General features: G+C 45.9%; 56 protein-coding genes (2 of these 56 running past the window's edge). 21 read left to right on the forward strand and 35 right to left on the reverse strand.

Annotated features, from left to right (window positions below; translation table 11 throughout):
• From pip to ASG34_RS06555, 7 genes are all read left to right on the forward strand, one after another.
• On the forward strand, positions 1–273 hold the 3' end of the coding sequence (gene pip / locus ASG34_RS06525; protein ID WP_055828313.1) for a prolyl aminopeptidase. Its footprint begins 771 nt before the window's first position; the window shows 273 of its 1044 coding nt (coding positions 772–1044); its start codon lies beyond the left edge, outside the window; the stop codon is at positions 271–273.
• Positions 274–297: 24 nt separating this feature from the next.
• Positions 298–1584, forward strand: a complete 1287-nt coding sequence (locus ASG34_RS06530) for a YhjD/YihY/BrkB family envelope integrity protein (protein ID WP_055828316.1) — start codon at positions 298–300, stop codon at positions 1582–1584.
• Positions 1585–1703: 119 nt separating this feature from the next.
• Positions 1704–3209, forward strand: a complete 1506-nt coding sequence (locus ASG34_RS06535; RefSeq protein ID WP_055828319.1) for a tetratricopeptide repeat protein — start codon at positions 1704–1706, stop codon at positions 3207–3209.
• 217 nt (positions 3210–3426) lie between these two features.
• Positions 3427–4095, forward strand: a complete 669-nt coding sequence (locus ASG34_RS06540) for a YfiR family protein (RefSeq protein ID WP_082504823.1) — start codon at positions 3427–3429, stop codon at positions 4093–4095.
• Between the two features lie 6 nt (positions 4096–4101).
• Complete coding sequence (locus ASG34_RS06545) at positions 4102–6177, forward strand: bifunctional diguanylate cyclase/phosphodiesterase (RefSeq protein WP_055828323.1); 2076 nt, start codon at positions 4102–4104, stop codon at positions 6175–6177.
• Between the two features lie 46 nt (positions 6178–6223).
• Positions 6224–7477, forward strand: coding sequence for an OmpP1/FadL family transporter (locus ASG34_RS06550; protein WP_055828326.1), 1254 nt, complete (start codon positions 6224–6226; stop codon positions 7475–7477).
• Between the two features lie 177 nt (positions 7478–7654).
• On the forward strand, positions 7655–9127 hold the full coding sequence (locus ASG34_RS06555; RefSeq protein ID WP_055828331.1) for a porin: 1473 nt from the start codon (positions 7655–7657) through the stop codon (positions 9125–9127).
• A gap of 69 nt (positions 9128–9196) precedes the next feature.
• Here the strand turns inward: ASG34_RS06555 and ASG34_RS06560 are convergent, their stop codons facing one another.
• From ASG34_RS06560 to ASG34_RS06575, 4 genes are all read right to left on the reverse strand, one after another.
• Entirely contained in the window at positions 9197–10126 is a 930-nt protein-coding gene (locus ASG34_RS06560; RefSeq protein WP_235559690.1) for a choice-of-anchor A family protein, read from the reverse strand.
• Positions 10127–10306: 180 nt separating this feature from the next.
• Entirely contained in the window at positions 10307–12886 is a 2580-nt protein-coding gene (locus ASG34_RS06565; RefSeq protein WP_082504824.1) for an EAL domain-containing protein, read from the reverse strand.
• Positions 12887–13166: 280 nt separating this feature from the next.
• A complete protein-coding gene (locus ASG34_RS06570; RefSeq protein WP_235559691.1) occupies positions 13167–13925 on the reverse strand; it encodes a hypothetical protein in 759 nt (252 codons plus the stop codon).
• A 109-nt stretch (positions 13926–14034) separates the two neighbouring features.
• Positions 14035–15381 carry a diguanylate cyclase domain-containing protein gene (locus ASG34_RS06575; RefSeq protein ID WP_055828334.1) on the reverse strand — a complete coding sequence of 449 codons (1347 nt, stop codon included), beginning with the start codon at positions 15379–15381 and terminating at the stop codon, positions 14035–14037.
• A 391-nt stretch (positions 15382–15772) separates the two neighbouring features.
• On the opposite strand from ASG34_RS06575, the gene ASG34_RS13825 reads away from it, so the two are divergent.
• Entirely contained in the window at positions 15773–17695 is a 1923-nt protein-coding gene (locus ASG34_RS13825; RefSeq protein WP_235559692.1) for a diguanylate cyclase domain-containing protein, read from the forward strand.
• 65 nt (positions 17696–17760) lie between these two features.
• Here the strand turns inward: ASG34_RS13825 and ASG34_RS06590 are convergent, their stop codons facing one another.
• The 6 genes from ASG34_RS06590 to ASG34_RS06610 all read right to left on the reverse strand — a co-directional run bounded on the left by ASG34_RS06590 (position 17761) and on the right by ASG34_RS06610 (position 24621).
• Positions 17761–20865 (reverse strand): efflux RND transporter permease subunit, encoded by a 3105-nt coding sequence (locus tag ASG34_RS06590; RefSeq protein WP_055828336.1) that lies wholly within the window; start codon positions 20863–20865, stop codon positions 17761–17763.
• A 9-nt stretch (positions 20866–20874) separates the two neighbouring features.
• Positions 20875–22095 carry an efflux RND transporter periplasmic adaptor subunit gene (locus tag ASG34_RS06595; protein ID WP_055828339.1) on the reverse strand — a complete coding sequence of 407 codons (1221 nt, stop codon included), beginning with the start codon at positions 22093–22095 and terminating at the stop codon, positions 20875–20877.
• 12 nt (positions 22096–22107) lie between these two features.
• Positions 22108–23412: a TolC family protein gene (locus ASG34_RS06600; protein ID WP_235559693.1), complete on the reverse strand. Its 1305-nt coding sequence runs from the start codon at positions 23410–23412 to the stop codon at positions 22108–22110.
• Between the two features lie 75 nt (positions 23413–23487).
• A complete protein-coding gene (locus ASG34_RS06605) occupies positions 23488–23838 on the reverse strand; it encodes a hypothetical protein (RefSeq protein WP_055828341.1) in 351 nt (116 codons plus the stop codon).
• Between the two features lie 255 nt (positions 23839–24093).
• Entirely contained in the window at positions 24094–24264 is a 171-nt protein-coding gene (locus ASG34_RS13970; protein WP_156376458.1) for a DUF3309 family protein, read from the reverse strand.
• A 150-nt stretch (positions 24265–24414) separates the two neighbouring features.
• Entirely contained in the window at positions 24415–24621 is a 207-nt protein-coding gene (locus ASG34_RS06610; RefSeq protein WP_055828344.1) for a hypothetical protein, read from the reverse strand.
• 276 nt (positions 24622–24897) lie between these two features.
• Between ASG34_RS06610 and ASG34_RS13975 the strand changes: the two genes are divergently transcribed.
• Positions 24898–25074 carry a hypothetical protein gene (locus tag ASG34_RS13975; RefSeq protein WP_156376459.1) on the forward strand — a complete coding sequence of 59 codons (177 nt, stop codon included), beginning with the start codon at positions 24898–24900 and terminating at the stop codon, positions 25072–25074.
• Between the two features lie 122 nt (positions 25075–25196).
• Here the strand turns inward: ASG34_RS13975 and ASG34_RS06615 are convergent, their stop codons facing one another.
• Positions 25197–25502: a hypothetical protein gene (locus ASG34_RS06615; RefSeq protein WP_055828346.1), complete on the reverse strand. Its 306-nt coding sequence runs from the start codon at positions 25500–25502 to the stop codon at positions 25197–25199.
• Positions 25503–25694: 192 nt separating this feature from the next.
• Here ASG34_RS06615 and ASG34_RS06620 point away from each other — a divergent pair, with 192 nt between their 5' ends.
• The 3 genes from ASG34_RS06620 (at position 25695) to ASG34_RS06630 (ending at position 28960) form a co-directional block, all read left to right on the forward strand.
• Positions 25695–26399 carry a DUF2490 domain-containing protein gene (locus tag ASG34_RS06620; RefSeq protein ID WP_055828348.1) on the forward strand — a complete coding sequence of 235 codons (705 nt, stop codon included), beginning with the start codon at positions 25695–25697 and terminating at the stop codon, positions 26397–26399.
• A 149-nt stretch (positions 26400–26548) separates the two neighbouring features.
• On the forward strand, positions 26549–27031 hold the full coding sequence (locus ASG34_RS06625; RefSeq protein WP_200934462.1) for a DUF421 domain-containing protein: 483 nt from the start codon (positions 26549–26551) through the stop codon (positions 27029–27031).
• Positions 27032–27367: 336 nt separating this feature from the next.
• Positions 27368–28960, forward strand: a complete 1593-nt coding sequence (locus ASG34_RS06630) for an EAL domain-containing protein (protein ID WP_055828349.1) — start codon at positions 27368–27370, stop codon at positions 28958–28960.
• 46 nt (positions 28961–29006) lie between these two features.
• Here ASG34_RS06630 and ASG34_RS06635 read toward each other — a convergent pair whose 3' ends face one another.
• The 3 genes from ASG34_RS06635 to ASG34_RS13830 all read right to left on the reverse strand — a co-directional run bounded on the left by ASG34_RS06635 (position 29007) and on the right by ASG34_RS13830 (position 30660).
• Entirely contained in the window at positions 29007–29960 is a 954-nt protein-coding gene (locus tag ASG34_RS06635) for a PA2778 family cysteine peptidase (protein ID WP_055828352.1), read from the reverse strand.
• 42 nt (positions 29961–30002) lie between these two features.
• A complete protein-coding gene (locus ASG34_RS06640; protein WP_055828355.1) occupies positions 30003–30401 on the reverse strand; it encodes a PA2779 family protein in 399 nt (132 codons plus the stop codon).
• Between the two features lie 103 nt (positions 30402–30504).
• Positions 30505–30660: a DUF3309 domain-containing protein gene (locus ASG34_RS13830; protein ID WP_082488024.1), complete on the reverse strand. Its 156-nt coding sequence runs from the start codon at positions 30658–30660 to the stop codon at positions 30505–30507.
• A gap of 690 nt (positions 30661–31350) precedes the next feature.
• Between ASG34_RS13830 and ASG34_RS06645 the strand changes: the two genes are divergently transcribed.
• Positions 31351–33183: a GGDEF domain-containing protein gene (locus ASG34_RS06645; RefSeq protein ID WP_055828358.1), complete on the forward strand. Its 1833-nt coding sequence runs from the start codon at positions 31351–31353 to the stop codon at positions 33181–33183.
• A gap of 352 nt (positions 33184–33535) precedes the next feature.
• On the opposite strand, the gene ASG34_RS06650 is transcribed toward ASG34_RS06645, so the two are convergent.
• The 4 genes from ASG34_RS06650 to ku all read right to left on the reverse strand — a co-directional run bounded on the left by ASG34_RS06650 (position 33536) and on the right by ku (position 38713).
• The gene (locus ASG34_RS06650; protein ID WP_200934463.1) at positions 33536–34525 is read right to left on the reverse strand and encodes a hypothetical protein; all 990 of its coding nucleotides are present in this window, start codon (positions 34523–34525) and stop codon (positions 33536–33538) included.
• A gap of 132 nt (positions 34526–34657) precedes the next feature.
• Positions 34658–34813 (reverse strand): DUF3309 family protein, encoded by a 156-nt coding sequence (locus tag ASG34_RS13835; protein ID WP_082488023.1) that lies wholly within the window; start codon positions 34811–34813, stop codon positions 34658–34660.
• Positions 34814–35096: 283 nt separating this feature from the next.
• Positions 35097–37742 (reverse strand): DNA ligase D, encoded by a 2646-nt coding sequence (gene ligD / locus ASG34_RS06655; protein WP_055828361.1) that lies wholly within the window; start codon positions 37740–37742, stop codon positions 35097–35099.
• Positions 37743–37780: 38 nt separating this feature from the next.
• Complete coding sequence (ku, locus tag ASG34_RS06660) at positions 37781–38713, reverse strand: non-homologous end joining protein Ku (protein WP_055828365.1); 933 nt, start codon at positions 38711–38713, stop codon at positions 37781–37783.
• Between the two features lie 448 nt (positions 38714–39161).
• Between ku and ASG34_RS06665 the strand changes: the two genes are divergently transcribed.
• The gene (locus ASG34_RS06665; RefSeq protein WP_055828368.1) at positions 39162–39608 is read left to right on the forward strand and encodes a DUF6232 family protein; all 447 of its coding nucleotides are present in this window, start codon (positions 39162–39164) and stop codon (positions 39606–39608) included.
• A gap of 36 nt (positions 39609–39644) precedes the next feature.
• On the opposite strand, the gene ASG34_RS06670 is transcribed toward ASG34_RS06665, so the two are convergent.
• Complete coding sequence (locus ASG34_RS06670) at positions 39645–40058, reverse strand: CBS domain-containing protein (protein ID WP_055828371.1); 414 nt, start codon at positions 40056–40058, stop codon at positions 39645–39647.
• A gap of 169 nt (positions 40059–40227) precedes the next feature.
• On the reverse strand, positions 40228–41427 hold the full coding sequence (locus tag ASG34_RS06675) for a zinc-dependent alcohol dehydrogenase (protein WP_055828373.1): 1200 nt from the start codon (positions 41425–41427) through the stop codon (positions 40228–40230).
• Between the two features lie 276 nt (positions 41428–41703).
• On the opposite strand from ASG34_RS06675, the gene ASG34_RS06680 reads away from it, so the two are divergent.
• Positions 41704–42231, forward strand: a complete 528-nt coding sequence (locus tag ASG34_RS06680; RefSeq protein ID WP_055828376.1) for a DUF4142 domain-containing protein — start codon at positions 41704–41706, stop codon at positions 42229–42231.
• Positions 42232–42313: 82 nt separating this feature from the next.
• Here ASG34_RS06680 and ASG34_RS06685 read toward each other — a convergent pair whose 3' ends face one another.
• The 5 genes from ASG34_RS06685 to ASG34_RS06705 form a co-directional block, all read right to left on the reverse strand.
• The gene (locus ASG34_RS06685; protein WP_055828379.1) at positions 42314–42799 is read right to left on the reverse strand and encodes a TIR domain-containing protein; all 486 of its coding nucleotides are present in this window, start codon (positions 42797–42799) and stop codon (positions 42314–42316) included.
• A 165-nt stretch (positions 42800–42964) separates the two neighbouring features.
• A complete protein-coding gene (locus ASG34_RS06690; protein WP_055828383.1) occupies positions 42965–43549 on the reverse strand; it encodes an SLOG domain-containing protein in 585 nt (194 codons plus the stop codon).
• A 1-nt stretch (position 43550) separates the two neighbouring features.
• Positions 43551–44702: a toll/interleukin-1 receptor domain-containing protein gene (locus ASG34_RS06695; protein WP_055828386.1), complete on the reverse strand. Its 1152-nt coding sequence runs from the start codon at positions 44700–44702 to the stop codon at positions 43551–43553.
• A gap of 369 nt (positions 44703–45071) precedes the next feature.
• Positions 45072–45254, reverse strand: coding sequence for a hypothetical protein (locus ASG34_RS06700; RefSeq protein WP_055828388.1), 183 nt, complete (start codon positions 45252–45254; stop codon positions 45072–45074).
• 273 nt (positions 45255–45527) lie between these two features.
• Complete coding sequence (locus tag ASG34_RS06705) at positions 45528–45740, reverse strand: hypothetical protein (protein WP_055828391.1); 213 nt, start codon at positions 45738–45740, stop codon at positions 45528–45530.
• Positions 45741–46395: 655 nt separating this feature from the next.
• Here ASG34_RS06705 and ASG34_RS06710 point away from each other — a divergent pair.
• The 6 genes from ASG34_RS06710 to ASG34_RS06735 are packed head-to-tail and all read left to right on the forward strand — an operon-like array spanning position 46396 to position 52475.
• Complete coding sequence (locus ASG34_RS06710; protein ID WP_055828394.1) at positions 46396–47256, forward strand: STAS domain-containing protein; 861 nt, start codon at positions 46396–46398, stop codon at positions 47254–47256.
• An 8-nt stretch (positions 47257–47264) separates the two neighbouring features.
• Entirely contained in the window at positions 47265–47618 is a 354-nt protein-coding gene (locus tag ASG34_RS06715; RefSeq protein ID WP_055828397.1) for an STAS domain-containing protein, read from the forward strand.
• Between the two features lie 40 nt (positions 47619–47658).
• A complete protein-coding gene (locus tag ASG34_RS06720) occupies positions 47659–48075 on the forward strand; it encodes an ATP-binding protein (protein WP_055828400.1) in 417 nt (138 codons plus the stop codon).
• Positions 48072–49085 (forward strand): ATP-binding SpoIIE family protein phosphatase, encoded by a 1014-nt coding sequence (locus ASG34_RS06725; protein WP_055828403.1) that lies wholly within the window; start codon positions 48072–48074, stop codon positions 49083–49085. Before ASG34_RS06720 ends, ASG34_RS06725 begins: the two co-directional genes overlap by 4 nt.
• A 13-nt stretch (positions 49086–49098) precedes the next feature.
• Entirely contained in the window at positions 49099–50919 is a 1821-nt protein-coding gene (locus ASG34_RS06730; protein WP_055828407.1) for an ATP-binding protein, read from the forward strand.
• Between the two features lie 29 nt (positions 50920–50948).
• Positions 50949–52475 carry an ATP-binding response regulator gene (locus ASG34_RS06735; protein WP_055828410.1) on the forward strand — a complete coding sequence of 509 codons (1527 nt, stop codon included), beginning with the start codon at positions 50949–50951 and terminating at the stop codon, positions 52473–52475.
• Between the two features lie 59 nt (positions 52476–52534).
• Here the strand turns inward: ASG34_RS06735 and ASG34_RS06740 are convergent, their stop codons facing one another.
• The 10 genes from ASG34_RS06740 to ASG34_RS06780 form a co-directional block, all read right to left on the reverse strand.
• The gene (locus tag ASG34_RS06740; protein WP_156376460.1) at positions 52535–52693 is read right to left on the reverse strand and encodes a hypothetical protein; all 159 of its coding nucleotides are present in this window, start codon (positions 52691–52693) and stop codon (positions 52535–52537) included.
• 492 nt (positions 52694–53185) lie between these two features.
• A complete protein-coding gene (gene pal, locus ASG34_RS06745) occupies positions 53186–53737 on the reverse strand; it encodes a peptidoglycan-associated lipoprotein Pal (RefSeq protein WP_055828414.1) in 552 nt (183 codons plus the stop codon).
• Positions 53738–53845: 108 nt separating this feature from the next.
• Positions 53846–54166, reverse strand: a complete 321-nt coding sequence (locus ASG34_RS06750) for a hypothetical protein (RefSeq protein ID WP_055828417.1) — start codon at positions 54164–54166, stop codon at positions 53846–53848.
• Between the two features lie 60 nt (positions 54167–54226).
• On the reverse strand, positions 54227–54382 hold the full coding sequence (locus ASG34_RS13840; RefSeq protein ID WP_082488022.1) for a DUF3309 family protein: 156 nt from the start codon (positions 54380–54382) through the stop codon (positions 54227–54229).
• Between the two features lie 200 nt (positions 54383–54582).
• Positions 54583–55002 carry a hypothetical protein gene (locus tag ASG34_RS06755; RefSeq protein WP_055828419.1) on the reverse strand — a complete coding sequence of 140 codons (420 nt, stop codon included), beginning with the start codon at positions 55000–55002 and terminating at the stop codon, positions 54583–54585.
• Between the two features lie 101 nt (positions 55003–55103).
• Positions 55104–55814, reverse strand: coding sequence for an MBL fold metallo-hydrolase (locus ASG34_RS06760; RefSeq protein WP_055828421.1), 711 nt, complete (start codon positions 55812–55814; stop codon positions 55104–55106).
• 120 nt (positions 55815–55934) lie between these two features.
• Positions 55935–56177, reverse strand: a complete 243-nt coding sequence (locus ASG34_RS06765; protein WP_055828423.1) for a hypothetical protein — start codon at positions 56175–56177, stop codon at positions 55935–55937.
• An 88-nt stretch (positions 56178–56265) separates the two neighbouring features.
• Complete coding sequence (locus tag ASG34_RS06770; RefSeq protein ID WP_055828426.1) at positions 56266–56640, reverse strand: hypothetical protein; 375 nt, start codon at positions 56638–56640, stop codon at positions 56266–56268.
• 292 nt (positions 56641–56932) lie between these two features.
• A complete protein-coding gene (locus tag ASG34_RS06775) occupies positions 56933–57184 on the reverse strand; it encodes a hypothetical protein (RefSeq protein WP_156376461.1) in 252 nt (83 codons plus the stop codon).
• Positions 57185–57477: 293 nt separating this feature from the next.
• Positions 57478–57671, reverse strand: partial view of a pyridoxamine 5'-phosphate oxidase family protein gene (locus ASG34_RS06780; RefSeq protein ID WP_055828432.1) — the 3' end only. The gene runs 460 nt beyond the window's last position; only the last 194 of its 654 coding nucleotides appear in the window; its start codon lies beyond the right edge, outside the window; it ends in the stop codon at positions 57478–57480.

Below are 57671 nucleotides of genomic sequence, written 5' to 3' on the forward strand. Positions count from 1 at the left end.
GTACAGATTCACTATATCCGGCATTTATGTTTTGTTGATGGCGATCAATTACTTCAATCGGCAGCCAAGACATTGCAAAATATACCAACCATTATCGTACAAGGCCGCTACGACATGGTGTGCCCACCGCAAACGGCCTGGGAGCTTTCCCATGTCATGCCGCAGGCGAAACTCGTAATGGTGCCTGATGCCGGCCACTCCGCCATGGAGACCGGCACTTGCCAGGCATTGCTGGCTGCGACCGAGCAGTTCAAATCACTGACGCCTTTATAACTACTTATCTAACGGGCCCAATTAATGTTTAAAGTCATTGCAAAACGTGCCAAAAGTCATTGGCTGGCACTTAAGCAATATTTTTTACCTTACATTTACTCCACTCCACTATTCGTCATCAAAACCACCTTGCAAGGTGTGAGTAAACATAGATTGATGGGCCTGTCGGCCGCACTGTCGTTCTATGCACTGTTTGCACTGATACCACTGATTATTCTTATCTTCTTTTTAATCAGCCATATGGTGTACTCATCTGATTATGCGATTGTTAAACTGGCCATACTCACCAGCAATTTGTTACCGGAATTCAGCCAGCGCATCATGATTGAAGTCTATAACAATACGCAGACCAAAGCAGCATGGGGCGCAGTCGGTTTCTTTATTCTGCTATGGACCATCACGCCGCTGGCGGCCAATATGCGATCCAGCTTTTACCTGATTGCCAGTCGGCATGATGTGCCGTCGTTCTGGAACAAAAAAATCCGTGATGTACTGGCTGTATTGGGCGTATTGCTGGTTTTTTTCCTGTTTACGGCAGCTGGGTTTGTGCTGGAGTCGGTCATTGTGTTTCTTGCGGTGCATCTACCTTCTGCATTCATCAACTTTGTTGGTGGCATGCTTTCCTTATTATTGACCACGGTGTTGATTGCCGGGTTTTACCGGACATTCTGCCCGTTACATGTCCAATGGCGCCACTTGCTGATATCAGCGTTCTTGACTGCCGGATTATGGTTGCTCATGCGGCCAGCATTCGGTTTATTTCTTAGTGTTAACAAGAACTTCGGTGCTGTTTTTGGCAGCATGAAAGCCATGTTTGTGTCCATCAGCTGGCTTTACCTGAACTTTGCTATTTTCCTGATCGGTTTCGAGCTGATGGTAACGCTCAGGCAAAAAGATGTGCTGCTGCTGAAAGGGTTATTTGATGACCTTCCCAATCAACAACATTACCTGCAAACATTAATGCATAAATACGGTAAAACTTACTCACAAGGCAGTTGCGTGTTTAACCAGGGTGAAACAAATCATCATTACTATATGGTGGTTGAGGGTACGCTGCACCTGGTTCAACGCCAAGCGGATAATTCGGAAAAAACCATCCGCATTTTGCAATATGGTGATTTTTTTGGCGACATTGCCTTGTTTTCTGCCCAGCCGGTGACGGCCAGCGCCGTTGTTGTTTCCGAACAAGCGTCAATAATTGAGATTTATGCCGAGTCCATTGAAGATCTGTTACAGGAAGAACCGAAAATTGCGGTGCGCTTGTTAAAACAGCTATCGAATCATGCGCAAATAAACGCCACCACCCCCTAGATTCTTTCAGATCTATTTTTTATACACCAGCCATTCGGATTGGTAATTTTAGCTAGCTAAAAGATTGCAGAATTGTAAGATATGTTACAAAATTGTAACTATTTTAGGAATTTTGCATAATGGCACTTTCGCTTCCTCAGGAAATAAATGCGCTGATACAACAGCTGAATGCCAGCCAGTTTGCCCAAGTAGCAAATCGCGCCAGGCAGTTGGCTGCACAATATCCACGTGAGTTTGTATTGCACCATCTGCTCGCATTGGCATTGGATCAGAGCCAGCAATATGCAGAGGCTAAACAGGCATATGCGCACGCGCTCAAACTGCAGCCCAATCACGTCGAGCTTTGGTTTAACTATGCCATTGTCTTAACCCAGCTTGATCAACCGACAGACGCAGAACAAGCCTATCGCAAAGCCATTTCGCTCAACCCATCTTTTTTTGAGGCGCACGGCAATCTGGGCACCTTGTTACAGAAGCAAGGTCGCCTCGATGAAGCGATTAGCTGTTATCAAGCCGGCTTGCGTATTCAACCACAGGATGCGCGCGGACATTTCAACCTGGCAACCGCTCAGCGTGACAAGGGCCAGTTAAAAGAAGCGGTAGGCAGTTACGAGCGTGCTATTGCGCTATTCCCCAATTACACGGATGCCTACAACAATCTCGGGGAAACCTGGCGTGACCAAGGCGACATGGGCAAGGCGGTGCAATATTACCAACAAGCCCTGCAGCGCAATCCTGACCATGCCGGCGCCAATTACAATATGGGTGAATTTCTTTATCTGGCCAAGCGTTTTGAGGAAGCGATTCCTTACTTTGAGCACTCCCGCCTCGATGACTGGCAATCCCGTGTGATGTATTGCCTGTACCGGGCAGAGAGATTTGATGCATTTAAACAGTTGCGTGATGAAGTCATTCAGCAAGGGCCACACACTGCCCCATTTATTGCTACTTTGTCCACGCACTACAGCATTAATCATGGGGAGGCAGACCCTTACCAGTTTTGTCCTAACGGGTTTGAATTTGTCTATCACCGTTCAATTCCTGAACTGGCGCCTGGCAGCCCGTTGCTGGCAGAACTGCTGGACAATATTGCACAGACTGATATCGCCGAACGCAAACAAGCTCGTTTAACCAATGGCAAGCAATCAGCGGGCAATCTTTTCAAACGCCCGGAACCGGCCTTTCGGACTTTAGGTGATCTGGTTAAACGCGAATTTAGTCACTATCAGCAACAATTTCAAAAAGCTGACTGCGCCCTCATCACGCATTTCCCCGAGACACTGGAATTTACCAGTTCGTGGTATGTCAGCATGCAAAAAGGCGGTCACCTGGATGCGCATATCCACGAAATTGGCTGGATCAGTGGCGCAGTTTACCTTGCGATGCCCGAAACAGACGATCCCAAAGAAGGCGCTTTTGAATATGGCACGCATGGGGATGGTTACCCGAAACTACACGACAATTTCCCGACCAATTTCATCAAGCCCAGGGTGGGCGATATTGTGCTGTTTCCTTCTTCCCTGTTTCACAGGACCATTCCATTCAATGCAGACGCACAGCGCATCTGCGTAGCCTTTGACCTAAAACCCGCAACAGTTTTGCAAACCGCCCGCAGTCAATACTGACTTCGGTATACCTTACATCAGCATCCATTCCCCGGCTTTTAGCCAGTATTCAATAAGTTGCTTATCAAATGCATACAGAATTTATCAGTTTTTTGGATTGTAGATTTTGTGCCACAAGGTATGATGTTTCCTATTAAGTGCTGATTGTCTGCATGTTTTCTTAAGTGTATGGTCAATAGCTCTCGCCGATAACATCATATGGGAGTTCAGCCTGGAAATGAAACCAACCTTTTGCAGGAAGACGCAACCATTGAACCTTGTGATTTCACTGACTCCCAGCGTTGAATCCCGCCTCGAAGAATTGGAAGCAAGCAGCCGGGTAAACGTCCGCATTGGCAATTCCCTTGCCCGTCACATCAGTGTTCTTCGCATCTGGTTACCTTTCACACTAGGCCTTGCAACAGCCAGCGTAAGCTGGGCGGCCTCTGCGCCGCAAGACATGCGCGAAATCACCAGTGAGCTGATTTATAACTTCGCCCTGCTTAGCCAGACACCCAATCGCACATTGCAGGATGCTTATAATATATGCGCTTTCGAAGAGGATATCGGCTACCTGCAATCAAGCACTTTACAATCGCAAAAGTTACAGAACTTGCAGGTCTCTTTGCTCCCGCTTAAAACAATAGCTGACGTTAAACGCTGCAATCTGCTGTATATTCAAGACTTTGTTGTTCAAAAGCCGCTTGAATTACAACAGTCCATCCAAAAAGACGTGGTGCTGACGGTCGTGCACACTGGAAATAAGTTTGCCGATTATAGCCATGTGGTGATTAGTGCCCAGGATAAGCGTTACCAGTTTGATTTACGGATACAACCGGCAAAACAGGCGGGAATTATGTTCGATGCACGGCTGTTGAAACTGGCCACTAATATTATTAACGATTAATTGTGTATGTTAAGACTGTTCCGTAACCTGAAAATTGCCGAGAAATTACTGCTGACCGAACTGGCAATGACGTTGAGCATGCTGTTGGTTTTTAGCATATTCGCCTTGGGCAATCATTACCACGACCTCCGCACGCATTTGATTCAAAACATTCTGGTGCAAATGAATGTGGTCGCCACCTCGATTGGCCCGGCAGTCATGTTTGATGAATTGAGTTCAGCAGCAAAAACGCTTGAACCGCTGTCAGACAACGAGAACATCCGCACCATCGTGGTCCTGAACCAGCAGCAGCAAACGCTGGAAAGCCTGCATCCGTTGCATGCCCCTATCACTTCAGCCTGGCAATGGTTATATCCTTTTTTTGGCGACATGGAGCTCACTGCACCTATTATCGTCAATGAGAAAGCCGTCGGTACGTTACGCGCCATTATCAAGCAAGAGCAGATTGTCGATATGCTGATTGGCTTCGCCTGGTCGAATACCATTGCCGCGATTGCAGCTGCGCTATTCGGTTATTTCGTCATGTGGCGTTTAAATCGATACATCGTCGGCCCGATTCACAATCTGCAAACCTTCGTTAGTAACATTACCCAAAATCATCATTACGAGCAGCGCATCTACACCAACAGCAATGATGAAATTGGCCTGTTGGGCAAAGATATTAACAATATGCTCGAAAGCATTAGCCAGCGCGATGCGCAATTGCAGAAAGAATTAGACCACCGCAAGGAGATCGAAGAAAAACTGCAGTTTTTGGCGCACTACGATAAAGGTACCCTGCTGCTCAATCGCCATGCGTTTGAAGAAATCATCACCAAAAAAATCACCACCCCGATCGATGAGCGCAAACACATTTACCTGCTGCTGCTGGATCTGGACCGTTTCAAAATCGTCAATGATACTTTTGGCCATAATACAGGCGACAAACTGTTACAACAGGTTGCTCACAGGCTGCGTGGCAATATGTCACAGGAGGATGCCATTTTCAGGCTGGGCGGTGACGAGTTTGCGGTGATTCTTGATGCACCTAAACGCACTACCATAGAACAAGTCTGTAAACGGGTTATCCAGAATATTTCTACGCCCTTCATTGTCGATGACCACGAAATTCACATAGGCGTGAGTATAGGCGTTGCCACCTTAAGGCCTGGTTTTGACTCTAAAACTGAAGTGATGAAAAATGCTGACATAGCGCTCTACCAAGCCAAAGACGCTGGCCGCAATACTTACCGTTTTTACAGCGATGAAGATGAAACCAATACTTCCGAGCTGCGCACACTCCGTGAGGAACTGCATTTTTCCCTGCAAAACCAGGAACTGGAGCTGTTCTACCAACCCATCATTCATACCCAGCACCTGAAAACCATAGGCTTTGAAGCACTGCTCAGGTGGCGTCACCCAACCAGGGGCTTGCTGGCACCAGACCAGTTCATCCATTTGGCTGAAGGCTCAGGACTGATCATCAGCATTGGCGCCTGGGTCATTCACCAGTCATTAAGGCAGCTGGCAATGTGGCAACAAATGTTCGATAAAGAGCTGTTCATGAACGTCAATATTTCATCCCGCCAGTTGGATGATGACAGTTTGTCAGGGACTATCCGCCACGCACTGGAGCATTATCATATCGCGCCACGCACCCTTAATCTGGAAATCACCGAATCAATGGTGATGCGTAACATTGAAGCGGCCAAACATATCCTCTATGCACTCAAGCAATTAGGCATAGGCATTGCCATTGATGACTTTGGTATCGGCCACTCCTCAATGAATTACCTGAAACAGTTGCCAGTAGATATTCTCAAAATTGACAAACAATTTACCAGCGGCATCCCGCATGACAAAGTGGATATTGCGATTGTAGATGCTCTGGTGGCACTGGCTGTCAGCCTGAATCTGAAAGTGGTGGCCGAAGGCGTAGAAAGCGCCATCCAGTTTGAATACCTGCAATACAAGCTCTGCCATCACGTACAAGGCTATTTATTTAGTGCCGCGCTCTCTGCCAGCCAAACCACTGCATTCATGGCTGAGTTTCCAGAAAGTATTCCGGCCAGTTTCCGCAAAGCCGTTCAGCAAGAAACATAATATCGTTGTTGAGAATTAAAAATACATACTAGCTTTAGGGGGTTTCATGTCACGCTTTTCATCGCCATTGATGGTTGGCATTTTATTATCGGCTCATCAACTTACAAGCCATGCAGCTGGCTTTGCCCTATCCGAACAAAGTGGTAGCGGCATGGGTAATGCTTACGCAGGCGCCGCAGCTGTTGCTGAAGATGCCAGCACTATCTATTTCAATCCGGCCGGGATGACCTATATTCAGGGCAGTCAGCTAGTCGGTGCCTTGCATACGATTAAAACCTCGGGCGACTTTCACAATCAAGGAAGTTCAGTCGCTGGCAATGAAGGCGGCGATTTCGGGAGTTGGGCATTTTTACCAAATATTTACTACAAGCTAGATCTTACCGAACAACTGAAATTCGGCATAGGCATTGGGACTCCATTTGGCTTGAAAACTGAATATGACAGAAACTGGCTTGGACGCTTCCAGGCAGTGAAGTCCGAGCTCAAAACCATCAATATAAACCCGTCACTGGCCTGGAAAGTAAATGAACAATGGTCGCTTGGCTTCGGTATTTCAGCCATGTGGGCAGAAGCCGAACTGACCAGCTCCGCGAATTTAGGTCTGCTTGGCACAACCACTGTTAAAAACAAGGGTGATGACTGGGGATTTGGTTACAATCTGGGCGCAATTTACCAGGCCACACCTGACACCCGTTTCGGGGTAGCTTACCGCTCTAAAGTGGAACAGCATTTAAAAGGTGATGTACGTTCTCCATTTACCCAGGCGAACGGCGTTCCGGGATCTACATTGAATACAGATATCTCCGCAGACCTCACATTGCCTGAAACATTTTCTTTTAGTGCGTTTAGCCATTTGAACGATAAATGGGAATTGCTGACTGATATCACCTGGACGCGCTGGAGCCAGTTTAAAGAACTGAAAATCGTGCGTGAAAATGGGAGCAATACCACAGTAGGCCCCGCCATCACCGAACATTGGAACAACGTATTACGCTACTCAGTTGGCTTGAATTACCTCTACTCTGACACGATTAAACTGCGCACCGGCCTGGCTTATGATGATGAAGCGATTGATAATGAGCACCGCACCGCACGCATTCCGGGCAATGACCGTATCTGGCTTTCTCTAGGCGCAAGCTGGCAATATACTCCCCAGACCAAACTGGATATCGGCTACACACATCTGTTTATCAAAGATGCGCGCATTAACGATGATCAGCGTCCCACAAGAGGGTTGATCGCAGGTAAATATGAAGGCAGCGCTGATATCTTAAGCCTGCAATTTGCCTATAATTTCTAGCTGATCCACTGCTGTTTACACAAGCCGTGCTTTTGAAAAGCACGGCTTTTTCTTTCCCTTGCAGCGCCCACTTCAACTTGTCAGGTTGATGTAAGCCTGCTGTCATCTAACATTCACACACAAAACCGAGAATTGCTGCTTTGCAATAACCCGCAACATCGCTCTCAAGGATAATGGATGACCATCAAGCATTTTTTCACATTCGCATTACTGCCACTTGCCATACACCAGGCATTTGCCGCCGAGGCACTAAGCCCCGCAGACCAGCCTACGACAGTTTCACAAGAATCACCTTCATTCCTGACACGTTTTATGAATGACGATAATCCGTTCAGGATCAATTTTGACCTCGGTGACCACCCCTCTTATTTCCAGGTATATGGCCTGGTAGATATTGGCCTGACCCATATCAACCATTCTTTACCCGAGAGCTACGAATTAGCGAATAACTTTTATCCTTATGCGGGTGCAAAAAAGACGCCCAGAACCACTTCAAGAACCAACTGGGTGAATGGTGGCTGGCAAGGCTCACGCCTGGGCTTTAAGGGTGAAGTCGCCAAACTGCAGGCATGGGATCATGACTTTAAATTCATCTATCAATTTGAAGCCGGTTTTAATACGCTGGATATGAAACTGCACGATGCTGCACAAACATTGGCAGACAACTCCGGTACTAATGCCAACTCCAGCGTCAGCACCAACTCATCCATGAACGGTGAACTGTTCACCCGCCAAGCCTGGGCAGGGATAGACGGTGGTTCATTGGGTAAATTGACCTATGGTACCCAATACAACCCGTTCTTCGAAATTACCGTAACCTATGACCCAAACGGCAAAGCAGACAGTTTTTCACCATTGGGTGAAAGTGGTACCGTTGGCGGTGGCGGTGGTGTCTCAGAAAACTCGCGTATGAAAAACTCTATCAAATACGCCAACGTGTATGAGTTGGAAGATCATGACAAAATCAATTATGCAGTGATCAACCAGTTCGGAAACTCGGCAGGCACCTCGCACGGCAACGGCTTTACCACGCAACTAGGCTACGAAAGCAGTGCGTTCGGCGTCCAGTTTGCCTATGATAAGTTTTTCGACTCGGTAAGGTCCGGTACAGCAGCGCCTGGTAATCCTTTAGCGAATGACACCATTGCCGTAGCCCTGCTTAACACCGAAGCCGCATTGCTGACCGGCAGATGGTCACCCACCAAAGACCTGAAAATCATCGGCGGTATGGAGTGGTATCAGTTAAAACCATCATCAACGCCTAGCATCACTTATCACAACCTATATGATCAAACCGTATTTGGCGGCGTTGCCACCTCCTCATTACGTCCAGGTTTTAAACAGGATAACCATGTGTATTACCTGGGTGCCAATTTTGACTTTGCGCAACGTATGCCTGCACTGGCCGGCCTGACAAGCTCTATCGGTTTCTATGAAACCAAAGCAGATGCCATTGACGGACCGACGATTTCAACTAACTCGCAGGGCAAAATCGACACCTGGACGGCGATGGCTGACTACCGGTTCAACAAACGCATTGATACGTATGTGGCTTACACCACCAACCACTTCTCAGGTGACAAATACCCGAGCGCCACCACCTACCGTGATGTCAACAGCGTAGGTGCAGGTCTGCGCCTCAAGTTTTAAAAACGGCGCCAGAAACAAAAAGACTCAAGCAACGCTTGAGTCTTTCTTATGTCCGTCAGCTGATTGCTATCAGGATTTATTAGAAGCACGCTTGCGCGTGAACATGCCAACCACTGCCAATCCTGCCAATAACATCACATAGGACTCTGGCTCAGGTACGGGTATAACCGTCAGCCCTGCAACTTCAGTCGCTTTAAACATACCGTTCACATTGACTTGTGTATTGGTGTTCCAGCTTTTGCCAATCACGTTACCGTTGATTGCAGTGTAGCCACCGGTAATATCTGCCAGCGGCGCAAGTATGCTGCCTGTCGCGCCAGAGCCGGTATTTAATTCAGTTGCCTGATAGAAGTTATAAATGACATTGAAACCATATTTGCCAAAATCGGTGCCCGTGCCACCATCAAATTTCAGGCTAGTGCCGGAAATATTCAGGATGATGGTTTGGCCGTTGGAAAAACCGCTAAAAGTCGTATTGTTTCTGGAGTTAAAAAAGCTGCCATCAATATCAAAAATCTGTGCATCGGTACTATTGCTGGCGGTTAATTGCATGCCAGAGTAGTCGTAGGTAGCAGACCCGGTATTGGCCAGGCCATTGAGACTGACTGACAGATTTTGCAGGTAGGTGCGCTCATTGGCAAAATTGATAGGGTTGTTATTAGTATAAGCCCCGGTAAAGCCAAAGCCCGAAGTGCTTGAAGCGCCGGCCGTATCAATATTACCGTTCTTGACGCTGCCACTGTTGAATGTCACATTTTTAGCGACGACCAACGCATTGCCAGCAACCGCCTTATTGAGCTCATTTACCGCGTAATTGGAAACATTAAAGTTGCCACCAACGGCTACTGCACCTTCAACATCGCTATTACTGCTGCTAAAATTTTCAAACACAAACAGGTTAAATTTTCCAGCGACACCCAGGTCCAGAATACTGGCAGATGCGCTCAATGCCTGTATTGACATTGCGGTAATGATGAAGCTTTTTACGATTAATTTCATATTCTTTTTCAATGGATTTCTTCAAGTGATTGCAAGCAATCCGGCATACTAAAGAATCATGAATCATTAAGCATGGGTTTTTAACTTATTTTACGTAGCCATGGTTATCGCAGGCTGTCGCAAGCGCCCAATAACAATTGTCCTGAGTCGCCTTTTTGAAATTAGGTGGGTTTAATAAGCTTAATTGGAATTAACGGCTTCTGCTTTTAGCAACTGCTCGAAAGCCTCTGCCGGAATCGGCGGTGAATAGAAAAATCCCTGGGCGAAATCACAATGGATATCATGCAGCAAGTCACGCTGCATGGCTGTCTCCACCCCTTCAGCAATCACTTTCAGCCCAAGCTTATGAGCCATGACTATAATCGCTTCGCAGAGCACATAACTTTCATTGCCTTCGTTCAGGTTAGAGGTGAACGACTGGTCGATTTTAAGGTAATCAATATCAAACTTGCTCAGGTAAGACAGCGATGAATAACCAGTACCAAAATCGTCAATCGCGACCTGGATGCCCTTGTCCCGGAAATGCAGCAAGCGCTGTTCTACAATAGGATCAGGATCCAATAATAGCCCTTCAGTGATTTCGACAACAATGCGTTTGCCATCCACACCCAGGGTTTGCAGAAGCTGTATCCAATCGTCACTGATTGTTGAGGGATCGATAAACTGCATCGGTGATTTGTTGACACTAATGGCGAATTCGTCGCCTGCCAGTGACTGCCATCTCTGTGCATTTTGCGCAGCCTGCCTGAATATCCAGTCACCCATCCTGCTAATCTCGCCGGTTTCTTCGGCGACCGGAATAAACAGTGTCGGGCTGATCAGTCCTCGTGTAGGGTGCTGCCAGCGCATCAATGTCTCGGCTTTGACGATTTTGCCGGTGCGCATGCAAATAATTGGCTGGTAATAATCACGCAACTCATTATTTTCAACCGCAGTGCGTAAATCCCTGGCCAGCGAAGTGCGCTGGGCTAGTGCATCGCGGATTGCCAGGGAGAAATAGCGTACATTGTTCCGGCCGCGGCTTTTGGCTTCATACATGGCCTGGTCAGAATGCTTGATCATTTCCTCGGCATTCACTGCATCGTCCGGAAACTGGCTGATGCCTATGCTTGCGGTAACGAATATGCGCTCGCCACTCAGAATATAAGAATGTGAAATATCCTGCAGCAGCTGGGTACACAGTGTTTGCAAATCGCCGGTTTCCTCCGGCACAATCACGGCAAACTCATCGCCGCCCAAACGGGCGACGGTTGCAGAATCGGGCAGGTTGTGTTGAATGCGGCGGCCAACTTCAATCAGTAATTCATCGCCAGTATGGTGACCCAGCGTATCGTTAATATCCTTAAATTGATCGAGATCAAGAAACAAAAGAGTTAAGCGGCGTTGCTTTACAGTGGCTTCCTGAATCGCTTCTACCAATCGCTGCTGGAAATAGTGCCGGTTAGGTAATTGTGTCAGGCTGTCATAATTTGCCTGACGCCAGATAACCTCTTCTGCCGCTTTCTTTTCAGTAATATCAAAATGCGTGCCGTGCATCACCAGCGGCTCACCGGCTGGTGTGCGTGAGATCAGGCTACCGCGGTCAGAAACCCATATCCAGTGGCCATCTTTATGGCGCATCCTGATATCGCACTCATAAAAATCGATCTCATTATTTAGATGCCGATCAATCAATTGCATGGCGTTTTGCAAATCATCCGGATGCATCAATGACGTAGCCACTTCAAGCGTGAGTGGCTGCAACTCTTCAAGGGTATAGCCAACGATTTCCGCCCAGCGTGCATTAAAGTGACACTCGTTGGTTTGCAAGTTCCACTCCCAGGTAGCTGCCCTGGTGGCATCAATAATCTGGGTCAGCCGCAAGCGCTGGTTTTCAATCTCTTCACTTTTACTTTGAATCTCTGCGGTCTTGCGTCTTACTGCCACGCGCAATGTATAAATTAGCAGCAGCAACACGACAGCGATCACCAATACCAGTGCCACGGCCACAATTGCCTGCTTGGAATAAGCGTTGCGCGGTATATGACGGCCTTTCCATTTGGATTCGATGGCTGCCATCTCATCTGCAGAGATGCTTGCAGCACCCTGTTCTACTAGCGCCAGTATCGGTGTATTTTCTTTTTTGACCGCGCGGTGAAACTGGCCCTGATAAATGGTAAATGCACGCAGAATACTGGTCTCCGCACCAAGCTTGTATAAATAATAGCGGGCAGGAAAATCATCCATGCAAGTGATCATGACTTGTTGCTTTAAGGTCGCCTGGATAATCTCGTCATAAGAGTTGTATACCCGGAAAGATTTAACCCCGGCCTCTTTTAATTTATAAATGCAGGCATCGCCTTTTTGCACGCCAACCGTAAAACCGGCCAATGAGTCCGCAGAGATTAAACCGGTCATACTCTCATGGGCATAAATGCCTATCGGCAAGGTGGCATAAGGTGCTGAAAATGCATAAGTCACCTCACGCTCGGGGTTGCGATAAATCATCTCGATGACATCGGCATGACCACTCAGCAATTGCTGTTGAGCCATTTCCCAGCGGGTTGAAATTAACGTGACACTAATGCCGGTTTTTTTCTCCCACAGTTTCCAGTAATCGGCGAGTATGCCGACCGTATTTCCACGGTCGTCTTTGAATAAATAAGGGGGGTAATTGTCATCACTGATGACAGTGATGGCGTTAGGAGGCGCGGCTACTGCCTGGCAAGTGGCCGCCAGGCTTATGACAAGGATGATTGAATATTGAATGAATTTCCACATGGCGAATAGGAGTGACCACTTACATCAATTCATCTTTCGTCACATGAAGAAACTGTTATTGAGATTTTTAACGATTATGAATGATAAGAAAAATTAATACCATCTTCCATACAATTAAATTAATAATAATGGTGACAATCTATATATTCCTGTTGGCATAAATCATACATCTGACGACGAATAAAGAACATATTCCATATCCCCTATCTGACTTTTCAAATATTGCTATTGAGAAAGCGGCATTTCGTGCAGTACTCTAAATTTCTTTTCAGTCACGCCACTAAAATACTCTGATTAACCTGAAGCTCCATAGCTTGTCTGCTTTGCCGGTAGCATTAATCGTTGAGTGCGCAACACCCGCCTGCAAGGTATATTGCTGATTCATATCATAGTGTAATTGTGGCGTCAGCCGGTATCGCCAAGAACCGCCTGTGCTTACTTCCTGATTCAACTCGAGACCAAATGTGAGACGGGGTGAAACATCATAGAAAACCGTATTATTCAGCAGGTATTCGATATTTGCGCTGCGGTTGATACCATTCACTCGCAGCCCCAGCATGCTCAATGAAGACCAGCGATCTGCCCATTTGATGGCATGAATATAGGTCGCATCGCCGGAAAGGGTTTTGGTGTGTTTGTCCAGGTCAATAAATGCCTGCCAGCCATTTGCCGTGCCTGAATAGTGGTCTATCCCCAGCGTTTTCTGGATAGCTACTTTATATCGTTCATGACTGGCATTCTCAAACGGTAACTCAAGCTCGATTGCCAGGTCATCTGCGAGGCCGTACTCAATTTCGGGTGCCCAACTGGCATCATTCGTTTGCTGATTGATATCTACCAGCGCATTGATTTCCATATCGCCTTTCTTTACGCCAAGAGGGCGAACCAGGTCATAGACCATAGGTTCCGGAATCTTCAGCAACCTGTCACTGTGGGCAGCATCAGTTTCGTGGAAAAGCGTTTCTTCGGAGGCTTGAATCGGCAGTGAAAAGAGTAAAAAACCATTAACCAGCAAAAAAATAATTTGCCTGAATTTCATAATTGCATTTATATCAATAAAAATAGAATGCTAACATGCCCTCTGTGTTTTAAAGCGATTGCTTATGGTCGAACTCATTTACATGCTCAATAAGAATTGGCGCTAATCGCTATTTTTGCCAGGAGCTGTATGTGTTGCGGCCTTTTTGTTTGGCCTGGTAAAGCGCAATATCTGCTTGCTTGAATAGCTGTTTCAATGCCACCTCTGAAGTAGGTTCAAACAGGGTCAAGCCAATACTTAGGTGCACAGAAATCTCATGTCCGTGAATATGCATAGGCTTTTTAAACACGCTTAAAAGTTTGGTTGCCACTTTAACCAGGCTATCTTCCGAGTGCTGATCCCTGGCCACAATCACGAATTCATCGCCACCAATCCGGCTGACAGTGTCAACATCGCGGATATTACTTTTCAGTAAGTTAGCAACTGTTTTGATCACTTCATCGCCGACATCATGGCCAAAATTATCATTGATACTTTTGAAGTGATCGACATCGAGTGCTATCAGGCCAAACCTTTTATTAAAGCGCTTGGCTTCCGAATGCACATAATTAAGCCGGTTTTCCAGCGACCGACGGTTCGGCAGGCCGGTGAGGCTATCCATCAGCGCACCTTCAGAGAGGTAATAGCGCTCCTTGGCAAAAAAGTAAGCAAACAGGCCTACTAGCACGCTGAAAAATAAACTTAGCCACACCCCAAACTTGCGGTCATGCAAGTTATGGATTTTCTTGTTTTCAATTACCCATTCCCATTTACCGTTAGGTACCCGGCTTTCCTGAATGTAGGCATGTTTTTGGTTGAACAGCCTGGGGTCGCCATAAAACACATGTTTGTCTTCCGCGGTTCTGATCGCAAACTCAAACTCGCTGCTGCAGTTGTTTTTGAAAGCTGCATCCAGAAATCCATTGGTATCGATGACCGTAGAAATAATGCCCCAATACTTGCCATCAACAAAAATCGGAAACCGGTAAATCATGCCGCTGCCGCCCTGGATAAGCGCCAACGGACCATCAAGCACACCTTGCCTTGAGTCTATCGCCAGTTTGACTTTAGGCCATTGCGTAGCGACATCACGGTAGTCGATACCTAAAATTTTCTCATTGGATTTTTCTGGATAGACATAGGTAAGCTTGTAATCTACTGCTACTGCCAGATTCCTGACATGCTGGGCTTGCGCCCATAGATCTGCCAGGATGGCTTGTACTTTTTCGGTCTCAAGATGATTGCGGTAGACTTTGATAAAACTGGATAAACCATTCGAGATGAACAGCAGAGAATTCAGTTCACGGTCCATCTCGGAACGTAGCACATTGCCGTAAGCCGCTGCTTCAAGATAGGCTTCACTTTCGTCTTTTTGCCGCTGGTAATCAAACAAGAAATACCAGAACATAAAAGCCAGTAGCGTTGCCAACAAGCCGACACAAATGCTTTTCTCTGTTTGATTAAGTTTGCGAAACACTGTTCTATTTCACGAATAAAATGATCTGAAACCATTTTATTCTAAAAAATGGATCTTTATTATTACGCAAAAGCACGGTAATCACAGGCTTATTTTTAAATTAGCTACTACGATAAACATAAATTCGCAAGTTTTTAATGAATATCTGTAGTTACTCCATTCATAATGTCCCTGTATAAACCTAAATATGTGTTTAAACCAAGTTTCATTTATGCATTCATCACACTTGCTTTTAACCAAGACAATCATCTCTCGCAATATTAAAACCAATCCGACTATCATCAGTCCAAATTACAAACCAAAGAAAAGCGCTATTAAACTATAGTATTGATGGCTATGTTTTTTTGGCGTATTTTTATATAGTTTGCATGACACCCGTCAGGAGTAAACTGTGTCCATACAAGAAAAAACTGCATCGGAAAAAACAGGCACTGAAAAACTGAGGCTGGAAAAACTAAGGTCATTAGGTTTACTCGATTCAGACCCGGATGAATTTTTTGATTGTATTACGCGGGTGGCGTCCACCATTCTTGGCACCGAGATATCGGTAATCTCGCTGATTGATGAAGACCGGCAGTGGTTCAAATCAAAGCATGGTATCGAACTGTCCGAAACCCCTAGGGACATTTCCTTTTGCACCCATGCTGTGAGCAGCGGCACAGAACTGATCGTTGAAGATGCAACTAACGATGCCAGATTCCTCAGTAACCCCTTAGTAGTCAATGCACCCAACATCCGTTTTTATGCCGGGATCCCGATCAAGAGCATACAAGGTTATTCACTAGGCACCTTATGCGTGATCGGCTGTAAACCTAAACGCCCAAACGCAAGTGAATTGAAGGCATTAAGTGATCTTGCCCAGCTGGCAACCAAAGAGATCCAGTTTCGCGAGCGCATGCTGAGTGCACAAGATACGATTGATCATGCACAGGGTAAATTCCAGAGTGTCTTTGAAAATGCCGGCGCAGGTATTGCCCTGGTCAAGCCCTCAGGACCATGGCTGCAGGTGAATGACGAGCTCTGCAAAATCGTCGATTACACCAGGGAGGAGCTGCTTGGCCTGACTTTCCAGGACATCACGTACCCGGGAGATCTGCACAAAGAGTTGCAGTTGCAGGAGCAGTTGCTAGAAAATAAGATAGACCGCTACCAGCTGGAAAAAAGATATATCAGAAAAGATGGTTCGCTCGTCTGGGTAGAGCTTACAGTCACGAAACAGATGACAGAACGCAATGAAATCGATTACCTGATTGCCATCATCAATGATATCAACGTGGCCAAAGAGACCGAATTTGCGCTAGATGCCTTAAGGAAAACACTGGAAGAAAAAGTCAGCCAACGTACGGATGAACTCAAGCAAGTCAATCAATCACTGTCCCGTGCCTATCAGGAAAAATCAAAATCTGAACAGGAACTACAGAATAAAGAACTTGAACTCAGGACCATTCTGACCAATGCCAATGAAGCATATATCTGCATGGATGCAGAGGGATACATCACCGCCTGGAATAAACAGGCAGAACATACCTTTGGTTGGCTGGAACAAGAAGCGATAGGCCAAAAACTGGAGAAACTGATTATTCCACTCGAATTGAGGCACGCCCACCAGTCTGGCATGAGTCGCTACCTGCAAGAAAAAAACTCCAGAGTAGTCGGCAGCCGCATTGAGCTGGAAGCGTTGCGTAAAGATGGTATACGCATCCCGGTTGAGCTGCAGGTCAATGCGCTGGAAATTAATGGGCAGGTGTTGTTCACCTCTTTTTTACGAGATATCACAGAACGCAAACAGCTGGAAAACCTGCTCAAAAGTGAAGCCAGGAACGACCCGCTCACTGGGCTGGCTAACCGCAGGATACTGGAGGAGTTGTTGCCAGTGGCTTTCCAAAACGCTAAAAGTCACCAGACTTACCTGGCACTGGTATTTATCGACCTGGATGGCTTTAAATTAATCAATGACACGTATGGCCATCAGGCTGGAGACCAGCTCCTACGGGAGGTCGCTAACCGCATCAACCGATGCACCAGGACTTCTGACACTGTGGTCAGATACGCGGGGGATGAGTTTGTGATTGTGCTGGAAAACCTCAAAAATAAAGAGGATACCAACAGGATTTCCGCCAATATCCAGAAAATGATTGCCGAGCCGGTACAGATAGGTGACCAGCAACTGAATATCACCCTAAGTATAGGCATAGCCTACTATGGCGGCCTGCAACCGCAACAAATAGAGCCACTGGAGTTGATCAGACGGGCTGATAAAGCCATGTACACGGCCAAAAAGAATGGCAAAAACGGCACAGTCATTATTGATTAGCGGCTACTTGCAAAAGCCTGGACAGATGTGAGCGCTGGTGTTTAAAAGTCAGTGTTCACTCCTGGTTAATTGCTTTGGCTTTTAGCATTCTCGGTTTCCATCCAATCATAGACTACCGGCAGGCATATCAACGTTAAGACGGTAGCTGTGAATAGCCCACCAATCACCACAATCGCTAATGGCCGCAGGATTTCTGAACCCACGCCGGTAGCTAGCACAAACGGAATTAGCCCGAAAATCTCCACCATCGCTGTCATCATCACTGGCCGCAAACGCAAGGCCGTACCTTCAAGTACCGCTTCCCGAATGTTTTTCCCCTCAGCGCGCAAACTGTTGATGAATGAAACCAGCACAATCCCGTTCAACATCGCGACGCCAAATACAGCAATAAAGCCGATCGCAGCCGGCACTGAAAGATACTGTCCGGAGATGGCCAGCGAAAATATGCCGCCCATGGCGGCAAAAGGCACATTGGTGAGTATCAACCCGGCATAACGAACAGAATTAAACGCGGTATATAACAGCACAAAAATCAGGCCTATTGTCAGTGGCACAATGATTGCCAGTTTAGTAAGTGCGCGTTGCTGGTTTTCGAACGCGCCGCCCCACTCTATCCAGTAGCCTGCTGGCAACATCACATGTTGATTGATACCGGCTTGTGCCTCCTTCACGAAACCATCAATGTCACGCCCTTGTACATCCATTTGAATGACTGCATAACGTTGCAATTGCTCACGACGGATAAAGGCATAACCTTCTTCTGTGCTCAATGTCGTCACCTGCGAGAGTGGAATCAATGCGCCTTGTGCTGTCGGTATGGGGATGTCGCCGATGGCTTTGAGATTATCCCGATACGCGGGCGGAAACCATACCTGGATCGCAAAGCGCTTAATGCCATCAAGCACAGTTGACACCGGCTTGCCACCAATGCCGGATTGCACAATCTGTAATACATCATCTGCGTTGATCCCGTAGCGGGCGATCGCTTCGCGGTTTACTTCGATAGTTAATTGCGGTTTTCCCAAGTTAGCTTCTAACGCCAGGTCAGTCACGCCATCCACTTTTTCTATCGTGCTTTTCACCTGGTTAGCAATACGGTCTATGGTTGCCAGGTCATCGCCATACACTTTTGCAGACAAGGTTGCCCTGACCCCGGAAATTAATTCTTCAACCCGCATTTGTATCGGTTGGGTAGCGGCTATCACCGCCTCGGGCACTTGCTTTTCCAACTGTGACTGCAGTTTCTGGGCAAGTTGCTGGTAGCTGATTTTCTGCGGCCAGGCGGATACCGGGTGTAAATGGACCAGGATTTCCATGTAGTTTACATCCGCAATTTCGCCTTTTTCAGCCCGCCCTATCATGGCGACACTGCCTTTCACTTCCGGCATATTTTTCAGGCTTTGATAAACACGGTCTGACACCGAAATCGACTGATCCAGTGAGGCTGAAGGAATACTGGTGACCCTGAACAAAATATCCTGCTCCTGCAAATTGGGCATAAACGACTTGCCCAAAAACTGGAACATGACAATTGCGACCAAAAATGCGAGCGCGGTCACAGCGACAATCACTTTGCTATGGCCCAGGCTCCATTGCAACGTTCTTAGATAAACAGGTTTACAGTAACGAATCAACCAAGGGTCTTTTTCAATATGCACTTTCTGTTGCTTAAGCACTAGTGATGAAAGCACAGGGATCAGCGTCAGTGTCAGCAGCATTGACCCTATCATGGCAAATGTCATATTGATCGCCAGGGGTTTGAACAGCTTGCCTTCAAGACCCGTCAGCGAAAATATCGGCAGGAACACCACCATAATAATCAATACCCCAAACGCAATCGGGTGGATGACCTCCTGGCTAGCTTGCAATATCACCTGGGATTTATTCACAGAGTTTCCGGCATGCTGCGCCAATCGCCGGAAACAATTCTCCACCAGTACCAGAGGCCCATCGATGGTCATGCCGACACCAATAATCAGCCCACCCAGTGACATCAGGTTGGCCGAGACACCGTATTGTTCCATCAGGATAAACGCAATTAATCGTCCCAAAGGAATAGCAACCACAACGACCAGTGCAGCGCGCACTTCACCCAATAACAGGAAAAGCACGGCGATGACCAGCAGCGCGCCCTCTAGCATGGCGCGGTCTGCCATATGAATCGCCTTGTCAATTATCGCCGTGCGGTCATATACCGTTTCCAGCGTCACATTTTTAGGCAGTGCCTCTTTTACCAGTGCCAGCTTTTGCTTGGCTGCATTCACTACCTGCTGGGCATTTTCACCCAGGCGGGCCAGCACCATCCCCATGACGACTTCCTTGCCATCTTGGGTGACCGCGCCAACGCGTAAGCCGGGGCCTTCCACGACGGTAGCAATGTTTTCGATATAGACCGGAACGCCCTGATGTTCAGCCACGACAATTTTCTGTATATCGTGCGTATTTTTGACCAGGCCCAATCCGCGTACCAGAAACTGTTCCTGACCGACATTGATAAACTGACCGCCCACTTGCCGGTTATTGGCGGTGAGCCGCTCAACCACCTGGGCAAAAGTTAAGCCATATTTAAACAGTTTTTGCGGATCTATCTGCACCTGGAATTGTTTTTCCTGACCACCCCATGAGGTAATGTCATCCACTCCCGGCGCAGTGCGCACCATCATACGCACTGTCCAATCCTGCAAAGTACGCAGCTCCATGGCATTCATGGTGTCCGACTTTAAGGTATACCAAAGCACTTGCCCCAAGCCTGAAGTGTTAGGTCCCAGGGTTGGCTCGCCATAGCCCGCGCCACCATCACCCATCGTAATGCGCGACTTCACCTCTGCCAGTTTTTCGCTCACCAGAAAGCGTGCCTGCTGGATATCCGTATGATCTTTGAAATAAACGCTGACATACGACAAGCCGAACAAAGAAACCGAACGGATGTGCTCAATACCCTTGAGTCCGGCCAATGCACTTTCCACCGGGAAGGTGACTAGCTTTTCAACGTCTTCCGAAGCCAGGCCTGGCGATTCCGTATATATATTTACCTGCGCCGGGGTAACATCCGGAAAAGCATCCAGCGGCACATTCTGCCAGGCTCTAACCCCGAAAAAGACCAGCAATAGTGAAGCCAGAATCACCAGCAGCCGGTAACGCAGCGACGTTTCTAATATCCAATGAAGCATACGCGCCCCTTAGTGTTCATCGCTGATTTGTGATTTAAGTTGCCGTGCTTTCAGGGCATAAACACCCGCTTGCGCGATATCTTCACCCTCGCGCAGGCCGCTTTTAATTTCCACATTGGCATTCACGCGCTGACCTGGCTCGACCGGCCTGGCTTCAAACGTATACTGATGCCCGTCTTTATTTTGCACAATATAAACATAAGGAACACCCTGGATCACCACCACCGCATCATTCGGAATCACCAGCGCTTCCCTGGCGGCCGTATGACTGAGGACAGCGGTAGCAAACATATCAATGCGTAATTTGCGCTCGGGGTTGGGTAATTCAATACGCGCTTTCACGGTGCGCGTGGCTTTATCGACTATGCTCGCCAGGTAACCGACTTTGCCGGAAAAGGTTTCTTCAGGATAAGCACTGACGCTAACGGTAGCGGTTTTGCCTATCGATATATCTTTTAAATCACTTTCCGGAATATCTGCCTCAATCCAGACGGTAGACATATCGGCAATGGTGAAAATACTGTCAGTGGTTTTCGCCAGTTCGCCAATCACCGCATTTTTTTCAAGCACAATGCCCACAAATGGCGCGGTCAGCACATACGTAGAGCCGCCGTTTAAGCTGTTTTGTTTATTCAGTCCGCCATACATTCTCAAGCGCTCAGAGTCTGCATAAAAAGCTGACTTTGCTCTCTCCAGCGCAGCTTGCGACTCAATCATCTGCCTCTGCGGCACCACTTTATCGGCATACAAACGTGAGATGCGTTCATAGTTTGCTTGTGCCAGGGACAACTCACTTTTTGAGCTGCGATATTGCGCCCGCGCTTCGCCCATTTGGATACTATCGATTTCGGCCAGTGCCTGCCCTGCTTTCACCTGGTCCCCAAGATTAGCAATCACTTTGGCCAGCTTGCCCTCAATACGTGGCGTAACATGGGCCAGTTTATTCTGGTTGGCAACAATATTGGCTGTGAAAGTGAGTTGATCCTGCAATGGCTGCTTAACAACCGGCGCCACAGAAATACCAAACTGCTGCAACTCGGCCTCGCTGAAAGTGAGTGTTGCTTTAGTTGCCTGATGTCCGCTATTTTCCTGGTGTTGAGTTTTCGATATTGGCTTGTCTGTATGTGCAGATTCCGAATCTCTATCAGGGTGACATGCGCTGAGCAATATTGTTAATAACACCAGCCAAACTGCATTGCTTCGCTGTAATTTAATGAGTGTTTTATGCATTTTTATCCTGCTTTATGGTACTGAAAAAGTCGGCACTGGTAAAACAGGCATCGCCCACCCAGAGATATACTCAAGTTCGATCTGCACCAGCCGCATATCTTTTTGGGCGTCGATAATATCGCGTTGCGCATCTACCGCCTGGCGCTGGAGAATCAGTAATTGCGGCAGGCCGATTTCGCCATTTTCAAAGGCGAGCTTTGCCAGCGTGAGATTTTCTTCCAGTCGTGGATAGACTTCTTTATTTAAACGGCTAATACGCTCGCGGATGTTTTCGCGGCGTACCCAGGCCGCCTGGATCGCCGCTTTCGCATTACGCGTCAATGCAGCACGATTGATTTCAGATTGTGTTAACTCGGCACTGGCACGGCCAATGCCAGCACCATTACGGCGGAAGATGGGTAGCGGCAGCGATAAGCCAAGTAAGGTGATATTGTCATCCCCGGCAACAGTCGCTTCGCGGCTATTGTTGACGCTCACAGTGAGGTCAGGGTAGGTCAGGTTTTTCTGTAATTCTAATCTGGACCGGGCGGCGGATTCCTTGACACCCAATGATTGAATGGCAGGACGGTCAGTTAACTTTTCCAGCAGGTCGCTGAGAGTATAAGCATGGGTCACCGGCATCAACTCCCCTGACACCGCAGGTAATTCTGTTTCACCTAATTGCAAGGTAGCTGCCAGTTGCGCGCGGGCACGCACCAATTGCTCATTCAACGCACTCAGTTGATTGCGCGCACGCTCGAAATCCACTACGGCCAGATTTCCATCGAGCAGGCTGTCTTCACCCGCCTGAACCCGTTTGCGTGATAAAGCGGTATTCTGCTCTATCAGTTTCAGGATCCGCTGTTCCACTTCTATGCGTTTCTGGATAGCCAGCACAGTCACAAACTGCTCTTCCATTTGCGCATGCAGCGTGCGGTATTCTTCAGCAATATCCAGTGCAATGGCTTGCTGGCTTTGTTGCGCGGCATTTCTACGCCAGCCTTGCTGGCCGGCAATTTCAAACGTCTGCGCAATGCCAGCGCCCCACTCCCCGCGCCTGTTGTTGGCGCCAGGTGATTGGGCAATGCTGCGTTGCCGCATATCCATACTGACTACCGGATTATAGTAAAGCAACCCTTTGGCATCCTGATAATCACCGTCAGGAATATTCTGGTTCGCGATCTGGCGCTGTAATTCAGGATTACCTCTGGCAGCAAATTGCCAGGCTTGTTCCAGCGTTAATGGTGCTGCATGTAATGACCCATAGGCGAAGCTGAGTGATAGCCATAAACCAAAACTGACAGCCGTTGCAAGCCGCTGCAACCCTGTCTCAAACATAGGGATAAACACAGTGAATACCTCTCAAAATCAATCATATTTACAGATGCCGAAGGCACCTGACTGACTCATGATTTAGCAGAGGATAGGAGGGCGGTACAGGCCTTGGAGAAAAGGGTGGTTAACCTGAGAGGGAATAGGGAAAGTATAGACACCGGCATCCAGTGCAGGCATAACATGCGCTATTCCATTGGAAACCAATCCAACAATATGCGCTGAAAAATGGCAGGCATGATTGCAGGTTGACTCTTGATGTTGCTGAGAATTTTCCTGCGTTTTTTTCTGTAAATGAACGTCCAGTAATTGGGTATCTTCAGGCGTGAAGATATCGTCAGTTATCACAAGGGGCGACACTGACCACGCTGACGAGCTTAGGATAGAAAGCAGCGCGATCAAAGCCAGAAATTTTTTAAACAATGGATGCATGCGTTTTCAATTTAGCAATTACCAGTTTAATAGTCAAGAAACCTGGTTAAGATTGATACAGATGCGGTGAATGCTAATTCGAATTGCGGAAGCAGCCAAAAAATAATAGGGCGAACATCAGCTTTGCCGAACTCGGATACTTAAGTGAATATTATAGCGTATCCTTATAGCGAGTAATGGCAATACAACTTGAACAATAGTGCTATTCAAAAGAGATTGGCAATAATATGTTCGCCAGGCAGCCTATCGGCAGCACTAAACATCAATAAAGCCTGCCGTAAATGACAGAATAATTAATGCTACGACCACTACACTCATTACGCCTTTGCTTGCATGATATTCAGCCCAGGGAATGTTGTAAGGCAAAGTACGCGCTGCACTGATGGCAGCTAAAACGACAAATACAATAAGCAAGGCACTCATCATAGCGTTCTCCTGCAAATCAATCCTACATCGTTGTTACTGCATGTAGTGTTGAATTTATCTTAATTAATTGGGTGATTCAATCATCGCCAAAATCAAGAAATCCTGCCATACAACTAATGCTGAACTTTTTGTAGGAAAGTTCAGACAACGCTATTCATGTGCATTTTTCAGTGCTTTTGAATGCTTAATCGCCATCGCCTGTTTAACTGTTCGCGTAGCGGATTTTCCTTCCCGCCTCTGGAGATGATATTCACGTAATTTTTCACGTGTTTGGGAATGGTTAGTATCCGATGAGCTTGCATAAGCCTCATCTACTCTGTCGGAATCAAAATAATCTGGATGTAATCTGTCTAGCATATCAATCTCCTTATCAAGAATTGCCAACACATGAATGGTGGATTGTTAGTGCAGGGAAGGTTTTGAAATACTGCAAATAATTAGATCAATTTTACGTGATATGCATGTGCCTAACTGTCAGTCAGTTTATGAAATAGGCGTAGGAATTCTTATCGTATACAAAGCATATTCTTTATCAAAAAATTCTTACATCACATTCAGGGATTTACCTATAAAAACACTGTGCCCAGCGCAGTATTGTGGAACCACTTTCACTATAAACACAGGTATTAAAAAATGTCTTATTCACTCATAGAACAGCATTTTTTCGGGCAACAGGACGACACTCATCATCCGGTATTTCCTGAAGAAACCCATAAGCCGATAAAACCTAATCCGGACACCCCATATGAGCCAACTGAACCTGCCGAACCTGATATCCAGCCAGACATCATTGGCGACAATACACAATGATGGTTGAGTCACTCACATAAATGGCATTCACTTTGAATGCCACCATAATGTATGCATGTTCAATGCTCAATAGGTTTGTATAGTTACTAACTAGCATCGATAAATATCTATGAATTCTGCTCTTAGGTTGTTTGCTGTTTGGCTGAAGCGTAACCAGCTTCAGTCAGCCTGAAAGCATCATCCAGCGGAGTGATCCATTCCTGTTTTTTTGCATATTCAATCCCACTCACCATATCTTCTTCGCTTTTTTGTTTGTCATACCAGACGCCACTTAACTTGTTCGTCAGCAATGCTTCACCCGTAAGTAATTTGAAATGGTTCACAAAAATACTTATTAGTAACTGTGCATTCTGTTCTGGCGTATTTAGCTTATCTGTTTCAACAGCGTTATTAGGTTCAGTTTTATCAATTTGTGATTCTCCGCACATATTCACTCTCCTCAGATTTGGTTGGTTATAAAACTATCTTGCCCTGCTGATTAAGAAGTCGCTATGCCCATCTTGCTGAATTGCCTGTAGGAATGTTCAGACAAAATACTGACGTTGAATAAAGCAAATTAAGATTTAATTCAGCTGCATGGCATACACTTTTTCTTAAACAGAAAGAGGAAAAGTCTCGCCATGACAAAACGTACTTCAACTATTGCTCCTGCATTGAGAATACTTATTTTGACTTCAGTCTCTCTTATCTCAATCAAGGCTGATGCTGGCCTCAAAGAAGATAGTGGCTACTGGTTTAATCTGCGTATGCAGGGTGAATTACCGGTTCAGAATTTTTATTGGGATATGGATATCAACCCGCGATGGCGGAATGAGGGAAAGCACTTGGATAATCTTTATTTGCGCCCGGCCGTGTTTTACAAACCGGATTCAAAAACCAGCCTTTGGCTGGGTCACGATACGATAGCCAGTCATCCGGATGGAAAATCTTCTTACCAGGAAAATCGCTGGTGGCAGCAGTTCCAGTATCAATTCGATCCTGTCCAATCAATCACTTTTACCAACCGCAGCCGACTGGAAGAGCGAACCCGCGAAGGTTTTCATGACACAGGACATAGGTTGCGGCAAATGTTTAGGGCCTCCAAGGCGTTGACGAATTATCCTGCGCTCTCTTATGTGATGTCCGATGAATTGTTTGTCAACGTGGACCAAACTGATTGGGGCGCACATCGTGGCTTAGACCAGAACCGTCTCTTTGTAGGGGCTAACTGGAAAGTAAATAAGCGCTGCACACTGGAGACCGGCTATCTTAACCAGATAGTGAATAAAACTACCCACAATCTCGAAAACCATGTCATTAGTACAACAGTAGGTTTCAAATTCTAAGATTGATATTTTTCTGTCTTTGCTTAAACCAGGATTTATTTTCAGTACTTTCCTACAGTACTTTGCGCCGAATCTGACAATGCAATTGCTTGCAGTTTTGTAGCATGCAGGAGAGGCAAGTCCTCAATACTAAACAGGGGTTTAAAAAGATGGATTTCTCTGCATTTCATTTAACCGTTCCGCTATGGGAGATCATCCTCAGAGGCTCGGTGGTTTACTGGTTTTTATTCCTGATCTTCAGATCTATCTTGCGTCGCAGCATGGGGAGCGTCGGCGTCAGTGATTTCCTGTTTGTGGTGATTATTGCGGATGCTTCACAAAACGCTATGAGTGGCGATTCCAAATCTATTTCCGATGGTCTGGTACTCATTGCAGTTTTAGTATTCTGGAACATGTTGATTGACTGGCTCAGCTTCAAATACAAATGGGTAAGGAGAATGGTAGAAGCGCCGCCACTGGTACTGATAAAAAATGGCGTGTTGCAACTGCGCGAAATGAGAAAGGAATTTGTCACCAAAGATGAAATTATGGCCAAATTAAGAGAAGAAGGTATAGGCCAAGTTTCAGAGGTTAAACAAATGCAAATCGAGATGGATGGAGAAATCAGCGTTGTCCGCTATGAAGAAAATTGATTTCAGTACGCTTGCATACAGCCAGTTTTTACTACTAAACCCTATAAAATAAAAAAAATTAACAATTTCATCCTTCTGCACTTCAGACTCGTCAACATGTGCCGATAACTAGACTATAGTGATAATTTGCATAAATATAATTGTCTCTATTAGTTTCAAGAACGATATCCATCAACATTAAAGAAAAAAAATAATTATGTTTATCACTCTTGTGCATCGCGTGCATTCAATCATTTCGAGTTCGCCCACGTTTACCCCTTAATTACCATCGGCCAGCTTTAGGCCGATGTGTATAAACCATGCAGCGATAAGACTGACTTTTGGAAGGGTGCAAAATTGAACAAACTATTAAATATAGGCTGGAGGAACAATAAAGTCCTGACCGGCATTACTGTTTTGCTGATTTTGGTTACAGCCTTTGTTTCGATTTTTTTATCGTTAATGATTGCGCAAAATCAAGCCATCTCAAAAGAAACCAAGCGTCTGCGTGAAGTCACCAATGGGGTTTTGATGCGCATGAATAGTACCCGCACGCAGTTCGCCAATGTCGTTCACCACTTTGAATCCGTCCCGGAACAAGAGGCCTGTGCACCCCGCCATATCAAGAAAATGCAGGAATTCAATATCGCCGGTTTTTTCCTGCAGGCAGTGGCTCATGTCAAAGATAACCGTATCGTATGCTCCTCGATTGCAGAAGTATTTGATGGTGTTTCCCTCGGCAACCCTTCCAGAATTGAGCCGGATGGCACCAGGTTATACGCCAATCTGAAAGTGTCCGATTGGCAAAACCATCATCTGGTAGTGATGGAAAAAGCCGGATGGGCCATTGTACTTGTGCCTAGTCACGCGATTGAGGCATTGGGTAGTACCGATGTTTCAGTGGCCATTTTTGGTATACAGGAACATAAACTGTATACCTCAAGAGGCGAGATCGCACCCGAGTGGTTAAAAACCTACCAAGGTAAGCAAGCACTTACTTTTATTGATAAAGAACGTCACATGCTGGTGTATATCGCGCCTAACAAGCTGAATTTAACCGGCGTGGTTGCCGCCATACCATTGAAGGATATTCATGATGATCTGGTTTCCTTCATCCAGATACTGATCCCGCTGGCAATGTTGGTGGGGGTATCGCTTGGTGGCATTTTCATTTACATGCAAAGAACCAGGTACTCAACCAAATCTGCCATTTTGAAAGGACTGGCCAAAAACGAGTTTTACCTGGAATACCAGCCAATTATAAACCTGGAAAATAAACGCTGCGTCGGGGCAGAGGCATTGATTAGATGGAGAACGCCGGACAATACCTTTATCAGCCCGGATACATTTATCCCTGCCGCAGAAGCCTCGGGTGTCATATGCCAAATTACGAAGCGGGTGTTTGAGCTAGTGGCAAAAGATATGCACACAGCATTAAACATGCACAAACACTTTCACGTAGGCATTAATATTTCATCGCATGACATTCGTTCTGGTGCATTGATGCCGATGATAGAAACCCTTAAAAAATCGACGGGCGCCAAAGGCAATCAAATATTGATTGAAGTCACAGAACGTGGTTTTCTTGATGATGAAGCAGCATTGACTACTATCAAAAATATCCGTGAATGTGGCGTAATGGTAGCGATTGATGATTTCGGGACCGGCTATTCCAGCTTGTCGTACCTGACCAAATTCCAGCTGGACTACCTTAAAATCGACAAGACGTTTGTCGACTCTGTTGGCACTGATGCCGTCACCAGCCACGTCGCTTTCCATATTATTGAAATGGCTAAAACCTTACAACTGGGTATGGTCGCTGAAGGCGTGGAAACAGAGGAACAGGCGAAGATATTACAAGAGCGCGGGGTTCAATATGTGCAAGGCTGGCTATTCTCAAAATCATTAAAAAGAAAAGATTTTTATGCTTATCTTGATAAGCATACTTGATTAAGGACTTTTTACAGACTTGGAAAAACGCTGCTTTGTGATTGATTTATTTCTTCTGCTGACGGATTTCAAGCAAAGTCTGGGTAATTTGCGATTTCAACTTTTCATTCTCCCCCGCGAGCGTCAGGCCTTTGGTGGCAGCGGATTCGGCTTGTATGAATTGTTTCTGCGCCAGTAACACATTGGCCAAATTATTATAGGCAGCAGCGGATTCTGGACGGACTTCAGTAGCATGTTTAAAACTGGAAGCCGCTAAAGGCAAATCACCTGTGGCATAGGCTGCATTTCCCAAACCTATCAATAACACCAAGTGATCAGGCCATTGTTGCACGGCGGCATAGTAAGCTGTTTTTCTCGCTGGAGCAGGCGCATTCTTTTCGTAAGCAACCAGCGCTTTGGCGATTTCATCTGCTTCAACACTCACTGGCAACTGCCCCGGCGGTAAAGCCACAAAAGCCCAATGTTCGCTACGGGCCCAGGTGCGTTGAAAAGCACTGAGCGACATTTCCTGGCGTTTATAGGGACCTGAACGAAGCCATACCAGTTCTTTATCTGCATCATAGCCAACCACTACTGCATAGTGCCAGGAGGGTATCCATGAAAATCCCAGGTTCTGCATCACGACCACTACATGGCCTGCAGCGATTTCCTGCATGATTGCTTCGAGTTTTGGAGGTATTTGTACCGAGACTGCACCATGGCGTCTGGCTGCGGCCAGCATTTCAATTTGCAGACTGCCTTGCCGGCTGGGCACATAGACTTCCGGGGTCAACTGTTCTGGGGTGACTGAAATATTGACTGCGGTCAAAGCAGTTGCCAATGCGGCTGGACCACACTGGTATTGCTCCTGCGGAAAGAAAGGGGTTTGGATGAGCTCAGCCCGGCGCGGCAGCTGTGAATGCTTGGTCGCTTCACGTACGCCAGGGGCAGCACACGCTGTTAGCAGGCACAAAAAAGCCAGCATGCTTAAATAATACAGTCTGGCTTTGATGTTACCCATTTTAACTACTCATCTCGCAATTATTAGCGAGATGATAATGCATTAGCGCACTGAACGTGTAAACGGGAAGATTTTGGTGAAACCGAGGATATCAGTCAGCAATAATACGAGGAACACCAACACGACCGCACCAATAATGCCGCCGCCTGCTGGCGCTTTATCCAATTGAGTTGCCAGTGAATTGGCTTCTTCATCTGTCAGCGTTGCAACGCGTGATTTGGCTTCAGCCGGGTCAATACCGCGTGCTTCCAATGCTGATTGCATATCGTCACGGGAAAGCATAGCAACAATCTTCGCGCGGTCTTGCTCACCTTTAACGGTGATAGCCGATTCCGCCACCTGATCGGTACTCACCATGGCCGCCTGCACTGTTTGAATGGAGCCTGTGAAGAAAATTGAAAGTGCCACAAAGGCACTTAAAAAACGTTTAGCCATGATCATGATATGTTTCCTCATTTGAATTAATTAAAATAGTTTGAAAAAATGATTGCTTTAGCAGATTACAAAGAATTGGCTTAGAAAATGAATTCTAAGCCAATCGAATTTATAACCTTCCGGTAAGTGCCAGTATCAAAATGATGAGTACCACTAAACCGAGCCCGCCACTTGGGTAGTAACCCCAGCCGCTACTGTAGGGCCAGGCTGGCAGAGCCCCGATTAAAGCAAGAATTAGAATCACAAGCAGCACAGTTCTCAGCATCGCGCGGTCTCCTAGACAGATAGTATTGCCAATCAGGCAATTTTAATTTGAGTTATTTACTAATCGAGGCTCAATCATGGCGCCCTGTCAGCAAACACGCCATGCAAGTATGGCTGAATTATTTGTAGGAATAGTCTGATACAAACTTGACTCTGTAGATATGAATCCGATTGGTGATGCTGGTGGCCGGAATTACTCCATATCTCCTGATGAAAGTGAGCGGTAGCAATTTCATATGCTCTTCGCCCACCCCTCTCTGTGCAAGAGTAGTAGCACATGGCAGATAGGCAAGGTAACTGAAGCCATGCCTAACCTTGCTATTAACATGTTGGGCTACACACTATGAAGGCGCCGAAGCCAAATCGGTTCGCGCAAGGCACCTGTGCATCACGCACCATGAAGACTTGTTTAGGCAGGATTTCTGGAAGACTAGCTGTTTTTGTATGTAAGACCTCAATTTTGAGGCCTTTTGTATGTTCGCAAGCAATCAAAGATACCCGTGTTTATCTGGTTAACATCTTCCACCTAATTTTGAATTTTTTGTGAAATCGACCAAATTCCGGGTTTAGGGTTTAAGTTAGCGAAATTAATTAACGTTATTGCTATTAAATTGAAATCAAATAATAAATAGCGATGCTCGCATATACCCATTACCTACCCATGAACTCCACACCACCATCTCTCGCGAATATGGCCCTCGCAAACCTGGCCTATAGTTGGGGGGCCAAATGGGGAGACGACCAGCTAACACGTTTTTCTGCAGGCCTGGACCCAGAGTCACGAACCATCGTCGAGATTTTAAAAAGCCGCAGTCTGACCTCGGTTTACCAACCTATTGTGTCGTTGAACAGTGCGGATATTTATGGATTTGAAGGCCTGATCCGCGGCCCGGCAGGGACTAGCCTACACGCGCCGCTACATCTGTTTGAAGCAGCCAAGGAGCGTGACTACCTTTCGGAAATGGAGCATCTCAGTCGCCAAATCGTGCTCGAAAATTACGCGGCCACCTGCAAGACGCGCAAGCTTTTTCTCAACAGCACGCCGGAGATGCTGTTGATGTCGGCGCCCAACAAAGGCGAAACTCTGGCCTACCTTGCCAGCCTTGGGCTGGAACCGAAACAGATTATTATTGAAGTGACCGAGCAGACCCGCAATATGGATTACGGCCAGTTGCGAGAAGCGGTACAGCTATACCGCAACATAGGCTTTGAGATTGCAATGGATGATCTGGGTGAGGGCTTTTCCAGCTTGCGCCTGTGGTCAGAGCTGAAGCCTGACTATGTGAAAATCGACAAGCACTTCATCCGCAACATTCACCTGGACCAGGTCAAGTTTGAATTCGTCCGCTCCATACAGCAGATAGCCCAGAACTCAGGTGCCAAAGTCATCGCCGAAGGCATTGAAGCCTTTGAAGAACTGAGTATCATCAAAGACCTGAAAATTGATTTTGGCCAGGGGTATTACCTTGGCCGGCCAGAAGCTGACCTGATACAGTCGATTGATGCAGATATAAAAAAACAGCTGGTGCGCAACACACTACACCTTTATCAGAACAGCTATATCGCACTCGACCACCGTTCCAATGTCAGCAAACTGCTGAAATACATTCCGCCGATACAAGCGGACATGACCAATAACGAGGTGATGCGCGTGATTGATGCGGACAGCAATATTCACATGCTACCAGTTGTAAACGGTGAAACACCCATCGGCCTGATTACCCGCTACACCATGATAGATAACCTGGCGCGGCCTTACCGCCGGGAGTTATATGGTAACCGCCGCTGCGCAGAGACGTTTATGGATCCGCATCCGCTGATCGTCGAAAAATCCATGAGCCTGAAAGCTTTGAGTGACATTATCGCTGAAGAGGCACAGCATTTCAGCAATGGTTTTATTATTACCGACAATGGCCGCTACCTGGGCATTGGCCGCGGACAGGATTTACTGCGTGAAGTGACACAAATGCAGATCAATGCCGCCCGCTATGCGAACCCGATCACACTATTACCGGGTAACGTCCCCATCAATGAGCAACTGGAAAGATTACTCGCTTCAGAATGCAAATTCAGCGTCTGCTATTTTGACCTGGATACGTTCAAGCCGTATAACGACATCTATGGTTTCAGGCGTGGTGATGAAATCATTAGCTATACCGCAAAATTGTTGCTGAGCAATGTAGACCAGAATTTTGACTTTGTCGGCCATATCGGCGGCGATGATTTTATTGTGATTTTCCAGAGTGAAGACTGGCAGGAACGCTGCAAGAAAATCCTGGCGAGTATGGAAGCAGATATCGCAAACTTCTATGATGAAGCGCACAAAGATGTAGGCGGCATTGTGGCTGAAGACAGGCAAGGAAAAGTGGTGGAATATCCCTTCGTCAGCCTGTCTATTGGTGCAGTTAAAGTGAAACCAGGCAAATTCCGCTCACAGCATGAGTTGTCATCCGCCGTCAGCCTGGCAAAAAAACAGGCTAAAAAAATGCCGGGCAATAGTTTGTTTATTGAACGCAGGCTTTAAAGGAGCACAAGTTATAAAAATGGAAAGCTATAAAAGCAAAAAGGCGAAGCCAGCTTCGCCTTTTCTGATTTAGCGTACGAATAACGCGATCAGGATAATAATTGGAATTGGAACCCCAATGAACCAAAGTAATAATGAACGCATAACAACCTCCTGAACTAATAGTTAACAATCACTTTGCGTATTAACGCACGAACAAAGCAATCAAGATAATCAATGGAATAGGCACGCCTAAAAAGAAAAGTAGTAATGAACGCATGTTAGTTCTCCTGATAATTTAAAAAGCTGGGCCTTAATGATTCACTTCACTTCATTAAACCCCGGCTTGGTCAGCCAGGGTTTCACAAGCTAATTACGCATCACGGCAACGACCGCCCCATGTCGCGGCCAGGCTAGCTGAGAAAGCGCCGATCAACAGGGAAACAAACAACCACAAGCTGATGCCAACTGAAGCTTTGCGAGCTGCATCAGCGGCTTCTTTAGCTTTCACTTCTACTTCTTTGGCTTTGTCCTGCACAGTTGTGTAAATCTGGTTAACGCGTGCTTCAGCTTCCTGCTGGGTTAAACCGGTATGTTGCGAAACCAGTTGCGCAAGGTAAGTTGAGTCTTCAGCAGACAATGCACCATTGGCAATTGAAGTCGCAATGATGCGGCTTACCTCTGCACTAGGAACAGCATCTTGCTGTGGCGCAGTCATGGCAGCATGGTGGTGCGCAGCATTTGAAGATGGATCATGATCCGCAGAATCTGTTGTAGTATTTGCAGGCGCTGGTCTGAACAAAGCATCTACAAAATACGCCGAAGCACCACTTGCCTGATCGCCAGCATCTTCACTAATGCCCGTGTGAGCAGCAGCAACCACACCTGCAGTTGCAGCACCGCCGGCAACGCTGGCAGTGGCTTGCACACCTGTGCTAACAATAGAGCCAATCACCGATGTCAACAGCGCAGCCGTTAGCAATGTAGCAACACCCCAGGCAATAAAGCCATGCGCGGTGTCGCGGAAATAGACCTCATCAGGGTCTGTATCTTGCCATCTAACGCGAAGGCGACCTGTCAAATAGCCACCCAAACCTGAGGCTAGTGCCTGAGTCACAGTGATCCAGATAATCGCAGCAATACCAAAAGTAGCAGCCGTTACACCATCATGTGACCATGGTGAAATAGAGGAAAGACCCAGGCCTGTACCCAGTATGAATAAAATAAGTGAAAGTGCTGCAGCAGCAACCGCGCCAAGCAGGATCGCAGCCCATGAGATTGCGCTCCTGTTAGTCGCATCGACAGAGGTGAGAGTGGTGTTTCGACCCACTAGCGGATCATTTGATAAATTAGCTTGTGCCATGATGTAACTCCAAAATTTATAATTAAAATATTTTTTAAACTGCTAACACCGGTCCACATCTGTGCCTTGCTAACCGGGGAAATCACTTTTCTGGTTAATCAGGTCGTCTATCACTTGGTTGTTTAATTATTTTTAAATTAATCCTGCCAGTGACAAAATCAGCAATAGAACAAGCGCTGAACCTAAAATACCCGTCGGGTAATAACCCCATTTGGTGCTGTATGGCCATGTTGGCAATACAAATAACAATGCAAAAATTAAAAACCCGATCACAACATTACCCAACATGATTCCCTCCAAAACCAGTTACTGAATAAAGGATTGAACTGTTTACGATCACTTCCGTAACTAGCATTAAGCTGCTAAACACGGGAAGTTTCGCTAAAGAGGCTTCGAGTAAAAGCACTCTTAGAGTAAGGCTCCATCATGCGTATTTGTCATACACAGCTCCATACAATTTAATCTGAAATTTTTGTAGGAATTCTCGGACGCTTTAACTGCGAAGACAGCTAGTGCAAGGGGATTAATGAAGTATTAGTACAGACTGAAATCACAGGCGTGAAAAATAAGCTTAATCTGCTTTGGTAAATAATTTGATTAGTTTAGGACTGAGTTTTTGTTTGGTTTTTAGATACTCTTTCCAGGGGTCAGACTTCATCTGCGACAATCGTTTCCCAATATTCATGATATTGAAACTATCCCCCTGAATATCTCCGCCAACCTCATCCCATGTCAGTGGTGTAGCCACCGGTGCACCTATGCGGGCTCGCGTCGAGTACGGGACGATAGCGGTGGCACCTGAACCATTGCGCAGGTAATCAATAAAAATCCGCCCTTCGCGTTTCTTTTTAGAAATACTGGAAGTGAATCGTTCAGGAATCTGGTCTTCAAGATACTGGGCAATACCGCGCGTAAAAGCTTTCACAACATCCCATGGGTAATCCGCTTTAATCGGCACTTCTATGTGCAAACCTTTGCCGCCGGTGGTTTTCACAAAACATTGCAAATCGACTTCTTGTAACAGCCCTCTTAGTAAATTGGCGGCTTCAGTGACTTTTTGCCATGCAAGATCAGGGGCCGGATCCAGATCGAAAATCAAGCGGTCTGCCAGTGACGTTACCGGATAACGTGAGCCCCAGCTATGTAACTCCAGGACCCCTAGCTGCACCAGTTCAATGATGGCGGGCAGGTTATTGGCAATAAAGTATTTCGCATCTTTTCCGGCAGGATCAAGCTGTATTGACTGCAGGTGGCTATCACGGTCATCAGCCACATGTTTCTGGAAAAAGCAGGCCTTATGGTAACCATCCGGACAACGCACAATAGACAGTGGCCGGTCTTGTAAATACGGCATTATCCACTGCTCGATATCTGCGTAATAGCTGGCAATATCGGCTTTGGTGTAGCCATCTTCAGCATAGAGTATTTTGGCAGGATTACTGAGTTTGATACCGGCAATCCGTGATCCGTTAACAGACGTTGCGGGTGTTAAACTCGATGTTTTACTACCGGTTTTTTCAGGTACAGCTTTTTTATCCCGCGTTGTTTTTTTCTGCTGTGTTCCAACGGGTGTTTCTTTATCAAAGTGCTCCGGCGCCAGCATAGTTTCATGTGTGACGTGTCTGGCAGGTTTATCATTCCTTAACCCTACAAAACTGGCATGCCGCACTGAACCCTCATTAGTCCATTGCGCAAACTTGACTTCTGCCACCAGCGTAGGCTTTAGCCAGTGCACTCCAATGGCTTCCTTACCTTTGGGGGGATTTACGAACGGAGTCTTTGCAGTGAGCAATTTAGGAAATTGTCCGGCAATCATTTTCAGCGTCTCGGCATCAAAACCGGTGCCTACGCGACCGGCATAAAGTAACTTGCTTTTTCCTTTATTATTTCCATCATTTGCATCATAAGTACCAAGTAGCAATGCGCCAAAGTGTTCGCGACTCCCGGCTGGATCAGTATAGCCTGCCACCACAAACTCTTGCCGCATGCCACACTTCACCTTTAACCAATCTGCGGACCGGTATTGCACATAAGGCGCTTGTGCATCTTTTACCACCACGCCTTCCTGACCCAACAAGCAGGCTTGCCGGAATACTTCACCCGCATGACCTTCTACGTGATCACTGAAATGGATAGGACCTTGTGCCTCTTCATCAGCCTCATCTTTTTTGGCTAGTAACTCTCGCAATAATTGTTTGCGGTCTATCAGTGGCAATGACGTCAGGTCATAACCATCCAGATACATCAGGTCGAAAACAAAATAGACCAGCGTAGCTTCTTTATCCAGCCGCATGGCATTTTGAAGCAACTGGAAACTGATATGGCCATCCGGCCCAATTGCCACCACTTCGCCATCCAGCCACGCAGAATCTACCGGTAAATCAGCCATCGCTTTGACCAGGCCCGGCCATTTGGCTGACCAGTTATGGCCGTTGCGCGTAAGCATGCTGACCTTGCCTTTTTCAATTCGCGTCAGCGCCCGGTAACCGTCATATTTCAACTCAGCCAGCCATTGATCACCTTCTGGCGCATGTGTTGCCAGCGTCGCCAGTTGCGGTTTGAAAGTTTCTGGCATGGGCTGGTGTACCTGTTTGGATGCAATATTTTTTGCAGTAGTTTTTCGAGCTGGTTTATAAGTATTGAACTCTGCCGATAAATCATGAATGTCAGGCAAAGCACTGACAGACTCAGCCGCAGTTTCGGTAATCTGTGCCTTGGTACCTGTGCGGGATTCATCATCTTGTTCTTTAATCAACAGCCAGTTGGTTTTATCGTCTTTATCTGCAGGCCTGCTTTTCATACGCACCAGCGCCCATTTACCCTGCAACTTGTGGCCCTGCAGCTGAAATTTCAATGAGCCGTTTTTGTAGCCTTCCGCCGCATCGCCTATCGGTTCCCAGGTACCTTTATCCCATAACAGCACATGCCCTGCCCCATACTGGCCAGTGGGAATCTCGCCTTCAAAAGTCCCATAAGCTAAAGGATGATCTTCCACCTCTACCGCCAGCCGTTTGTCGGCAGGATCCAGGCTGGGGCCTTTTGGTATTGCCCAGCTTTTCAGCGTGCCGTCCAGTTCCAGCCTGAAGTCATAATGCAACCGGCGCGCATGGTGTTTTTGAATGTAGAAACGCAAATGCTTCCCAGCCGCTTCCACCTCACCACGTGGTTCACTGGTGATATCGAAATCACGCTTTTTCCAGTATTTTTGTAAGCCCATGTGTTTACCGGTTTATCATCAATTGTCTAATGAATGCGCTAGGCAGAACGTTTGCGGGGCGGCGTGTCTGCTTTAGACTCGGCTATTTTTTTACTTGTCGTTTTGGACTTGGCTATCAGTTTTTCCGCTTCGGGTTTTGACCTGGATTTAGTCACTCCCAACTTAGCCGTTTTATCCCCGATACTGGCTTTGAGTAATTGCATAAGGTCAACCACATTGCTGGATGATGATGCACGCGGAACGTCTCCCTCAGCCTCGGGTTCTGTCAATGTATGCGTTTGCTTGGCTTTGACTTTTTTCTTGACCAGCGCCAGCACATCCTGACGGTAAGTGTCTTGGTATTGCTCAGGGTTCCAAGGCTCAGACATATCTTTTACCAGCGATAACGCCATCTCAACCTCTTTGGCGGATACCAGTGATTGCTTGCCGGTTTTAGGTTCGGCCACTTCAGGTAACTCCCTGATTTCTTCCTGGTAACGCAGAAGATTGAGGACGATGACCTTCTGGAATGGCATTAACGCAGCTAGGTGTTGCTTGGTCCGGATGACCACTTGCCCCAAGGCCAGTTTGCCGGATTTCTCCAATGTCTGCCGCAATAAGGCATACACTTTTTCGCCGCCTTTGCCTGGTACTAAATAATAAGGTTGTTCAAAAAAGAATACCGGGATCTCACTGGTATCGATAAAGGACAGGATATCGATGGTCTGGGTACTTTCAGGATTGGCCCTGCGCAAGTCTTCATCGGTCAGCACCACATATTCATCCTTTTCATAGGCATAGCCCTTGACGATATCCGGCTGCTTTACTTCTTTACCCGTCACTTTGTTATAGCGTTTATAACCGACAGGTGCAAAATCACGTTTATCCAGCAAATCCAAGTCAATACCTGAACTGCTACTGGCAGAATGTAGTTCAACCGGGATATGTACCAGGCCAAAGCTGATGGCACCTTTCCAAATAGGACGTGACATGCGGTGAATCTTTCAAGAATCAGGAAGAAATATAATCATCCTTAATCCATTGTCCCAAGTATCAGGATTCAGCTGAAAATCCTGTAGGAAAAGTACTAAATTTAATAGCTGCCACAGCAAAAGGTTCCCAACACTTGACTAAAGACTACCGCCAGAAAATTAACATATGAAAATATATACCTTTATATCTATATCAGCGTATATTGAAATCTGACTTTGGAAAACAGTTATGAATTTTTCACTCGTGTACCCACGTGAGACTCTTTCACCAAGTACCTGTTTAAGCAGTCGTTATAAAACTTTCCTTCTCGTGCTTCCCTAGTAGTTTGTTTACTTCCGTAGCATGCGTTTGCATTTCGCATAACACGCATTACGCCTGGGCACACTGGTAGCTGCATCTCTCCATCCATTCTACCCTCGCTTTTAACTATTAAAAAAGGTCAAGAACATGGAAGAAACTATCTTATTCAGCAATACCGACATAAAAGTCAGTCATCAGCACTTGAATATTCACGGGCAAACTTATGCTATCGCAGACATCAACCACATAGAGCTGAAACTGATAGAACCTAAACGCATTGTGGCGACTATTTTATTTTTGGCAGGGTTATTTTTGCTAATTGATGAAGGCCAATTATTCGCCCTAGGTGGCTTTTCAGTGCTTCTCGGTGTCGTGTTCTGGGTATCTGGCGGCACTAAATATGCGTTAGTGATACACTCTTCGGCAGGTGAACAGCGGGTTCTGACCAGTGACGATCGTTTGCTCGCTGAGAAAATCATTCATGCAGTAGACACTGCAATGTTGGAATATGCGAATCCACGAGTAACAAGTGCTCCTACCTCTAGCGAAACAACTTACCGGGATTACAATAGCGACAGCCTTGGTGCTTACTAGTGTAGCCGTCAGTAATTTCAATACACAAGCTGCGGTTTAAGCCGGTTGTGAAATACCTGCCAGTGCCTCAGTGGCAGCTGTTTCATCAGTCATGACAATATCTGCTAGCGAGATAATGCCAACCAGCTGATTTTCCCGGTCTAGCACTGGCAATCTGCGTATTTGGAACTGTTTCATCTCGTGTGCTGCCTCTTCTACTGTCTGGTCATCAAATACATATCTGGCTTCAGTGCCAAGTAATTGGCTGATTCTGGTGTCATCCAGTGACAAGCCTCTTGCTACCGCGCGTATCGTGATATCTCGATCCGAGAGCATGCCTATCAGTTCATCATTCTCGCAAATGGGTAATATACCCAAATCGTGCTCCAGCATGGTTCTGGCGGCTGAGCGTAAGGTATCATTAGGTGATGCGACAATTACCTCTGGTGTCATTATCTGGCTAATCAGCATGTTGTTTCCTTTGCATAAAATCTGTGTGCCAGCTTGCGAGAGCAAAGTTGAAGCACCGTTAGACATGATTCTAAAGATCTGAGCGCCGCAAAATCATCCGTGGCAGGCTGATTGCAGCGTCAGACTTTGAGTCAGTTGTATACAGACTTCTCTGACAAGCCAGCCATGCTTAAGCGGGTAATGCCTGTTTTGCTAAAGAAGATCCGCCTGGACTCAGCACGACTTTACGGCAAGCTTCTTCCTTCTTGTTGAAAATTTCATACCCTCTGGCGGCGTCCTCCAGCGACATGCGATGGGTGATGATATCAGCCGGATGTAATTTGCCTTCTTCAATGCTATTGAGCAATTCGGGCAGGAAACCATGCACATGGGTTTGTCCCATCTTAAAACTCAAGCCTTTATCAAACGCATCCCCCATTAAAAAGCCATGAATAAAACCAGCATATAAACCTGGAATACTGATAATGCCGCCGCGACGGGTAGCCGCAATACATTGGCGTAATACTTTACCGCTGCTTGTTTCGACCTTTAACGTTGTCAGGGCAGTTTCAAGCATGCTTCCTTTCGCTTCAAAACCAACTGCATCAATACTGGCGTCTACACCTCGGTTGCCGGTTAACTGGATAATCAGTTCGGCAGGATCATTATTTTCATCAAAATTAATACTGATGGTGTCATACGCTTCTTTGGCAAAATCGAGGCGATACTGGTGATGGTCGACCATGAAAATGGTTTCCACACCCAGCATGCGGGCACATGCGGCAGCCATCAGGCCCACTGGCCCTGCCCCGAAAATCGCGATTTTTGAACCGGGCCCGACATCTGCATTGAGTATTGCCTGATAACCGGTTGGTAGGATATCGGTGAGAAATAATACCTGCTCATCTGCTAATGACCCGGGCACTTTAAAGGGACCGACATTGCCATGCGGCACTCGCACAAGCTCTGCCTGCCCGCCCGGGACGCCGCCATACATGTGGCTATAGCCGAACAAAGCAGCCGGAGGTCTTGTATCTTTTTTATTCAGCGATGCGCCACGATCCGGATTGGAAGTTTCACAGGCAGCGTACTGGCTTTTCTCACAGAAAAAACAGTGCCCGCAAGCAATTACAAATGGAATAATTACCCGGTCACCTTTTTTGACATTGGTAACGTTGGGGCCCACATCTTCTATGACACCCATAAATTCATGGCCAAGAATATCGCCATCCCTTACTTCCGGTATTTTGCCGCGATAGAGGTGAAGGTCAGAGCCGCAGATAGCAGTTGCTGTGACCCGCAAAATGACGTCCTCCTCGTGTTTCAAGATGGGATCAGGAACAGTCTCGACTCGAACATCATTACTGCCGTGATAGGTTAGTGCGCGCATAGGGAATCCTTTGTTAAAGAAGAGAACTGGTGAAATTGACTCAGTTTGTTGGCTTCGACTTCAAACTTTAAGGATTGGGCAAAAACAAGATAAGCGTGCTATCTCTGATTATTTTGTAGGTATTGCTAGTCATAAAATCCAGGTACTTTTCATTTGACTGATGCGATAGCAAATGAAAAAGCTGCGTCTGACAATAGAATCAGATATTTACTGACAGTATCCCCACGCATTACGCCCTAAACTAGTTTCTATTCAATGATAAAAAAGGAAATCGCCATGTATTCAATTAAACGTTTAGTGCTGGGTTCAGCCGTGTTGGGCCTGCTTTGTATGAGCTTGAATGTCAATGCCAGAGATGTGACTTCTTCCGACAAACGCTTTTTAAAGAACGCTGCAGAATCTGGTAATTACGAGGTCGAAGGTAGTCAGCTGGCACTGAAAAAATCGAAGGATGCAGACATCTTGAAATTTGCAAAAATGATGACTGAAGACCATACACAGGCTGCTGCTAAAGTTAAAGATTTAGCGGCAAAACGCAATGTGGAGTTGTCCAAGGAACCTAGCCTGATACAACAAGCCAAGCTTAAATATCTGGAAACAAAAGAGGGTACAAAATTTGATAAAAGTTATGCAGCGGGTGTAGGGGTTGCTGCTCACGAGCAAACGATAAAGTTATTTGAAGATGCGGCTGAAGATGCAACGGATCCGGAAATTAAAAAATTCGCAGCGGATACGTTACCAGTGTTGAAAAAACATTTGGAAGAGGCAAAACGGATCGATGCTAAAGTTAACAAAGATGACTAATTAGTTGCTTGCGCCTATAACAAAAAAGCCTAACCTGGCATCCCGGTTAGGCTTTTCGCTGTTCTAATACTGGTCGGTGGATTTAACGCTGGGCAACCGCAGTTTCAATCCAGCTTTCAATGTTTTCACTGATATGCGCATACACTTCTTTACTGGTTTCGCCTGGCGGATCATAAGTGTGAATAGTGTCCATCGCCGGCCGGCCGTCCGGCATACTCAACCCCTCAAAAGGATTAGGCCCGGGAGTACTTTCCTGCTGATTTTGATCCAGCAATCTGTGTATCCTGATACCCAATAAACCCTTGCCTTTAGCCAGAGATTGTTCTATTTCATAATGTACCCATTTGCTATTTGCAGTTTGCGCGCCTATGAGTACAACAGTGCAACTACGCCCATTTAGTTGCTCGTTTATCCAGCGTCTAATAGCTGAATCCTTGGTTTTCAACACTGACTCCCAGGAGTTATCAATTGCAGCCTGATTACCTGCCACTACGCCGATATTCCGCACCATAGAAGCCCGCCAGCTATCATGGTCATAATCAAAACTGTAGAAAACCTTGCGCGCCATACAAGCCCTGTGAAATTCAAACCATTATGGTACTTTAAATGCCAGGAAGCTTGTAGGACAAATCAGATTTTTTTGATTTTCCTGGTGATCATCAAAACTAAGCAGTTGCTGGTTAATTAACTGATGGTCAATAAGCTAGTGTCTAGGAATATTTTATTTGGAATGCTATTGCATCGGGTTGGTGGCATAAGCAAAATGGGCATGAAAAAGTCGCGCAAAATCTATATCTGCAAGATCAGTTTGAGTCGCATAGCCATGATCTAACACTAAATTTAAAGCGGCACCACCGGGCGAAGGTACTGGTAAAATGCTGGCGTGCGGATGATAGTATTTGAATATTGCATGTTCGGTTTCCACCCCTTCCATGCCGCCTATAAAGACGGCGCCAATGAGATCTTTGCGTGAAAGCATCTCCTTGCGCATTTGCAGGATGCTAGCTTCCCTGTTATTGGAGACAGCGTTGGTATAAATGACATTGCCAAACTTTTTGTTTTCCTCAGCAAACTCATCTTTAAAAAACTTGCTCTGATAGAGGATGACTGCATCGGCGTAATCTACGCCCAAGTCCTCGCAGATGCTCCATAACATGGGTGTAATCGCCGGGTGCCCTCCCCAAACAATTTTATGCTGCCTGATCACAGCAACCACCATCTCACGCACCGCACACTGGATAAGGAACGGGTTAGCCGTCTCGTGATAGGTACCACGGTTTGTAACCGGCACACTGGCTGAAAGAAATATTGCTCCCATATTAATGATTTCCCCAATGCTCAAATTGCTGACTGGCTTCGGTGACTTTAATCCAACTGTCGGGTTGAGCATGTGTGTTTAGCCAATCCAGGTAATGCAGGCCTTTTTGACACATACCTATTGGATCATATATTACGGCTACGGATTGTTCGGGTGACGATGTATGGTTAAGCGCTTCATCCAGAAGGACAGGAGTTGGTACACCAAACGTTGGATACACTGTCAGAAATTGTCCCGCAGGTAACTGCATATGCATCGCCCTGTTAGTGCTGACACCCAGCATTTTTCCACCGATCGCCTGAATAGCGATACGGAGGTTGCTGATAATATTGACTGAACGTATGGCGTGATTCTGGCTACGGATTTCTTTCAGTTTCAAGCAGACATTTTCCAATGCACCCTCTTCAAGTAGCCCTGTGTCGACATGAATATCTTCGGTTTTAAGATCGGTCAGCCAGGCAGTTGCAGAGCGTCGGGAGGGAGTAACTTCAGGCCAGCTCACCCGCAAAATGCTAATGCCTTTAGCCAAGACCCGGCCAAATTCCGCGTTCGTCCAGCGATCATCAAAATAGCTGGGGGTGTCCAGCATTAACAATACATCCGTGTCATATAGCTTGTGCCATGACAGGGCCTTTACATCTTCATCCATTTCATTGCCATGCGTGTCAAGAAACACATCAAATTGGCGCGCTGACAATGCTTCATAAAGCTGTAAAGCAGCGGCTGAAGCCTCACTATGATGGTGACTGATAAATACGCGACGTTGGTAAGGCAGTAATCCTACACACTCGAGCAAAGCGTTCGCGATGTGCTGAGCGCCGCCTTCTGTGTAATTCAGGCAGTTCAGTGGCTGCAATATTTCAGGTAATTCTGCCTGCTGTTTATTCAAGTCGGATACTACTGGCAATACTGGTACGCCACGCTCTAAAAGTTCTTCGAGGTTTACAATACCTAGGGTATCTCCGCCAAAGAATACCGCGGCTGAAGGTTGAAGCTGATGTGGCTTGAAACTGGCAGGTAATACATCCCAGGCCACTTCATGTCCAAGTCGTAAATTAAACTTTTCCAAAGCAGTGGCTATGCATTGGCTGAGATCGCGAATTTGCGCTTCTGTTGGCGCACCCAGCACGGCAAGTTGATATAAAAAAGTCATGTTAAAGCAGCCATATATTCTTTCGAAAGATCATTTTTATTGCTTTTGATCTTAATTATGCAAATACTCACTTACAGTATATAGGTTAATTCTTAGCCAAATACGTTAAGTGCGTCAAAACCATAAGTATTAATAGAGCTGTGTTGTTTTTGAAAGTAATTATCATCCAAGTAATTGTGTAATCATTGAATAACGGATAAAAATCCTCCAGTCATGAAGGGCTGATATCAATGTAAGAATTATCGCACCACGCCGACATGAGCGCATCCTCGCAAAACATAGTCATATTGTTTAACCACGAAAAAAAGGATGTGTTCGCACACATCCTAAAATGACCCGACAAAACACCTCGTCGGACATCATCATGAATTAGCTTTTCTTTGCACCCTGCTTGCCAGACTTGTCATTGCTTCCAGAAGAACTACGACCAGTTGATGAGTCTTGATCACTCTTTTGATTTTTTTCACTAGGACTACCCGCTTTGGATTCTTTATCACTAGAACTACCACGCGTATTTGATGAACCCTGTTTGTTACCTTGATTTGCTGCCATGATACTTTCTCCTATTTGTGATCCAGATGATTAACCCACTGCCTCAGGTATCTGAAAGACTAGAATGAGGCGAAGCAATGTGTAGTTATCATAGGGGGAATGTATCTGTTCTTTCATCCGCAGATGACTGATTGCAGCGTCAGAATTTCATTCAGGTAAGCGCATTTTCCAGCAATAAAATGACACAGCATTCTAGCCAAAACAATAAAGACTCAAGGTAGCGTAGCTTGAGTCTTTAGGTATTGTCAGAAGCGTCTGATTGATCAGCGGCTATTAAACAGAGCTTGCAATTAAATCAGGTTGTTGGTCGTGAGTTTTCTTTGATATCGGCTTGTAAACAAAAGTGATTTTAGCACCGCTTTCTGCAGCCGCATTGGCTAGCTGGTCAATATCTTCAGCGGTTTTGCCAGTAGCAATAAGCGTGAATCCCAAGCCGGCTTTAGCAATCCGCAGTAATTCATCCGTAGACTTATTTTCAAAGCTCATATGTATCCTTCCGTAAACAGATCGGAGAGTGTTACATCCCTTGATTCAAGATTGGGAAATAGCGGGTGCGAAAAAGCTAGCATTTGGCAAATAATCATGTTTTTAATGACAAGTTTTAGCATACTCGCCTCGAGATTAATAATCAGCATTCCTTTAGACTTTCAATCATATTCGGGAATAATTCCCACCCAACGCAGCTGCCTTAGAAAATGGTTAGATCGGCAATACAATAAATAAAGCCACGATATTGCCACCAATTCTACTAGTCCCCAGTAAGTCACAATCCGGAGATTAATGCGCCTGAACATGAATTTTGATTTTCTGATATTGAATTAGGAAAGAAGCGCGGCGATTTACAAAACACGGTCAATTTAATGCTCGGCTTCGTGTAAGAATCATCAGTGGGAAAAACCACCAATAGAGTGTTTTTATAGGGATTTTTATGAATAATTTTACAGAATTAAGACATTTTTATATTTATTTTCTGCCAAATTAAAGGCTTCTATACATCTTGCTTTTAAAGCGCTCCCCTAAACCCACAAAACCATATAGACTGGTTATTTGGCAACAATTTTAGATATTAAAGAACAATTGATTTGGTTCTTTAGAAGAATTGGTAATCACAATTACCTATAACCGAACAGCGGAGATAAAAATGAGTCAGGATTCAACTTTGCAACTTGCAGGGCTTATCAAAGGGAATGAAGCAGCTTTAGTCGACGAATTAATCACGGCGATGAGAAATAAACTCATGCGTTTTGACAAAGCATCAGAGTCAGAGATTAGGCAACAGACCGCGCAGTTGCTCAAGCTGTTGGAACTGAACATCCCGAAAACAACGACCCACAACCTGAATGATTCCATCTGGGCTGAAACAAAACAATTGCTGACCGAGTTTTCCCATGCCAGGGTAAAACAAGGATATACCCCTGCTGAAACTGCTAGCATCATTTTTTCTTTAAAAGAACCGATTTTTAAACTTTTGCGGGCCTCGCTGACAGATCAACCACAACAACTGGTAGAAGAACTGGCAACCACTACCGCCTTGTTCGACAGTCTGGGACTGTACACCATTGATGTTTTCCAAAAGGCCAGGGAAATGGTGATTTCACGTCAACAACAGGAACTGCTCGAATTATCTACCCCGGTGGTGCAATTATGGCAAAACGTTCTCGCGTTGCCACTGATCGGGACGCTGGACAGCGCCAGAACGCAAGTGGTGATGGAAAACCTGCTGCAAAAGATTGTAGAAACAGGCGCGCTGATTGCGATTATTGATATTACTGGCGTACCGACAGTCGATACCCTGGTCGCCCAGCATTTGCTGAAAACAATTGCTGCGGCGCGCTTAATGGGTGCGGATTGCATTATCAGCGGCATCAGGCCTCAAATTGCGCAAACCATTGTCCATCTGGGTGTCAACCTGGAAGACGTGATTACCAAAGCAACACTGGCAGATGCATTCGTGATTGCATTGAAAAAAACCGGTGCTTCTATCACTAACTCAGCGGCGTAGGGGGCATAATGGAACGCATTCCAATCCTCAGGATGGGCTCATTATTGCTGGTGACCATCCAGGTCGATATGCATGACCGCCTGGCGATGACTTTACAGGAGGATTTGACAGACCGCATTGTGAAAGACCGCGCTAAAGGAGTCCTGATTGATATCTCTGCGCTGGATATTGTGGATTCATTTATTGGCCGCATGATCAGCAATACCGCTGCTATGGCAAAGATACTTGATGCCAAGACTGTAGTGGTTGGCATGCAGCCCGCTGTGGCGATTACGCTGGTTGAACTGGGACTGGCACTTGAAGGCGTGAGTACAGCGCTGAATGTTGAACGTGGCATCGCCATGTTAGCTCAACGCGAATGAGCGGCTTTTCAGAGTATAAAAAACCACACATGGTGCTTAAATGAAAACAGCAGAGTCAGGTGCGGTAGTCATGCCCTTGTATAGTGACGAGGATGTGGTTCGCTTAAGAAAACTGGTTCGCGAGGAACTGGCCGCTTTGGGGTTTGGGATTGTTGACCAGACCAAAATGATTACAGCGGCGAGTGAGCTCGCCAGAAACACTTTGAAATATGGCAAAGGCGGCGAATGCCATTTAGGCAAATTGAATGAATCGCCCAAAATTGGTGTCGAATTAGTATTTACCGATGATGGTCCCGGGATAGAAGATACGGCTCTGGCACTTACTGACGGTTATACCAGCGGTGGTGGTTTAGGGCTGGGCCTGAGCGGTGCCAAAAAACTTTCTGATGAGTTTCATCTTGAAACACGGCTTGGTGAAGGCACGACTGTCACCATCAGAAAGTGGAAATTCTCATGATGCGTTTAGGAACACAAAGTAGCCATAATATAGGTGAAATCGGCGAAGTTTCATCTGCACGCAGGGCTGGCGTAGAGCTGAGCCGAAAGTTAGGGTTTGATGAAGTGCGCGCCGGGGAGTTGGCTATTATCATTACCGAGGCGGGGACTAATATTGATAAACATGCCAGCTCGGGAACAATTTACATCCGGGCGATTTCAGCAGGTGAAAAACATGGTGTAGAAGTGCTTGCCGTCGATTCAGGCCCTGGTATGGGGAATATTGAGCTAAATTTTGAAGACGGTAATTCTTCCACCGGCACTTATGGCACAGGCTTGGGCGCAATCAAACGACTGGCACACCATGTGGACATTTACTCCGAGCATGGCAAAGGTACGGTGCTGCGGATGATTCTGTGGGCTGAGCCGGCAATGGTCTCCGAAGACTTCTGGGAAATTGGCACTATATGTGTACCGATCCCATCAGAAGAGGTGTGTGGTGATTCCTGGACGGCGGTTGGCTCGGGAACTGTACTGAGTGTATTGGTCGCTGACGGACTCGGCCATGGACAAGGCGCGGCAGATGCCTCTTTATTGGCCGTGAAAGCGATGGAAACTGATCCGGATTTTTTCCCGTTACGGGCCATGCAAAACAGCCACGCGCTGATGCGCGGCAGTCGGGGCGCAGCAGTCGCCATCGCCAGAATTGATGTCAATGCCCAAGAGATCAGGTATTGCGGCGTCGGCAATATCGCCGGCTGCATATTTTCAGCTGAAGGCCGCCAGCACCTGATTAGCCACAATGGCATTGTCGGTACCAATATGCTTAAAACACAGGAATTTACGCATGCTTGGAAACAAGATGCCCTGGTCATCATGCACTCCGACGGCATCAGTACTAAATGGGCGCTGGAAAATTATCCAGCTCTTGAAAAATGCCATTCGTCAGTGATTGCGGCAGTGATTCATCGCGATTTCACACGTGGCAGGGATGACGCTACTATCGTTGTTTTCAAGCGTATCTTAAATTAATCATTAGGCACAAATGTCGATTAGATTTCTCGCGCTAAGTATCGAAACCGAACTGGATGTCGTCGCTGCCAGACAGCGTGCGAGGGATATCGCTGCCATCTGTGGCTTTGCCTTGCAAGATCAGGCACGCATTTCCACGGCGGTTTCAGAGCTTGCCAGAAATGTGTACAACTACGCCGGTAAAGGCCGTATTGAATATTCAATTGAGGGAACGACGGTTCCGCAATTATTGACGATTCATATCGAAGACAAAGGCCCGGGCATTCCGCATATCAAGGAAGTGTTGTCTGGCAGTTATCAATCACCTACCGGCATGGGTCTGGGCGTGATTGGGGCAAAAAGGTTGATGGATCGGTTTGAAATCAATACGGATAGTAGTGGCACGTCGATTATCCTGCGCAAGTTTTTACCTAAAAGCGCACCCTTGCTCACGCCGGCCAAAGTCGGTAGTTCTATCTCGCAACTATCAGAACTGGCCCCTAATATTTCTCTATCTGAAGTCCAGCACCAGAACCGTGAATTGCTACGCATCCTGGATGAATTGAATGCCAGACAAAAAGAGCTAATTTCCCTGACCGAGGAACTGGAAGATACCAATCGCGGTGTACTGGCCTTATATGCCGAGCTGGACGAAAAAGCCAGTCATTTACGCCGGGCGGATGAATTGAAGTCGCGTTTTCTTTCCAATATGAGTCACGAGTTCAGGACGCCGCTCAACTCAATCAGGGCATTGGCGAAACTGTTGCTAGACAAAATGGATGGCGACCTCACCACCGAGCAGGAGGTGCAAGTGCAATACATTATGAAAGGTGCAGTTTCTTTAAGCGACCTTGTGAATGATCTGCTGGATATTGCAAAAATAGAGGCGGGTAAAACTGAAGTAAAACCGACCAGTTTTTATGTCAGTGAAATGTTCAGCGCCTTAAGGGGTATGCTGAAACCGCTGCTGGTATCCAATAAATTAGCACTTAACTTTACCTTCCCTGAAGCAGATATAGAACTGTTTCAGGATGAAGCAAAAATTTCGCAGATTCTTCGTAACTTCATCTCAAATGCGCTGAAATTTACCGAAGTCGGCAGCATTGAAGTCAGCGTATCAGTTGACGAACGCGATTGTGTGACTTTCGCGGTTAAAGATACCGGCCTTGGCATTCCGAAAGAGCATCTTGATTTGATTTTTGAGGAGTTTTCCCAGGTAGAAAATCACTTACAAAAAGCCGTCAAAGGGACGGGTTTAGGCTTGCCATTATGCAAAAACCTGGCCTCATTACTGCAGGGGAAAGTTTCAGTTGAAAGTACAGTCGGCCAAGGTTCGACTTTTGCGGTTTCGCTGCCCGCCAAAATCAAACTGGTCAGTGCTATTGAAGATCCGATTCCGGCCATCACCGTCCAGGATAATCGCTTACCTGTGATGATTATCGAAGATGAGGAGTTTGAACAGTTGCTATATAGACGCTATCTGGATGATAGTGAATTCAGGGTAATTCCTGCTCGTTCCCTGCGTGAAGCAAATGCCATGTGGAGCCAGGTTAAACCTGTGGCTGTCTTACTGGATATTTTGCTCAAGGGCGAAGATTCCTGGCGCTGGTTAGCGGATTTGAAACAGGATGAACAGCGCAATGTACCTGTGATAATTGCTTCAAGTGTAGAAGATGAAAGAAAAGGCCTTGCCTTGGGGGCAGATGCCTATTTCCAAAAACCGTTGCTTAAAGCCGATTTGCTTTCCAGCTTAAGAGAATTATTAAATGTGGGGCGAGAAAACTCTTTAGAAGCGCTAGCCAGCGCTAAACATTCGACGTCAGATGCGACAACTATTCCATCGGATAACCCGTAATGAAAGACACTCAACCAAAGGCGGTTGAAATGATAAGAAATCATCCATTGCATGATTTTTTGATATTGAATGTGGATGATACTGATGCCGCCAGGTACGCAAAATCCAGGATTCTGACCAAAGCCGGGTTCAGCATCATAGAGGCTTCCAATGGTGGCGATGCCATCTCAATGGCAAACAGCGAGCATCCCAATCTTATTTTACTGGATACCAGATTACCGGATATCAACGGCTTCGAGGTATGCAGAAGATTAAAGTCTTCCCCCGCCACCGCTTCCATTGCCATCCTTCAAACGTCTGCTTCGTTCATTACCTTGATAGATAAAATCAATGGTATTGAATGCGGCGCTGATAATTACCTGTTTGAACCCATAGAGCCTGAAGAGTTAGTCGTCAATATTAAAGCGTTACTGAGACTTAGCTTGGCCGAGCAGGATGTGCGCGAAATTAATAGAAGAAAAGATATATTCCTGGCCACCCTTGCGCATGAATTACGTAATCCGTTAGGCCCGATACGAAACTCTATCAAGTTGCTGAAAACTTTGAATACCAAGCTCAATGCCAAAGAGTTTGAGCTATTGGATATTATCTCGCGCCAGACCGACCAGATGGTAAAACTGGTGGATGACCTGCTGGATGTTTCGCGGATTTCACAGGGGAAAATTTCGCTAGATATCGAGACCTTGAATGTGCGTGACTTTGTCGAGGCAGCGGCAGAAAGCAGCAGCAATTTAATTGCCGATCGCGGCCATCAGATCACCATCACAATCTGGCCTGAGCCACTGTGGGTTTCCGGTGATAGAGTGCGCTTGATCCAGATCATCAGCAACCTGATTAACAATGCCGCCAAATTCACACCTGCCGGAGGCTTGATTACTGTTGATGTGACTAAAGATCAACAGTGCGTACTGATTAAAGTGACAGATAACGGCATCGGTCTGGATGAAGAGCATCTGCACAATATTTTTGACCTGTTTGTACAGCATGCGCATACCGAAGAGCGCGCACAGGAAGGCCTGGGCATCGGGCTTTCGCTGGTAAAAAACCTCACACATTTGCATGACGGCGAAATCAGCGTGACCAGCCCGGGTATCAATAATGGCAGTACATTTACTTTGGAATTAAAGCTGGTAGCCGCACCACAGTATGAAATCAAACCTGTTGCTGCATTACAGGTCCCTCAGGACTTATCAAAAGAAAATACCAGAGTATTGGTAGTCGATGACAATGAGGATGCTGCCAGCACGCTTTCCGATTTATTGGAGCTGGCCGGTAATAATGTGAGGAGCGCTAACTCAGGCAAAGAAGCCCTCAAAGTAGCTGAGGAGTTTTTACCAAATATCATATTTCTGGATATCGGCCTGCCTGATATGACCGGCTATGAAGTTGCAAAAGCCGTTCGCCAGATAGAAAAACTCAGTAAATGCTATCTCATTGCCCTTACTGGCTATGGTACGGCGTCGGACAAGAAAAATGCACTGGATGCAGGTTTCGATTTGCATTTAACCAAGCCCCTGGATTATGAAAAAATTGAATCCATCAATCTCGGGCTTTAACTCAAATACAATTTGTGAGTCAGGTTTAAATAGAATGCTGGATATATTCCAGGCTTGAATCAGTGCTTACTTTTTGAGGTGTAGGTCACATTATTACCGCTAATCGAATGATTGTTAAACACAATCCCAATCAGCATGATGGTAGTAATAAATATAATAAACATCATCATTAAAGACGTCACCACAATGCCTGCCGAGATAATCAAGGAAGTCATCATGTTCAACATTTCTTTTGTGAAATCCCTTTTTTGCATTTAAGCCTTTATGTCTAAGCTAATGAATTTGGCTAGTAGTTAATGTGGAATATACATAGCTAGCATGCAGGTTCTGCCCGAACTTAGCAGGCAGTGTCAGCTGAGTTTGTTGTAATAGTGACCGTGGTGAAACCCGATAACGCATCGAAAATGCTCACTCTAAAGTTAAAAATTATCCGGCTTTAAAAAAAATCCCCACCGAGGTGGGGAGATAAATTAGGGTGTCTCAGGGAAACAAAATGACTCTAAGCCAGCCACTTTGTTGTAGTAATAATCGCACTTCGGATGAAAATAACATATAGGCAAATGCTGATTCGCTAGTAGGAGTTTTCTGACGTTGCTTGTGATCGCATTCGGATTGATGAGGACTGATCTCACTATCACATAGTGAGCAAAATCTCTAATGCCTGGCAGGCATTAGAGGTTTCAAAGTTTTAAACCAAATAAAGCTAGTACTTACTGACCTGAATATACAACATCCACGCGACGGTCATGCTGGAAACAATCCTCATCACCGCAATTTTGCTTTGAGCGCTCTTCGCCGTAGCTTACCGTCTCAATTTGCTGATCGTTTACACCTTGAATATTTAGCGCATTTTTAACTGCCGCAGCGCGACGCTGACCTAAAGCAAGATTATATTCATGTGTACCACGCTCATCGGTATTGCCTTGCAGTACTACCTTGGTTTGCGGATGTGCAGCTAAATATTTGGCGTGATTTTCTATCAACCCTTTGTATTCATCGCGTATAGCATCACTGTCATAATCAAAAAAGATCTGGCGTTTAGCCAACTCAGATGCACTCATTTGATCTTTGCTGGAATCGACATCTACCGTTTTAATCGTAATTTTGTTTGGGGCGGCAGGAGCCTCAGCGCTGGTATTTTCTTGCTGGGTATTGATTGGACGTGTCACGCTAGGGTCAACCTGAGCCGGTTTCATCGGTGTGCTACTACAAGCTGACAGTAATAATGCAAGTGAAGCCATTTTCCAAAGATTGTTGTTCATGATTTTTCCCTTAATTTAAATTATAAAATTCTCACTCATAGCCTTAATAAAAATTGATTATAAACCTGAGTAATCATTCAGATTTTTATTTTTATTATAGCCATACCGCTATGTAGGTTCAGTAAATATGCTCATAAACTCGGAGCGGTACAGCGCATCCAGGAAATGTCCTTCCTTATCTTGATGCTCTGCATTTGAAGGGATATTCGCTTCCATTTGTGATGGCATCATGACTTTGGTACGTGCAATTTCGTCACCGGTTAAAGTCCTGGTTGCCCAGACGCGATCACTAGTCATAGGCCAGTTAGCATCATTAGATACGAATGAAGAAATCAGGAGGAACATAACCGCCGCAATAATGCCTGCAGTCATAGTAGCTAAAGATATGCCGCTATCTGAATTACTTAAAGTATCTGTGCTGTTCATCATGAGGACCTCACTTACTAAAAATTTTTAATAGTGTTGAAGCGTAAGCGGTTATTGGCAGGATTAAACGCCACCAGTTAAAGCCAGGATAATCAGGATTAAAAGTACCAAGCCTAGTCCACCGCTTGGGTAGTAACCCCATTTGGCGCTGTGAGGCCATGTGGGTAAGGCTCCAATCAGAGCAAGTATTAATACCACTATTAGAATTGTATGCAGCATGAACCTCTCCTAAAACCTAAGCCAAAAATCTCAAAATGAACGTTGTGCTAAAACACAACAACTCATCACTGGAGGCTCCATCATGCAGAACTTGCTTAAAACGCTGTATACAGTTTCAGCTGAATTTGACGTAGGAATCATCGTACAAAAAGACCCAAGGTACTAACCTTGGGTCTTCTTTATCTTACTTAAATTACAATTTAATCGTTACGTGATTTCAAACTCTCTAACAAAGCATACTTTTCCCTATCAATTTCATCTCGTGTACGGATTCCCATTCGACGCAGGATAGGCAGTGGAGGACACCAGCCTTGCAGGCCATGCTGCAATAAAAACGGTAATACCACCGCAGGCAGCGCGAACCATTTCTTGTTGACGGTTAATCCCAATACTAAGCCGGTCAGTGCCAGCGTAGAGGCATTCACTTCCAGGACACGTTCAGTATCCCATTCTTTTTCCAGCGCAATGATGCGTTGTTTCACTTCCCAGGCCGGCCGGGTTGCGTAGTATTGGATATTGGTATTGGTCACACGGTCAATTTGCTCATTGACGTCTTCATCTGTCGAGTTCCTGACGCGATCAAACTGGTTAGAATTCTTTACCTCATAGTTTAAATCCATAACTTCACCTTACTGTTTAATTACTTTATACGAATAGGACAACTGAACTGTAGTTCACTTAATCGTGCGTGCCGAACAATAAGCGCTACTCATAACACCTATTAAATACCGGCCACGTGCCTGATGTTTAAACCTAGCTTTAAATTTGCTGGAACTGCCTTATCGATCATTTTTGGCGGTGGCAGATTCAGGTTATCCATCATGCGGATAAATTCTTCCCGGCTTTTACCGGCTATTCTTTCGTTTGAACGCCGCTCTTCGCCTATTGAAGAATGTGTCTTGCCCTCATAGTCGTGGCATGGGTAAACCAGGGTTTCATCAGGGTAGCTAAAAAGGCGCTGCGTAATGCTGTCGTATAGCGTACCGGCATCACCGTTCTGGAAATCGGTACGCCCACAGCCATTAATCAACAGGCTATCGCCAGTGAATAATTTGCCATTCCAGAAATATGACATGGCACCGGATGTGTGGCCTGGAGTATGAATCGCTTTGATCACCTGATGCTTACCAAAAGACAACTCCTGGCCATCATCAAGCTGGATTTCTGCAGCGGTAATTTTGCAGTGCACAGGAGTAGCCGCTCTGGCGCCGGTCAATGAGCAGAGCGCACCCGCTGATGTTATGTGATCAGCATGCGCATGTGTTTCCAGCACATATCTGAGCCTTAAACTTTCATCACTCAGCAATGACATATATTGCTGCAAGTGTTGGTCTACCGGGTCAATTATCACAGCCTGTTTAGTTTCAGCATCTGTCAGTACATAGGTATAGGTACTGGAGTCATCATCAAAAAACTGATAAAGGTCCTTCATTATTTATCCCTATTTTTTTAATGTCCCTATATGCTGTGAAAGCATCAACACTTCTTATTTTTAATAGACTTCTATATCCGGCAGCAAGTTTCTTAACTTTTTGTTCAGCCAGATTTTAGTTCATTGCTTTTGAGTGACGACGTTTGAGCTTAGGTGTATCTCAGTGGGAGGATTACCAGACACAAAAGGCGTTTCTGTGTGCGTTTCACCTTCAAATAATGTCCCTACAAACACATCAATTGCAGCCATCACCATCAGCATCACCAAAAGCACAGGCAAAACCTTAAATACTGAACTGGCTATGACACTGATCACTGCATTGATGGCACCTGCAACCTCATTGATTACTTGCGGATATGACATGGTGTAACCCTCTCGAATCGGCTTTTAAAATAAAAAATGAGGAGCATGACTGGCTATTTTTACAAAGCCAGCCATAAGTACCTCAATCTTAATTCGTAGTGGCAGGAGGTGCTGATTCATAATCCGTTGGCTGTACCGGATTGCCTTTAGTAGTGCCTGCTTTTTCGTCTTTATTATTCAATACTTTGTTTTTCTGTCTTTTGAAAGGACGGTCAGCAGAGCCTTTGTCGGTGCGTTTGTTTTGCTCTTTCAATTGCGGAGTATCCGAGTTGCCCAGATTGCTGGCATCATTGGGCACACCGTTCTGGTTTACATCTGTAGGGCCCTTGTCCGTGTAGCGTTGCTGTCTTTCCACTTGAGGACTATTAGAGGTACCCAATTTGGCACCATCATCTTTGCTCTCAGCCGCATAATTGGACATTGAAACTGTTGAGAATAAAATCGCGATCATTATTTTTTTCATTGTTATATCCTTTAAATTTAGCGCTAAAAACTAAGCGCCGGTAATGAAATAAGTTATTTCTAAGCGTAAGCCATTAAATAATGTTTTGTTATGCAGCTCTATCAGTTCGCCGCTCATTTCGCTGTAGGAAGTCACTGACTGATGTTGACTTACTTAAGATTTAGTGGGGATGACGAGGCTTGGAATATAAATGATCAGGAATGACGGCTGGACGGTTACTGAATATGGGCATATGGAAATAAAAAAGCCGGCTGGATTTAGCGGGCTTTATGTGAAGCAGAATGTCTTAACTCTAGATACTGGCACGTTTACTAATATCCTTTCTCTTAACTGGCGGGATAATTCGATAGAGTCCTGGATCTGGAGCATCTGGATTATCATCCGGATAAAAATCTTCGTACAAGTCTCTCTCCACGCGTTCGGTAATGTCAGTGTCAATTGGGGTAGGGCTCGAAGTATCCGGCTCGGGGATTTCAGACTCTTCTGAGTCATCAGCCAGTTCAGAGCGATCCGGGTCCAGCAGATTTTTGTCCCATATTCTCACTTCCTTGCTTTTAAACTCTATGTTCAAAGCCATCATTATCTCCTTTGCATTTTCCAAAGTTAAATATCAGTCATTTGTTCAATAAATAACATCCCATCGTTAAGTTAAGACAATTTAGATAAAAAAGTTATAAGCCCATTTCTGATTGTAGTGTAAGAGAATTCATTTAGGTATTTTTTACCTATAATTTTCAGTAAAATGCCTCTGATAAATAATTGCTACCCACTAATGCGGTGTGCCCTTGGTTACTTAACCAAGGGCACACATTTAACACCTATGCAAACGGGGGTTTACTAGCCTTCGCCACGTTTTACCTTATCTACATACTCCTCCAGATTCACCAACCCTTCTGATTCTGCAATCGCTTTTTCTTCTGGTGTAATGGCGTCCTGCACCATATCGAGTCTTTTCCAGGTTGGAATTGGCGTCACTTTACATGGCTCCGGCACATATTTGGATTGATCAATTTTTTTATATTTGTGGATAT

Origin of the sequence: Methylophilus sp. Leaf416 (assembly GCF_001424665.1) — a bacterium.
Classification (GTDB): Bacteria; Pseudomonadota; Gammaproteobacteria; order Burkholderiales; family Methylophilaceae; genus Methylophilus.

Excerpts from the sequence above, each read along its gene's own strand:
- ASG34_RS06640 (WP_055828355.1), bottom strand. The coding sequence starts at position 30,401 with ATGATCATGGCTAAACGTTTTTTAAGTGCCTTTGTGGCACTTTCAATT.
- ASG34_RS06690 (WP_055828383.1), bottom strand. The coding sequence starts at position 43,549 with ATGGGAGCAATATTTCTTTCAGCCAGTGTGCCGGTTACAAACCGTGGT.
- ASG34_RS06570 (WP_235559691.1), bottom strand. The coding sequence starts at position 13,925 with ATGAAATTCAGGCAAATTATTTTTTTGCTGGTTAATGGTTTTTTACTC.
- ASG34_RS06530 (WP_055828316.1), top strand. The coding sequence starts at position 298 with ATGTTTAAAGTCATTGCAAAACGTGCCAAAAGTCATTGGCTGGCACTT.
- ASG34_RS06760 (WP_055828421.1), bottom strand. The coding sequence starts at position 55,814 with ATGAAGGACCTTTATCAGTTTTTTGATGATGACTCCAGTACCTATACC.
- ASG34_RS06665 (WP_055828368.1), top strand. The coding sequence starts at position 39,162 with ATGGAAGAAACTATCTTATTCAGCAATACCGACATAAAAGTCAGTCAT.
- ASG34_RS06560 (WP_235559690.1), bottom strand. The coding sequence starts at position 10,126 with ATGAAATTAATCGTAAAAAGCTTCATCATTACCGCAATGTCAATACAG.
- ASG34_RS13835 (WP_082488023.1), bottom strand. The coding sequence starts at position 34,813 with ATGTTGGGTAATGTTGTGATCGGGTTTTTAATTTTTGCATTGTTATTT.
- ASG34_RS06725 (WP_055828403.1), top strand. The coding sequence starts at position 48,072 with ATGATGCGTTTAGGAACACAAAGTAGCCATAATATAGGTGAAATCGGC.
- ASG34_RS06685 (WP_055828379.1), bottom strand. The coding sequence starts at position 42,799 with ATGGCGCGCAAGGTTTTCTACAGTTTTGATTATGACCATGATAGCTGG.
- ASG34_RS06650 (WP_200934463.1), bottom strand. The coding sequence starts at position 34,525 with ATGGCACAAGCTAATTTATCAAATGATCCGCTAGTGGGTCGAAACACC.
- ASG34_RS06710 (WP_055828394.1), top strand. The coding sequence starts at position 46,396 with ATGAGTCAGGATTCAACTTTGCAACTTGCAGGGCTTATCAAAGGGAAT.
- ASG34_RS06625 (WP_200934462.1), top strand. The coding sequence starts at position 26,549 with ATGGATTTCTCTGCATTTCATTTAACCGTTCCGCTATGGGAGATCATC.
- ASG34_RS06595 (WP_055828339.1), bottom strand. The coding sequence starts at position 22,095 with ATGCATAAAACACTCATTAAATTACAGCGAAGCAATGCAGTTTGGCTG.
- ASG34_RS06670 (WP_055828371.1), bottom strand. The coding sequence starts at position 40,058 with ATGCTGATTAGCCAGATAATGACACCAGAGGTAATTGTCGCATCACCT.
- ASG34_RS06700 (WP_055828388.1), bottom strand. The coding sequence starts at position 45,254 with ATGGCAGCAAATCAAGGTAACAAACAGGGTTCATCAAATACGCGTGGT.
- ASG34_RS06600 (WP_235559693.1), bottom strand. The coding sequence starts at position 23,412 with ATGTTTGAGACAGGGTTGCAGCGGCTTGCAACGGCTGTCAGTTTTGGT.
- ASG34_RS06740 (WP_156376460.1), bottom strand. The coding sequence starts at position 52,693 with ATGATGACTTCCTTGATTATCTCGGCAGGCATTGTGGTGACGTCTTTA.
- ASG34_RS06535 (WP_055828319.1), top strand. The coding sequence starts at position 1,704 with ATGGCACTTTCGCTTCCTCAGGAAATAAATGCGCTGATACAACAGCTG.
- ASG34_RS06755 (WP_055828419.1), bottom strand. The coding sequence starts at position 55,002 with ATGGATTTAAACTATGAGGTAAAGAATTCTAACCAGTTTGATCGCGTC.
- ASG34_RS06750 (WP_055828417.1), bottom strand. The coding sequence starts at position 54,166 with ATGATGAACAGCACAGATACTTTAAGTAATTCAGATAGCGGCATATCT.
- ligD (WP_055828361.1), bottom strand. The coding sequence starts at position 37,742 with ATGGGCTTACAAAAATACTGGAAAAAGCGTGATTTCGATATCACCAGT.
- ASG34_RS06540 (WP_082504823.1), top strand. The coding sequence starts at position 3,427 with ATGAAACCAACCTTTTGCAGGAAGACGCAACCATTGAACCTTGTGATT.
- ASG34_RS06635 (WP_055828352.1), bottom strand. The coding sequence starts at position 29,960 with ATGGGTAACATCAAAGCCAGACTGTATTATTTAAGCATGCTGGCTTTT.
- ASG34_RS06705 (WP_055828391.1), bottom strand. The coding sequence starts at position 45,740 with ATGAGCTTTGAAAATAAGTCTACGGATGAATTACTGCGGATTGCTAAA.
- ASG34_RS06550 (WP_055828326.1), top strand. The coding sequence starts at position 6,224 with ATGTCACGCTTTTCATCGCCATTGATGGTTGGCATTTTATTATCGGCT.
- ASG34_RS06605 (WP_055828341.1), bottom strand. The coding sequence starts at position 23,838 with ATGCATCCATTGTTTAAAAAATTTCTGGCTTTGATCGCGCTGCTTTCT.
- ASG34_RS06735 (WP_055828410.1), top strand. The coding sequence starts at position 50,949 with ATGATAAGAAATCATCCATTGCATGATTTTTTGATATTGAATGTGGAT.
- ASG34_RS06765 (WP_055828423.1), bottom strand. The coding sequence starts at position 56,177 with ATGTCATATCCGCAAGTAATCAATGAGGTTGCAGGTGCCATCAATGCA.
- ASG34_RS06680 (WP_055828376.1), top strand. The coding sequence starts at position 41,704 with ATGTATTCAATTAAACGTTTAGTGCTGGGTTCAGCCGTGTTGGGCCTG.
- ASG34_RS06720 (WP_055828400.1), top strand. The coding sequence starts at position 47,659 with ATGAAAACAGCAGAGTCAGGTGCGGTAGTCATGCCCTTGTATAGTGAC.
- ASG34_RS06555 (WP_055828331.1), top strand. The coding sequence starts at position 7,655 with ATGACCATCAAGCATTTTTTCACATTCGCATTACTGCCACTTGCCATA.
- ASG34_RS06730 (WP_055828407.1), top strand. The coding sequence starts at position 49,099 with ATGTCGATTAGATTTCTCGCGCTAAGTATCGAAACCGAACTGGATGTC.
- ASG34_RS06770 (WP_055828426.1), bottom strand. The coding sequence starts at position 56,640 with ATGAAAAAAATAATGATCGCGATTTTATTCTCAACAGTTTCAATGTCC.
- ASG34_RS06675 (WP_055828373.1), bottom strand. The coding sequence starts at position 41,427 with ATGCGCGCACTAACCTATCACGGCAGTAATGATGTTCGAGTCGAGACT.
- ASG34_RS06565 (WP_082504824.1), bottom strand. The coding sequence starts at position 12,886 with ATGTGGAAATTCATTCAATATTCAATCATCCTTGTCATAAGCCTGGCG.
- ku (WP_055828365.1), bottom strand. The coding sequence starts at position 38,713 with ATGTCACGTCCTATTTGGAAAGGTGCCATCAGCTTTGGCCTGGTACAT.
- ASG34_RS06620 (WP_055828348.1), top strand. The coding sequence starts at position 25,695 with ATGACAAAACGTACTTCAACTATTGCTCCTGCATTGAGAATACTTATT.
- pal (WP_055828414.1), bottom strand. The coding sequence starts at position 53,737 with ATGAACAACAATCTTTGGAAAATGGCTTCACTTGCATTATTACTGTCA.
- ASG34_RS06610 (WP_055828344.1), bottom strand. The coding sequence starts at position 24,621 with ATGCTAGACAGATTACATCCAGATTATTTTGATTCCGACAGAGTAGAT.
- ASG34_RS06590 (WP_055828336.1), bottom strand. The coding sequence starts at position 20,865 with ATGCTTCATTGGATATTAGAAACGTCGCTGCGTTACCGGCTGCTGGTG.
- ASG34_RS06545 (WP_055828323.1), top strand. The coding sequence starts at position 4,102 with ATGTTAAGACTGTTCCGTAACCTGAAAATTGCCGAGAAATTACTGCTG.
- ASG34_RS13830 (WP_082488024.1), bottom strand. The coding sequence starts at position 30,660 with ATGCTGAGAACTGTGCTGCTTGTGATTCTAATTCTTGCTTTAATCGGG.
- ASG34_RS06615 (WP_055828346.1), bottom strand. The coding sequence starts at position 25,502 with ATGTGCGGAGAATCACAAATTGATAAAACTGAACCTAATAACGCTGTT.
- ASG34_RS13975 (WP_156376459.1), top strand. The coding sequence starts at position 24,898 with ATGTCTTATTCACTCATAGAACAGCATTTTTTCGGGCAACAGGACGAC.
- ASG34_RS13840 (WP_082488022.1), bottom strand. The coding sequence starts at position 54,382 with ATGCTGCATACAATTCTAATAGTGGTATTAATACTTGCTCTGATTGGA.
- ASG34_RS06695 (WP_055828386.1), bottom strand. The coding sequence starts at position 44,702 with ATGACTTTTTTATATCAACTTGCCGTGCTGGGTGCGCCAACAGAAGCG.
- ASG34_RS06715 (WP_055828397.1), top strand. The coding sequence starts at position 47,265 with ATGGAACGCATTCCAATCCTCAGGATGGGCTCATTATTGCTGGTGACC.
- ASG34_RS13970 (WP_156376458.1), bottom strand. The coding sequence starts at position 24,264 with ATGATGAGTGCCTTGCTTATTGTATTTGTCGTTTTAGCTGCCATCAGT.
- ASG34_RS06645 (WP_055828358.1), top strand. The coding sequence starts at position 31,351 with ATGGCCCTCGCAAACCTGGCCTATAGTTGGGGGGCCAAATGGGGAGAC.